This window comes from Pseudomonas sp. GD04158 (genome assembly GCF_029834875.1).
Classification (GTDB): domain Bacteria; phylum Pseudomonadota; class Gammaproteobacteria; order Pseudomonadales; family Pseudomonadaceae; genus Aquipseudomonas; species Aquipseudomonas hydrolytica.
On sequence record NZ_JAODYT010000035.1, the window covers coordinates 1 to 47,602 of the forward strand.

Consider the following 47,602-nt stretch of genomic DNA (forward strand, 5'->3'; position numbering starts at 1 on the left):
GATGAACTGGTGGAACCAGAACATCCCGGCACCATTTTCTGCATGCGGACGCACCAACGCGAGTCTCCGTCCCAAGCAACAACGTACACCTGGCGGAATCAAAGCAAAGAAACCAAGTGTCGCCTCGTAGCTGAACACGATATCTCCGTGCCTTGGCTCAATACGGCGTGTCCACTGCGTCCAATCGCTCTCGCTGATATGGCGAATATCAGACAGATCCAAGCTGGTGCCAGTTAGATTCTTGATCCCAAGAAAGACTGGACCATCTGCCGACTCAGCCGGCGTGGCATGTGGACCGTCGTAAATCCCCTCTACAAGCTCACCGATAGCTCTGACCCGCCACCCCTTCGGCACCAAGCCCAGTTCGGACTCTTCGAAGCTGTCGGGGAACAGAGCGGCGGTGGTAGCGTCCATGCCTTCCGGCTGGCGGCCTTCGGCCTTGGCGCGCACGGGGTCGAAATCGACGAACCAGGATTTGAAAAGAGCCTGGGCGATGGCTTCCAGGGTGGCGTTGGTTTCGCGTAGCAGGGTGATGCGGTCGTCGAATGCGCAGAGAAATTCAGCAATAGCTTTCTGAGTATTTAACGCAGGAATACTTACAGGAGTTTTGCGAAGAATACCGAGATTGGTATGTGGTACGCCTGTTTGGATTGCAGAGTTCAGCACATAACGAAGCTGCTCCTCTGATCTAAACAAGTAATAAATAAAATGAGGATCCGCTTTATTTGGATCCACTGTAATTTTCATTTGGCTTTGAGAAACGACGTACTCCGAATAAGGGGCTTGTGGAACTATCGAAACCTGCCCCAAGGTTCCCCGCTGGGTGAAAACGACATCACCAGGCCGAGCTTTATTCTGCTCTAACTGAGCTGCTTTCTCAGACGAAACAAAAACAAAATCGCCTGACACCCATTTGCCCCCCATATTCTGCCCACGAATAACGGGGACTCCCTGCTCTTGATAGTCCTTGGACACAAGGTTTGAGCCGAACGGCCCACCTACAATTGCATTCTTTTGAGGTGCGGCAAGGTCTTCTAGAAGCAATGACTCAAAACTCATACCCCAGCCCCCCCAGCTTCTGCCGGATCAACTGATCGAGTTCCGCGCCCTTCTGCATCTGCTCGCTCAACTGCCTCGTCAGCCGCTGCATCTTTTCGGCAAAGGCTTCGTCGTCGTCTTCCATCTCTTCAGCACCGACATAGCGGCCCGGCGTCAGTACATGGCCATGCTCGGCGATCTCCGTGAGGGTGACGCTGCGGCAGAAGCCGGGAATATCCGCGTATTCGCCAACCTGCCCGCCTTCATCCAACGCTTCACCACGCCAGGCCGCCACGGTGCTGGCGATGCGCTCGATATCGGCATCGGTCAGTTCGATCTGCACACGGCTGACGCTGCTGCCCAGCTTGCGCGCATCGATAAACAGCACCTGGCCACTGCGGTCGATACCGCCGGTGCTTAGCGCATGGCGCTTGTCCTTGGCCAGGAACCACAGGCAGGCGGGAATCTGGGTGTTGAAGAACAGCTGGCCAGGCAAGGCGACCATCACTTCCACCACGTCAGCTTCAACCATGGCGCGGCGAATCTCACCTTCACTGTTCTGACTGGAGCTCATCGATCCGTTGGCCAGCACGATGCCGGCGCGGCCATTGGGCTTGAGGTGGTAGAGCATATGTTGCAGCCAGGCGTAGTTGGCGTTGCCCTGCGGCGGCGTGCCATAGACCCAGCGTGGGTCGCCTTCCAGGCTGCCATGCCACCAGTCGCTGATATTGAACGGCGGGTTGGCCAGTACGAAGTCAGCACGCAGATCACTGTGCTGGTTGCGCACAAAGGTATCTGCAGGCTCTTTGCCCAGGTTGAAGTCGATGCCGCGAATGGCCAGGTTCATCGCCGCCAGGCGCCAGGTGGTGGGGTTGGATTCCTGGCCGTAGATGGACACATCGCCCAACTTGCCGCCGTGGGCTTCGATAAATTTCTCCGACTGCACGAACATGCCGCCGGAGCCGCAGCAGGGGTCGTAGACCTTGCCGTGGTGCGGGTTGAGTACCGCCACCAGGGTTTTGACGATGCTGGCCGGCGTATAGAACTGCCCGCCCTTCTTACCCTCGGCGCTGGCGAACTGGCCGAGGAAATATTCGTAGACCTGACCGAGCAGGTCGCGGGCCTTGTTGGCATCGTCGCCGAAGCCGATGGTGGAGATCAGGTCCACCAGCTCGCCAAGCTTGCCGTCCGGCAACTGGGCGCGGGCGTAGCGCTTGTCGAGGATGTTCTTCAGTTTTGGGTTTTCCGCTTCGATGGCGGCCAGGGCCTCGTCGATGCGCCGGCCTATATCCACCTGCTTGGCAGCCGCACGAATCGACTCCCAGCGCGCCACTTCCGGCACCCAGAATACGTTGACCTCGCGGTAGTAGTCACGGTCTTCCAGCTCGGCGTTGAGCGCTTCCGGGTCATCGTCGCCCAGGTAGTAGTCGTCGTTTTCATCAAGCAGCTTGTGCGTAAGCTCGGCGCGGCGGCCAGAGAAGCTGTCGGAAATGTACTTGAGGAAGATCAGCCCGAGCACGATGTGCTTGTACTCGGCGGCGTCCATATTGGCGCGCAGCTTGTCGGCGGTGGCCCAGAGGGTTTTCTCCATGGCCTCGATGCTGGTGGCTTGCTGCTTGGGCGCTTTGGCCTTTTTCACCGCTGCAGCGGCTTGCACCAGATAGCCGGCGGAGGCCTCTTCGGTATTGACCGGTGCCATGCGTTCACGGGCCTTGTTCAACACCTGATCTGCCAGGCTGCTGCCCGAGGCTGGCGCGCGCAGGACCGAACCACCGCGGCCACGGCCTTTGACCAGTACCCCTTGTTCAATCAGGGCATCGCGAGCGGCCCAGAGCTGCTCCTCACTGATTCCCGGCAACTGCGCTTTTAGCCGCTCAAACAACGTTTGATTGCCAATGCTGCTGCCATCAACCGGCACTGCAGCCAGCAGGGCTTCGCCAAGTTGGGCCAAAACACTCATACAACACTCCTCAATACGCGCTGCATATTGGCGGCGCGCCGATACTAAAACGGTGATGGCAAAAGGCGTGGGGGATGGCTGTGTGACGCTTATTGGGCGGTGTACCAAGACGACTGGAGAGGCCATCCCTGGGATACCGCGGCCTGCCATGCTGTGATGCTCGTCACCTTATCCACTGGCCGCACAGGGGTAAAGCCATAGCCAATAGTTTGTGTCCGTGCGGCCAGTTTCCCCGCCCAGCAATGCGCAGCGCTTAAGCCAAGTAGCCTCTTCTTTGGAGCCTTTCTTCCAGCTTTACGGCAAGAGGCATAGCGGCCCCTTGCCCATTTAGCCCAAGGGTTTAAGGGTCAATCGCTTGCCTGGGCAAAATTGCCCTCAATCGCTCGGTGGGTCATCGATGGGATATCCAACACCGGGAGCGCATCCATCATCTGCGCTCCAGGCCCGTCTTCGTACTCAACGGCCTCGCTGGCGTAACTGGTGATCCAGATCTTTCTCTTGCCTAGCGACAACTCAAAACCCGAGTCGCCCTCAATCGCTTTCGGCAACGCCCAGCCTGTTTTTTGCAGAGCGGTCACGCTGATAATCAGATGACCGAGGTAGGGATTATTCAGAAAAAGCTTTTCATGCAGCCAGGGCCAGAACACTGTGTCCCCCTGATTCGGCCCAACAGTGTCCGGGCTGGATGCCTGCCAACCTTTGTACTCGCGCGCCTCGCTTAATGAATCGTATGGATGGGAGTGAAAGGTGCCCACTACCTCCAAATGAGGCCAATAGCGTGTGACAAACTCCATTTTCATGCGCAGCGAGGCCAGGTCGGGGTTGGCCGAGCCTTTGGTCACCAGGGCCGATGTCTCAACAGTGGCGGTTGTCACAATAATGCGCGGGGGGCGATTGCCCCGCTCGGGGGTCATATATCCCCAAAGCAGGCCAAAGGTTTCCAGTTTGTCTTCTTTCTTCCGCGGGCTCGTACGCCCAATTTCGTAGGCCTCCAATGCAGAGGTGATCAACTGCGGCACCGCATGGTCTTCAACGGTGATGTACAAAGGTTTCATCGCTTTCCCTCCCTACGTAAGGTGCATACCTGCACTCAATTGAGATATTCAACATGTTGAAGCAGCTCGCCTATTCAACGAGCAGCGCCTACACCAAGCTGGCTAACCAGGGCTGAGTAATCGCCTTTCGCTCAGCCAGGCCCAGGGTTGCGACGCCATCTTTCACCAAAGCTTTTTTATCGCCCGTGTGCGGATTATTGACGTAGGTGCTGATGCAGGGGAGCGCATTGGAATTGCCACTCCAGCGCAGGTTGAACGCCGCCAGTTTGGGGAACCAGTACTGGCTGGCATACGGCAAGTTGTCATGGATCCACCAGGCTAGTGGCGTCCAGTCTTTATGCTCGTCGTACCAGGACAATAAGGCCGGCACTACGATGCAGGCCGCTGCCCCGAGGTGGCCTTCTGCATCCGGGTAATCCCAGATATGCTCGGCGTAGTTGCTTTCGTTCTTCGCGCAGTTGTTGCCATCTTCCGCTCCCTTGGCATTTACCGCCGGCGAGCGATACGCGGAGCGAATGGCGATACGACCGAAGCGGTCTTGCAGTGGCTCCAGCAAGTATTCACAAAGCCCACGCCCGGCTTCGATGGCCCGATCCGGGTAGTCCGGAATATTGGGGATGCCTTCGATCTGGCTGATTTCCGAGTAGAGGAAATCACGCATAAAAAAGTGCTTGGAGAGCTTGACCCGACCCAATTCTTCCAGGGCCTGCACCGATGCTGGTTTCTTCATCCTGATGTGTTCCTTGTTACTAGGCATCCATTGCCAGAGGTTGTACCCAAACCTTGTTGATTTGTCTGCGGGTAATTAACAGTCGTGATGTCTCTGCCTCGCCTGCTCTTGGGCAAACTCAAGCTTTCGCTGTAGTTGCTCGACGTGTGCCTTTTCCGCCCTCAGGCCGGCAGTCAATTCGCGTATCTCATCCTCTTGCAGATAAACCCGCATCAGCGACTGCTTCAACTGGGCCTGTAAGTTTTGCAAGCTAGCGAACGCTTCACGCCGCTTAAGGACCTGCCAATACAGGGCAACTCCAGCTCCTTGCACAAGCAGCATGCAAATGCCCATAACGAGCCACGACATCCCAAGTCCAAACACGCTTTGCTCTCCCTTTGCCAGTCCGCCCTGTTGCAGCGGACTTGAACGACAGCATCAAGATATGTAGCTTTAAGCGACACATCCAGAGTGTTTACCTGTACAGGTAAAGTTTTCGAGCAGATGGAGAGGCTATGAAGCGTAAGCAGGAAATCACGTCGGTTCGCTGGGATCTGGCACTGCGCTACCGTTTGATCGAGACGGTGGCCTGGTGGGAGGGGCGTCTGACTACAGGTCATCTGATGCAGAGCTTCGGCATCAGCCGGCAACAGGCGTCGAAGGACATCAACTCGTACATTTCCGAGTACGCACCGCAGAACCTGGAATATGACAAGCATTTGAAGGGGTATGTACCGAGCAGCCACTTCAAGCCACTGTTTATTGATGACAGTGCCAGCGCCTACCTACACTTGCTCAACCAAAATCATGACCGCGCCCCTCACATCGAAGGGCTGGCATTGGCCTATGCGCATACCGAAGTGCTGCAGGTGCCGGATCGCACGGTTCGCCCGGATCTGCTGCGCCCTCTTCTGCGCGCCTGCCGCGAAGGGCTGCGCCTGGAATGTGAGTATGTTTCGTTCACCACGCCTGACGCAGAAACGCGTCTGATCGCCCCGCACACGCTGATCTACACCGGCATGCGCTGGCATGTGCGCGCCTATTGCGAGAAGAACCGGGATTACCGCGACTTTGTGTTAAGCCGCTTTCGTGGTGTGCCGGAGTTGATGGACGACAAGACCGAAAATACTCGCGAACAAGACCCGGGTTGGACTACCCAGGTGCAGGTCATCATTGAACCCGACTCCCGCCTGAAGCCCGAGCAGCAAGCCATCATCGAAACCGACTACGGTATGCAGGATGGCCGACTGATCATCGAAACACGCGGCGCATTGGTGCAGTACGTATTGCAGCGCTATCAGATCGATCCGACCAAGGTGCATGCCAAAGCGACGGCGCAGCAAATTGTGGTGGTGAATCTGGATGAGTTGCAGGGGTGGCTCTACCACTAGCCAGAGTCCTCTTCCACTAGCGGGCTCTGCCGAAAAGAAAATAAGCCCGCGTCACATTTCGTCGCGGGCGGAGTCCAGCATGGCTGCTCACTCTCAAGGGAGCAGCACCATGGATAGCCTGATCAAGGAAAACCTCGAATCACTCCTGCAGGAAACCTCGAATACCAAGCGCTTAGGTCGTCGAATTATCAGCCTGGCTGGCTTTCTCAGCCATTCCGAACCGCCTGAGCATTTGCAGGAGCAGTTGAACAATCTGTCGCGCTTGTTGATTCAGCAGGATGCATTCGACGCCTTGCTTGAACCCGTCACGTTAATGTCCAGGGCGGGGCAAACGCATACCTTGGACGCTCATGCCATGCGCGCGATGCTGGCGAGCCTTGAGGAGGTCCGCAAACACATCGCAGCACTGGAAGACATCAACTATGCCCAACTGATCAGTTGGCTGGTAAGCCTGGCCGTTGCGCGCAAAATCATTCGTGTGAAGACGACGGATAAAGGCTGAACTTGGCTGCTCTGGGGGCTTTACGCAATCAGCTGCGGCAAAATCTCGCCTGCCGTGCCGGCAATCCCCCACTCCCCATCCTCAAGGCTGAGTTGGGGGTTGATATGTATAACCCTCGCCCCGGCTCTGCGGACAATAGTCGGCAGCTCAGCGGCCGGGTAAACAATGCCCGAGGTGCCCACAACCAGCAGTAGATCGGCTTCTTTTGCAGCGCTAAAAGCTCTTCTCAGGGCCGCATCAGGTAGCGACTCGCCAAACCAAACGACACCAGGGCGCAGTCGACCGCCGCAGTGCTCGCAGCGTGGTGGTTCTAGCTCACGCCCCTGCTCTGGCTCATTCGGCTCTGGCAGTCTGCTTTGGGGCTCACGTGCACAGGCGAAACAGCGTGGCCGCAGCAATGAACCATGCAGATGAATGACATCGCGACTGCCGGCCCGCTCATGCAGATCATCAACGTTTTGCGTGATTAATGTCATCTGCGGTGTGTGCTCAGCAAGGCGTGCCAAGGCCAAGTGTGCGGGATTCGGCTGAGCCTGCATCACCTTCATGCGGCGCCATTCATACCATCCCCAGACAAGCGCCGGATTACGGCGAAATGCTTGAGCACTGGCCAACTCCATTGGATCGAAGCGCTGCCAAAGCCCTGTGAGCGGGTCGCGAAAAGTTGGTATCCCGCTTTCTGCCGAAACACCTGCGCCTGTCAGGACGACGATATGGCGGGCGGTATTCAATGCCTCGATTATCTGATTCTGCGCAGTCATAGCTTCTCCCGTACTTAACTCACTTCTGCGATGTTTCTCAAGACCTTTGTATACGCCACCTGAACATGCATCATCTGATCACCTCTGTCGGGCATAATGCCGAACACGCCCTTCCCGCTGGCTTCTTCAACTCAAGCTATTTAGCCAACCACAGCATGCGACACATTACGTCGCACGGCATTGCAACAATTCCTCCACGGTCACAGGAGGACTCGCCATGCCAAAGCCCACCCGCAAATCCGGCCCCCACAGTCACGACACATGCCCGCTGGCTATAGCGTGGATGTTCAAGTTGATGCTCGACTGCTCTGGCCATCGTGGTTTTATCAACCACTGCTGCTTCAGTGATGATGATGTCGCTCGTGAGCTGGGGGTCTACTGGCTGATTGAAGCTGACGACAGTGATGACGGAGACGCGGTGCCGGTCTTTCTTACCCATAGATCCGGGCCCTCGAAAAAAGCGCGCAAACCTAGCTTCCACGAACGCACGCTTGCTGCGCTGCGTGCGGAGCGCAAGCTTTTCGACAAAGCCTTCCCTAACCCCGTACTGCCAGACAACCTCCAGGCAAATCTGGAGAACCTCGCGCAGCTAATTGGCCTGGATGAGATTGAGCAGAAGCTGATCGGTTTCTGCTCATTGATGAATACTGACACTCTGCTGGACGACTGTTGCAACCAGCTCGGCTACATCGGCTTTAACCGCCTCACTAGGGTGCTGAGCATCCTGCTGGACGTCCCGCAGAATGACATTCGCGTGCGGCTTTCGGCAGAGGGTCGCCTGGTGCAGTCGGGCTTGATTGAAACCAACCTGCGCAGCAGTGCGCGAAATCACGTGTCTGATTTGTTGGGCTTCAACAACAAAGACCTACTGTTTTCAGTGCGTCACCATCAGGGCAGTGCCATCGGACTCTTTCAGAGCGCCTTTCGTCCGGCCCCTGATAGCTTGTTGTGTGCCGATGACTTTACCCACCTCAGTGTGCCCCTGAATATCGCCCGCCCCTATCTGCAACAGGTACTGGAGGAAAAGAAGCTGGGGGTGAACATTCTGATCTATGGCCCGCCCGGCACAGGCAAAAGTCAGCTCACCCGCATGCTGGCAAACGAACTATGCGCCGAGCTCTATGAGATTGCCTGCACGGATAACAATGGCGATCCGATTGATCGCCGCGGACGGCTGTGCGCCCTTCGCTCAGCGATGTGCGTACTCGGCCAGCAAAAGACGCTGCTGGTGCTGGATGAGATTGAAGATCTGTTCAGTGGCAGCAGCGAGCTGGCCATGCTGGCCGGCCAGGAGCTGCAGAAGGGCTGGATCAATCGCATGCTGGAGGAGAACCCCATTCCCTGCTTTTGGCTCACCAACAACATTCATGCGCTGGACAATGCCTATATTCGGCGCTTCGACCTTGTTCTCAGGCTGGAAAACCCACCGCGGCGGCAGCGTGAGAACATCATTCGCAGCGCCAGCCACAATCAGCTCAGCCAGCCCTTGATCGACAAGCTGGCGGACCACGAGCAGTTGATGCCAGCCATCATCACACGGGCGATGAGCGTGGCGAGTATTCAGGATCAGGCAAACACGACCAATCTGGACACCACTGTTGAGTTCCTGGTCAATGCCACGCTGCAAGCCCAGGGCTTTCCGCGTCTCGGCCAGGGCCGCATGCATGCCTTGCCTACGTTTTACAGCCCTGAACTGGCCAATACCGATATGCCACTCGATCAGCTCTTGAGCGGGCTGCGTAATTATGGCGAAGCGCGCCTGTGCTTTTACGGCCCTCCCGGTACAGGCAAGACCGCGTTTGGTCATTGGCTGGCGCAGCAACTCGGCAAGCCACTGTTGACCCGCCGCGCATCCGACTTGATTTCACCTTATGTGGGAATGACCGAGCAAAACTTCGCCCGGGCATTTGAACAAGCCAACGACGATGATGCGATTCTGCTGCTCGATGAGGTGGATAGCTTTCTGCAGGACCGGCGCAACGCCCGGCATAGCTGGGAGATCAGTGCGGTAAACGAAATGCTGACACAGATGGAAAGCTACCGCGGCCTCTTTATCGCCTCCACCAACCTGATGGAAAACCTCGACGAAGCGGCACTGCGGCGCTTCGACTTGAAGATTAGTTTTGGCTACCTCACTGCGGAGCAAATCACTCAACTACTCCGCCAGCATCTACGCCAGATGGGCTTGAAGAGACCGGACAGCCTTAAGCTCGCCCGGCTACTCAGACAAAGTTGCCTTACACCGGGTGATTTTGCACTGGTGGCCAGGCGTGCCCGCTTCAACCCCTTCACAGACGCCAATCACGTGATTGATGCGCTGCTGGCTGAGAGCAGCCTGAAAAGCGCCAGCACTATGAGAGCCATTGGCTTTGCCGAGTGGTAGATCCTGGAAGGTTCGGCAGCCTTGAGGTTGCTGAACCTGCTGCTGATTTGTTGGTGTCAGGGCATCCCTATGATGCAGTTGCTTGGAGTACCGGGGCTGGGCATGATGCCAATTAGACACTTCCAGACAAGGATGCCCGCTGTGCCATCAGCCACCAGCCGCAGCACACTGACCCGACAATGGGAACTGCTCAAGCTGCTGCCACCCAAGGGCCCGGGGATCACAACGCTTGAGTTACAACGCCTACTCGGTGACGCAGGGCACGAAACCACAAAGCGCACCATTGAGCGTGACCTTGTTGAGCTATCCAGGCTTTTTCCCCTGCAATGCAATAACAAAGGCATGCCCTACGGTTGGCACTGGATGCCCGGAAAAAGCGCCGAGCTTCCTGGCATCACACTTGGCGAGGCCCTTACCTTGCGGCTAGTGGAAGGCAGCATTCGTCCCTTGATACCGGCTTTTATGCTGAAAACGCTTGAGCCGCGTTTCAACCTAGCCAGGCAAAAGCTGGAAGCCATGAGCGAAGAAAATCCTTCGGCTCGCTGGCTAGACAAGGTGGCCAGCGTGCAACCAGAGCTCACGCAAATCCCTCCAGAAATCAACGCCGATCTTCTCGACGTGATTCAGCAAGCACTGATGAACGATACCCAGCTCAGCTGCCGCTATTACTCAGCCCACAAGAATCAATATCACAATTTCACCCTTAACCCACTGGGCTTGGTTCAGCGAGCCCACACCACCTACCTCATAGCCAGCGCCGAACCCTTCGACGACATCCGTCAGTTCGTTGTTCATCGTTTCGAAGAGGCACGTGGGCTGCCCACTCAATGCTTCAAACCGGAAGGGTTTGACCTGCAGGACTATGTCGATAGTGGCGCCATGCAGTTTGGTACCCACGAGAAGATCAAGCTCGAAGCCTGGATCAGCGCAGGACTCGCGCGCCTGCTGCAAGAGGCGCCCATATCCCACGACATGCTGCTGACCACAGAAGATGAAGGCTCACGACTAACCGCCACGGTGAATGACAGCTGGGAGCTGAAGTGGTGGATTTTGTCCCACGCAGGATCCATTCAGATACAACAACCACAGGGTCTCAGAGACGAGATCCAGCAACGACTACGGGCGGCTCTAGAGCTGCATGAGCAAGCGCCTATGAGCTGATTGATGATGGTCGCCGGGATTAGGACTCAAATTAACAAGCGCCAGGAGAACATAATGGACACAGCACAATGGATCACCTTGTTCGAGCAAGCCTTTCGCACGATGGACAAGAAACTTGAGCAGGTGCTGCAGCTAAACAGCTGCCGAGAGCATTGGATACAGGCTGAAATCAGCCTTCATGCCTGGTTCAAGAACGAAGTTGAAATCTGGACTGACCTACCCCTAGGTGAAGGCCTCAAAGCAGACCTTTACTCGCAGGATGAAAGCGGTAAGACAACCATGGTGGCTGAGGTCAAATGCCTGGGCGACGGATCGCAAGCAAAATGCTTGGAAGGTGATTGGTCCGTGCGTGCCGATATCGAAAGGCTTTCCTCCGTCGACGCTCCATCTCGCTTATTCGTGCTGGTGATTGCCAAAGGCGAACAGGAAACCAATATCGGTAAACGTCTGCGTAATGATGAGTGGGTGGAGGGACGGGAATCCGTCAATGTGGATATGGGGCACGCGTTGATTCGGATTTGGGCCTTGTGATTTTTGGCCTCAGACTAATGAGCTGAGAACCTTTACACACGTAGACCTGGCAGCACTTATGCCAGGTATTACCAGCAGCGACGATTCTGATAGACCTGCCACAATCGGCTAACTATTGGCGACTCTCGGCCATTAACGAACGCTGGGAAAGAGGAACGCTGCAGCCGGGGGCGCCTTGCCAAAACAGCCGAATGGAGCATGCGACGGGAGTTGCTCTCTCCCGCTCATACCACCCGCTGAGGGATCCACTGAAGGTCGACGCCCGGTGATCTCGACAATCAGCAATCAATGCGCATGGCCTTCGAACGAGATCGAGCGTATGCAGCATGTGTTGTTCGAACTCTCGATAAGTCTGCTTCGCACGCAGGCCTGACCTGGACAGCCTCGGCGCGACCAAATCGTTTATCACCATATCGAGCAATAGAGTCCGTCGCTTGATGGCCCATTACATAAGCAATTTCGACCCGCGACAGTCCCGATGCCTTGAGGTTTGATCCGAACTGGTGGCGCAACGTGTACATACTCGGCACCTTTTTACGAGGAAAGGTCTCAAGAGCCGCGCGACGAATCGCTATTCGGATTGAGTCCAAGCTCCTGCCCTGAGAATGGAAAGCCTCAAGAGCATTGCTCACCAGCCTGCAGAAATCCTCACTGGCTTCAAGCACTCGGTCAGCACCACGCAGACCGCCATGGCTGTGTTTCGCGCCAGGAATCATGATGCGATTGCCATTGACGCTGATACCACTGAGCTCACAAGGGCGCGCGCCTGTCATACTGATCAACAAAAGGGCCCCCGCCTCAACCACCTGTTCCTTTGCTAACAGCTCCTTGACCCAGCGCCCAAACTCTTCATCAGTAATTCTCTGCCGCCGCGCCTGCTTGCGTTTGCGAGGCAAACCCAAGACGGTAACAGGGTTGAGTGTCCGATTGATTTCCTGGGCAATCCAGAAGTGATTCCGGAGCTTTTGATCCAGCGCGAGTGCATTGCGCAACCGCCTGAAATAGTCGGGCCGATATTCAGGCGCAGCCCTCAATAAAGCACCAATGATATTCAGCTCATTTAGCTCACTGACCGGGATGCCAGGCAGGCGCGTTTCGTAGAAGTGGCTGGCTAGTGAGCGGTAAGCATTTTGGGTCTCTGTGTTCATGCTGATTCTTCTTTTTATACGTACGAACGAGCTCGCACATAACCAGCATGCTCAATGAGCAAAAGCTATTGCAATACGCCGATCAATTATTTTTTGTATACGACAGAAAAAACAAGCGTCAAACCGACCTGCCACGCCAAGGCGGACATAGGTTCGTTGATTGAAGATGAAGCCAACATGCATAGAGGCAACGGCTTCAAGCGGCTGTGACGCAACAGAAGCGAGACAAGCTTGGTCCATCGCAAACCTCAGTGTTTCAGCGCGACAGGTTCTGTCGCTATAACCGGGTAATGTCCTCTGCAAGCACCACGCAAAGGAGACTCGGCGTATGAGGACAGCTATCACCCACTGCTGCTGCCATTGTGAATGGCAGCAGACGATAGTGCTCCACGATGGGGATAGCACCACAAACGAGTGCTTCGATCACTGCCCTTGGTGTCGCTCGCCAGAGCTTGCTGAACGTCGAGCAACCCACCTAGAGGCCCTAGCGGCTAGTTTCGCTCGTTCGGGCTACGGTGTTTATCGCCGGAGTGGCAAATCGCCACTTAAAGGGTTAGATTCGTCATGTAAGTGGCGCCAACAAAGCGCACCCATTTCAGTACGACAGGGAAGTTAAGATGTCCGAAGCCAAGGACACGCTCCTGAGACTTATCGCGCTACTGCGCCTTATCCCACGAGCACCAGGCCGCATTGCGACCACAACCTTGCTAGAGAAACTCAAGGATGATGGTTTCTCGGTAAGCCTGCGCACGGTTCAACGCGACCTTGACCGACTGTCGATCCCATTTGCACTGCAGCGTGACGAGAGCTCCCCATCATTTCGCTGGAGCCTTTCGGAAAATGCGCCTATCGATTTGTCGGCCATGGATACTCCCACGGCACTGGCACTGTACCTCGCGGAAAGCCACCTAAAGACATTATTGCCACAGAGCGTTATGGATCAGCTCGGTCCCCAGTTCCGTATGGCCCGCGACTACCTCGAAAACTTGGAAAACAATGGCCTGGCACACTGGGCTCGCCGGGTGCGAGCACACCCAAACGGTAAGTCCTTGCAACCCGCTCAGATCGCCTCGCAGGTTTGGGAACAGACCTCCACCGCTCTGCTGGAACACAAACAGCTGCAGATCAGCTACCTGAGTCGCAGCAAATCCGAGCTCAAGCAGCTATTGATCCACCCCGCTGGACTAGTCTCGCGCCACGCCATCAGCTACCTGATCGGCAGTGTCGAGGGCTATGACGACTTGCGCCAGTTCGCCCTGCACCGCATCCACCAGGCCGAGTGCCTGAGCACAGCGGCCCGCGCCCACAACGACTTCGAGATAGACAAATATATCCGCCAAGATCTCAACACCACCGCGCCCATTGAGCAGGTAGAGCTGGTCGCCGATGTATCACCGCAGATTGCCTGGCTGCTCGGTGAAACCCCGTTGAGCCAGAAACAGAGTCTGGAGCCGCTACCCGATAGCGACTGGCAACGGCTCCGCGCTGTCGTGCCGGATGATCAGGAGACGCTGTGGTGGGTGTTTGGGCTGGGGGAGAACGCGAGGGTTTGGGAGCCGCAGGGGTGGTGTAAAGCTATCAGCGACAAAGCAAATAAGCTGGGGGCCTTGTATGCGCATCAACGTCCATAAGGCGGCAACTACGGGAGAAGCCGAACTCCCTACGATGAAGCCGCCCCTCTCACCAAGACGCGATCTTCACTTGATAAATACCACTCTCGGTAAGCAAGAAAGCGAAGGCAGATACCGCAAAATTTACTAAGCAAAAACCCAGATATGGAGCATTCCTATGAGTACACCAGAAATCCAGAAACAAATTGATGATGCGATCAAAGACGCTGTAAAAGGATCTGGCAAAGTGAACGTAATCGTTGCAGGCAAGACCGGGGTTGGCAAAAGCACATTGATCAACAGTGTGTTCCGTGGCGAGCTGGCAAAAACTGGCTCCGGACAACCGGTCACACAACGAATAGAAGAAATTTCCAAGGAAGGCCATCCGATTGTAATCATTGATTCCAAAGGTCTGGAGCTCAAAGATTACGAAAAGATCATCAGCGAACTGCGCGATGAGATCACTGAGCGCTCACAGCACCATGACGAAAACAAACACATTCATGTAGCTTGGATTTGCATACACGAAGACGGCCGCAGAATTGAAGAGGCTGAGCAACACCTGTGTGAGATGCTCAAAGAAAAAGGCATCCCTGTCATTGTGGCAATTACCAAGTCGCGCTCAGACAACGGCTTCCGCGAGCAGGTCAGGGCAGCACTGCCGAGCGCCAAAGCCGTCGTGTCGGTCAGAGCGATCCCCGAGCAAATTGAAGATGACGGCGAAGTCATCACGCTCAAGGAAAAAGGCATCAACGAACTGATAACCGAAACAGCCAAACTCCTGCCTGATGCAAAGCAGAGAGCCTATGCCAACGCTCTCAACTCTCGGCATACCGCATCGACCAAGCTGAAAATCGAACAAGCCGAACGTGAAGTCAATATTGCTGCCACGGCCGCCGCTGCAGCTGGCGCAACTCCCATTCCCTTTGCCGACGCCGCACTTCTGGTACCGATCCAGGTCGGCATGCTGGCGAAAATCGGCATTACGTTCGGCATGGAAACAAGCACCACCGCACTGACGACCCTCGTAACCTCTGCACTGGGTGCCGGAGCTGCCACCCTGGCAGGCCGCACTGTAGTCACTGGGATACTGAAGATGATCCCCGGAGTCGGAACCTTGGCGGGCGGCGCTATTGCCGCGACGACTGCAGCAGCTCTTACCAAAGGGCTGGGCGCTGCCTATATCTCAATTCTGACCAGTTTCATCGAGAAGAACCCAGGTAAACCGCTGGATATGGATCTGATCACCAGCGAACTGAAGAACAAGCTCTCGTTCTCCTAGCGAGCTATCGCTCCTTATAGGCGCTCGTGGAAAGCGCCTGTAAGGATCACTCTACCGCTTAAATAAAACACTGATGCAGACAGCGTGACGGTCGGCATTCGCATTTTTCAAAAGAGCACGACAGCCAATACCTCTCTCGGCTTGAAAGGCCAACTCGCCGCTCAAACGTATCTTGACCGACCAAACCTCAGATTGACAGGTGCACACGATGCAAAAATAAACCATCTTCCAGAAGCTGCAAAGATCCATTGAGAGCCTACAGATAGGCGACTCCGAAAAGCAGAAACTGCGCGACGGAATTAATCGGCTGAAAAACTAAAAGACGAATTTGCTGATCACAGGTGCAACTGGCAGCGGCAAGAGTTCCACGATCAATGCCCTGTTCGGCACCGACACCGCCAAAGTCGGAATGGGCGTCGATCCGGAAACGATGGACATCCAGAAGTATGAACTAGATAACCTTGTTCTCTGGGACAGTCCAGGCCTAGGTGATGGCAAAGAAAAAGATCAGCGTCATGCGAAAGGCATCATCAAGAAGCTCAACGAGCTGGACAAAGATGGACGCCCACTGATCGATCTTGTGCTCGTCATTCTGGATGGCGGCAGCCGTGACTTGGGCACGTCATATGAGCTCATCAATCAGGTCATCATCCCCAATCTTGGCGAGCGTGCCCAGGAACGGATCATCGTCGCCATCAATCAAGCCGACATCGCTATGAAAGGCCAGCATTGGGACCACGAAACGAACCAGCCGAAGCCAAAACTGATCAGCTTTCTGGATGACAAGGTACGATCCGTCAAAGAGCGGATAAAAGAAGCAACAGGCGTAGACGTAGATCCTATCTACTACTGCGCAGGCTACAAGGAAGATGGCGAACAACAGAAACCTTGGAACCTATCCAAGCTGCTTTTCCTCATTGTTAACAGCACGCCCCTAGAAAAAAGACTGCCTTATATGGACAACATTTCTGCTGACCAAGAAATGTGGAAGGATGATGACGGCCTGAAAGACTATAAAAAGGAAGTTCAGCGAAGCTTCCAGGAGGTTGCCAGCCACGTAGCAAAGAATGTGGCTGCAGGCGCAGCAGCTGGTGCGGCGCTGGGTTCAGTTGTTCCGGTGATCGGCACTGCGATCGGAGCTGCAGTAGGTGGCGCACTCGGTTTTTTTGCCGGCCTCCTGGGATTCTAGCGATGTACAGCGACTACCGACGCCATGAACTGGAGCAGAAATCCAGCAAGCTGGGAATAGTATTTGACGTAATGGTCACTGGCGCTACCGGCGCGGGAAAATCCACGACCCTTAACACCGTTTTTCAAAAGGAGGTAGCGCAAGTCGGTAGCGGCGTTGAACCACAGACCATGGGTCTGAACAGTTACAGGCTCAACAACGCATTCAGGCTTTGGGACACCCCAGGCCTGGGTGATGGCAGGGCTAATGACAAGAACCACGCCAAACTCATCATCGACCTACTCTATAAAAGCTATGGCGAAAATAATGGGTTCATCGACCTGACACTCGTCATCGTTGATGGCTCAAATCGAGATATGGGAACGATTTACAAGCTCTTGAACGACGTTATAGTTCCCAACTTTCCGAAAGAGCGAATCCTGATAGCAATCAATCAGGCAGACATGGCCATGAAAGGTCGCCACTGGAATCCTTACAGCAGACAGCCCGATGAAACGCTCAGGGCCTTTCTGGAAGACAAGGCCAAATCGCTGCTCGACCGGGTTCACGAAGCTACCGGAATAAAATTGATCAAGCCCGTCTATTACTCGGCAGAGCATGATTTTCATACCGACAAACTACTGGATCTGCTGATCGACAACATGCCGACTAAAAAGCGGCGCTTACGACTGTAGCGATGCGCCGCCTACATATCTTGCTGATGCAGTCACGCCCCATCAACCACCGGATAACAAGCATCCCCCCACAGCGTATCCGCGCAATCCATCATCAATTCGATGATCAGCGGCACTAGCTTGCCCAGCAAGCTGGTGCAATCGCGCATCTGCTCGCGGTTGACCGAACCGTTCCAGGTGGCGCCGCCGTGTATAAGCTGGTTGCGCAGGGTGTAAAGGCGGTTAAACAGCACGCCGAGCAGCGCTGGCGTATTGCCGCTGGCCAGGGCCTGCTGGGCGGCGCGCTTACCGCTGGCGAAGCGGGTTTTCCAAGTGGGCTCATCAATCTTGCCGCTCTGGTGATCCCAGAAACTCTGAAACACGTACGGGTTGTCCAGCAGTACACGGATGCTGCCGGAAAACTCCTGCCACACCAATGCATCGATACGCTTGCTTTCATCCAGAGAGCAGAGCTTTTCCAGAAAAGCCTTGAACGTCTCCTGCTCCGAGAGGCGTTGGCGCTCGTCGATCTCTGTGGCATAGGCCGCATTGAAGGCGATCCACAGAAAGATGAAGCGGCCGTCGAGGTCGTCCGCCTGCTCAGCGCGGTCGAGCCAGCTCAAGGCGCGATGCACCCGCAGGCGCAGATTGGGGTGCTGGGCATCGCGCTCCTGACGATGGCGTTGCTTGAGCGACTGGAACTGCATGACTCTCTCCTTGGATGAGCCCCGCACCCTACCAGAGTAATCTTTGACTGCAATACCACGACGCGATCTGTCGCGCTGCTGCGGCACAGTCACTCTACGCACAACGTAGAGGTTATACATGCCAATACCACCCCCTCCGCTTACCACCATCTGCCCCCACTGTGGCTGGAAGCGCACCAGCTTTCCAACCAGCGACGCCCTCAAGCTGAATGTCGACTGGTTCTGCCGCTGCCCCATCTGCCAGTACACCGAACTGGAAACCCGTCCGGCCAGCCGCGCGGAAATCATGCGGGAGCGACTGCGCCAGTTCCTCCGCTAACCAAGGATTTGAACAACATGAAAGGAGAACCCATCATGCATACAACCAAGATATTGCTCCTCTGCGGCCTGCTCATCTGCACCAGTGCCCAGGCCGGCACCTATGAATGGACGTCCGGCTGGGGCATGGGCGTCAGTGAGCATCTGGTGGACGACGGCAACGGCAACGAGTTGAACATCTCCTGCCCGGACTACGAGGAAGATGGCTATGTCCGTGCCTACGCCAGCATCGGCGGCCGACAGTACAGCTCCGAAGAGGGTAGTGGCTTCGACGTGATCGTCGACGGCGAAACCTACAGCAACCCCTTCTTCACCGACTGCCGGGTGTGCGGGGCCAACTTCCCCGGCTTCTGGGAGGTCTTACGCCAAGCCAATCACCTGAAGCTCGTTGCGGACGGCAAGACCATCAATCTACCCACCAAAAACATCTCCAGCGTACTCCAGCCGCTGGGCAGCCCGGAGAACAGGTGCCGCTCGGCCTGGTAGGGCAGCCACAGCGACGCGATCTGTCGCCCCAGGCTGTCACTCTGCGTCACGCAATCAATCGAATCGAGGAGTGAGTCGATGTCCGATGCTCAAGGCAGTACGAACCAGTGGTTCTATGAGGAAAAAGGTGAACGCAAGGGCGGCGCCAGCGAGCAGGAGATGATCGAGCTGATTCGCTCAGGCCGCCTCGGCTATGGTAGCTCCGTGTGGGCACATGGCTTTACCGAGTGGACGAAGCTGGAAAACACCCCGCTGCGACAACACCTGCAGCACACCCCGCCACCGCTGGTTGGCAGCCAGGTGAACAACACCCTGGTCTGGATGCTCGCCTTCGCGCCCATCATCGGCTACTTGATGGAATGGTTCGTCGCAGGCGCCATCAATGGCAGCGAGGCAGCAGCGGCGCGAGCGATGGAAAACGCTAGTTACTGGTACATCACGCTAGCGCTCAACCTGCTGCTGTCCTTCTTCGACGAGAAGCGCCTGCAGAAGGCCGGGCACAATACCAGCCGCTTCAGAGGCTGGGTCTGGCTGGTGCCGGTGTACTTGTATCAACGCGCCAAAAACCTGCAGCATAACCTGGCCTATTTCGTTGTCTGGCTGGTGTGCTTCGCGCTGGTTCTTGCGGCCTGACGGAGCCCTAATCATGGTCAAAAATATTCTTGCCACCATAGGTCTAGCGGTTGTGGTCAAAGCCGCTTTTGAACACTATCGCGAATTCCAGGAGTTGAAGCGCGAAAAGCAGGGCAGCAGGGAGCCAACCACCTGAATGGCCGAGGGTTGACGCTGCTCTACTAGCGATCGCGGCCAACTAGAAATGTCGACATTTGACAAACTGATTGAGGTTCATCTGATTGAGATGAACCTCATGCATCGCCGTAGGCTGACGTTAACGGATCCCCCCATATCAGCCAATAGAGCCATGACTTTTCGCCCGGAAACCAGTTCTATGCCTTGAGCATATCGCTCCAACTGTGCGCTGTGTGTTGACGCCTCATTCCGTAGAGTTTGCATGAACTCAACGGAGCGCCTGGTAGAATCCACCACTACACTCCAGTGCACGTTAAACCTCACAAGGGAGCCACAATGGCTATCAAATATCGTGTAATTCACACGACCTGCCCTTGGAGAAAGGCCCAGCACTCGTCCCTCCAAAAAGCTATAGACGGGCGGATGGAGCAAAGAATCTTCTTCGGAATATAGGCCGTGTTGGCCAAAAGTGGCAGAAATATGGTCCAGTGTCCTGCATCTTTGTATGGGACGAGAATAGTGATCCGGGCTACGCCTTCCGCCTCAAGCCGGGCTCCAACTATGAGATTGAAATGGCGACCGTGGCCCGTCACCTACTTGAGCATCACGACCGGGAAAAGAGCTGCCCCGCATCCGAAATTGAAGCCTACTTCTCACGCCCCCAGCATTCTCATTCGGCAACCGACCAGGACACACCAAGTAATACAACCAAGACCGAAAGCACCGGCATCGTAGGAGAACAACTTCTCGCACAAACTATTTTTCCAGATGAATTACCTGATGATGCATCTCATGTGGAGGGGCTAGCGCGTTCTGTTCTCGTTAATACTTACGAGCGTAGCGAATCAGCTCGCAATATATGCATCAATCATCACAAACCGATTTGTAAGGTATGCACCTTAAACTTTGAGGAAAAATACGGAGAAATCGGACGTGGTTACATTCATGTTCATCACATAGTGCCGATCTCCGCGATCGGAAAGCAATACCAAGTCGATCCTATCAACGACTTGGTACCGGTCTGCCCGAACTGCCACGCCATGCTTCATAGGCGAAACCCGCCACTCTCCATTGAGGAGTTGCGGATAAAATTAAATGACAGCTAAAGATTCATCTTGCTCCATCACAAAGCGTTATGGTGCAGGCTCGATATCTACATTATCCCGCCCACTACTGATGTCAGTGATCCTGCCTGCCCTACTCGTTGAGCCAGCGCCTCGTGCAGTTGCAATGCCAAGCCGCTGGTGCGCTGCACGTTGCGCTCTACCGCGCCTTCGAACACACCTGGTTGAGTCTCGGCCAGGCTGAACCACTCCCTGGCGCGGGTGATCGCGGTGTACAGCAGCTCCTTGGTCAACACCGGGTTCAGCGCATCAGGTAACACCAGCGCGGTGTGGTTGAACTCCGACCCCTGGGACTTGTGCACCGTCATGGCGAACACCGTTTCCAACTCCACCAACCGGCTCGGCAGCACGAAGCGCACGCCGCCACTGCCGTCATTACGCGGGAAGGCCACGCGCAGGGCCAACGCACCCTCTGGTCCGGGCACACATAGCGCGATGCCGATATCGCCGTTCATAAGGTTTAGGCTGTAGTCGTTGCGCGTAACCAGCACAGGGCGCCCTTCGTACCAACCGTGGTCGCTGCTCAGCAAGCCGCGCCGCCGCAACTGCGTGGCCACGCGCTGGTTCAGGCCCTCGACGCCCCAAGGCCCCCGACGCAATGCACACAGCAGGCGGAAACGGTCGAATGCAGACAACACCTTGCCCGCCCAGTCGGCCCAAAGCTGGCTATCCCACGGTGTGTCGGGTGCGGGGCGCAAGTCGCGCAGTTGCTCCAGATAATGCCGGTAGCCGGGGGCGTTGCGGTGACCATCGATGGCAAGGTCGGTGAGTGCAGCATCCTGCTCACCACGCACCAGCAGGTTGAAAAGCTGCTCCGAAGGCTGCTCCAGCACACGCCGTGCTTCGTCGGCGTGTTTGTGGTTGATCAGCTTGGCCAGACGCCCGATGCCCTTCTGCGGGTCGAAACGCCACGAGCGACGCAGCATCACGGTCTGCTGCGCCAATGGGTCACCGGCGCCTGCGGCCATCTGCAACTCGGGGTCGAGCAGGGCTTCACCGCTGTGGGTGCTCAGCCACTGGGCGGTTTGCACGTTGTAGCCGCCTTTTTCAGCCTCGCGGCACAAGTCGCCCATCACGGAACCGGCCTCCACCGAAGCCAACTGGTCCTTGTCGCCCAGCAGAATCAACCGCGCCGCATGAGGCAAGGCGTCCAGTACGCAGGCCATCATTTCCAGGTCGATCATCGAGGCTTCGTCAACTACCAGCACATCCAGCTCAAGCGGTTTGTCGCGCTGGTGAATGAAGTTGCGCGAGTTCGGGCGGCTGCCCAGCAAGCGGTGCAGGGTGGACACATCCGTGGGGATCTCGGCGCGCACCGCATCACTGACCGGCAACGCCCTCACCTCCTTGCCGATGGACTCAGACAACCGCGCAGCCGCCTTGCCGGTCGGGGCCGCCAGGCGAATGCGCAGCGGCTTGCCGCTATCGACCGCCGGCGTTTGCAGCAAGCCCAGCAAGCGCACCACCGAGGTGGTCTTACCGGTGCCTGGGCCGCCGGTGATGATGCTGAAATTGCCACGGGCCGCCAGCGCGCAGGCAATTTTCTGCCAGTTGCTGCCCTGCGCGCGCTCGGCTTCGGAAGGCGGTGGGAACAGTTCGTCGAGGCGGCTGGCGAGGTTGTCTGGGGTGACTGGCGCCACACCCAAGCGTGCACTCAAGGCTTGGGCAATGCTGCACTCGTAGTTCCAATAGCGGCGCAAGTACAGGCGCTGCCCCACCAGCACCAAGGGCCGCTCGGGTGCGTTCGGGCTGGCGTCGCGGTCCTCGACCATGGGGCTTGCGGCCAGCGCCTGGCGCCACTGCGCGGCGTCCAGGCCCTGCAACCATTGCGATGGAAGCGTGTTGCCCTGCTCACCTTCAGGTGGCAACGAGAGCACGAAATCCGGGGTGGCCAGGGTGGCAACCAGGTCCAGGCAGGCGTGGCCACGGCCCAGTTGGTGGCTGGTCATCGCGGCGGCCAGCAGCACGCTGGCCTGGGCTTGAGGGTCTTGTTCGAGGATGAACTTGGCCAACGAACGATCCAGCGCACGCAGCCAGCCACGCGCCACCCAGGTATCGAGTTGCTGCAATAGCTCGCCATGGCTGGCTGCGCCGATGGGCACTACCACTTGCTCGCTATCGCCTTGGCTGGCGCTGAGTTGCTTGAGGGTCTGGCTCATGCGTTGGCCTCCAGATGTTGCCCCATGAAGAGTCGGTCAAGCTGCTCGATCAATTGCCGCGGTGGGCGTTCGAAGTGCAGGCCATGGGTGGGCGCCTGGTGCCCACGGATGAACAGGTACAACGCGCCACCCAAGTGCTGGTCGTAGTCGTAGCCGGGCAGGCGCAGCTTGAGCTGGCGATGCAGGGCCAGCAGGTACAGGCACATCTGCAGGTCGTAGCGTTTGCCCAACATGGTTTCGGCCATGGCCTCGGCGGCATAGGCGCTGTCGGTACTGCCCAGCCAGTTGGACTTGTAGTCCGCCACGTAGTAGCGGCCCTCGTGCTCGAAGGTCAGGTCGATGAAGCCCTTGAACATGCCGTTCAACTGGCTTGGGGCGAGCGCTGGCCGTGGCGCGCCGCCCAAGGTGTGTTCACGCACCAGGGCATCGAGGCGCTCGACGCTCACGTTTTGGCTGGCGAACCAGAACTCCATCTCGACCTGGTAGGTGCCCAGCGCTGCGAGGGTGCATTGGGTGCCGTTGAAGCGCAGTGGCGCCTTCAGGTAGTGGCTGAGCCAGGCGGACAACGGGTCGATCCAGCGTTCCCAGCCACGCAGGTTGCAGCGCCGTGCCACGGCGTCGTGCAGGGCTTGCTCATCACTGGCGGCGTTACCGAAGCCCTCATCGCCCGCCCACTCGAACAACCCGTGCAGGAAGGTGCCCGGCCCCGCCCCTCGGGGGAAGCCGTGAATGCCAACGCCGGCAGACGGGTTCTGCTCGTCGTCCTGCTCTTGCAGGTTGGCTTCTAGGGCAGTTGCAGGCTCTGGGGCGATGGGCGAAGTGGCGCCCACCAGGGTACGGTCGTCGGCGATCGCCAAGGTGGAGTAGCTGGCGATCCACCAATTGGCTGCCAGCGCATGCAGCGGGCGCAAGGCTGGGCCTGCGGTGGGTCGGGCGGGCGCGGTGTGGACGGTTTGGGTGGGCGTGGGCGCCTTGCTCACGGCGATGTCGTCGCAGCCCTTTGCCAGTGCCTCGACCACTTCAGCCAGGCGCTCGGGCGCCACCTTGTTTTCGCCTGCCAGCAGGTAGCCCAGGCCCGACTTGTGCAGGTCGAGCGACTTTTCCCCGGTTTTAGCCACCTTGGGCGCCACGCAAATCCAGGTGGCGTAGCGGGCGCGGGTCAGGGCGACATACAGCAGGCGCATTTCCTCGCCCATGCGCTCATCGTCGGCCAGTTTCTGCGACGGCTTCGCCAGCTCGCCTTTGCCCAATTCAAGCACCAGGCGGTATTGCTCACCCTGTTGCTCATGGAACATGGGCGGCGTTTTGCTGCGGCCATCCACCGGCCTGGCGCTGCACGCGAACGGCAACATCACCAAGGGGTACTCAAGGCCCTTGGACTTGTGCACGGTCACCACCTTGATCAGGTCCGAGTCGCTTTCCAGGCGCAGAATTTCTTCTTCACTCTGCGCCTCGATCTGCTCGGCCAAGTGGCGAATCAGCGCGTGCTCGCCGTCCAGTTCAGTGGCGCTGCGTTGCAGCCATTCAGCCAGGTGCAGCAGGTTGGTCAAGCTACGTTCGCCCTGCGCCTCGGCAAGCAACCGGGCCGGAACCTGGAAGGTCGCGAGCAGCTTACGCAGCATTGGCAGCACGCCTTGTTGCTGCCAATGCTGGCGAAACTCGCGGAAGCACTGCACAAGCTCTTCCCAGCACAGCTCGTTCTGATTCAGGCGCTCCAGCGCCTGCCAGCCAAGGCCCACGCTGCGGGTTGCCAGTGCCGCACGCAGCAAGCGGTCACTGCTGGGTTGGGCGCAGGCCCGAAGGATGCACAGCAGGTCTTTGGCCTCTTCGCTTTCGAACACCGAGTCGCGGTCAGACAAATAAACGCTGGCCAGTTTGCGACGTGCGAGGGCCTTGCGAATGGCTTCGGCTTCCGTGCGGCTGCGTACCAGAATGGCGATATCGGCGGGTTTGAGCTTGGTCAACTGGCCGTCGCTGCTGCGCAAGCCCGAGGGCTCGGGCGCACTACCGTCGAGCCAGGCCTGAATCGCCGAGGCGCACACCTCGGAGGCCTCGCGCAGGTACGTGGCGTTGTTGATGACGCCGTCGGTTTGCAGTTGCCAAAGAGTCAGGGCCTTCTGCTGTTCGCCCTCGATTTCCAGCACATCGCTGCGGCCTTTGGCGTCGACGCCCTTGAACGGCACCGGGTTCTGCCCGTCCTTGGCGAAGCGGAACGCCGCTCGCGGGTGCGCTTCGGCGAAGCTGAAACAGTGGTTGGCGGCATCGACCATCGCTTTGGTGGAACGGTAGTTGGTGCCCAGGGTGTAATGCCGGCCCTCGGTAGCCTCACGCGCCTTGAGGTAGGTGTAGATGTCGGCGCCACGGAAGGAATAAATCGCCTGTTTCGGGTCGCCGATCATGAACAGCCCGCAGTCGGGCAGGTTGTCGCCGATGCGGTAGATGGTGTCGAAGATGTCGTATTGAACCGGGTCGGTGTCCTGGAACTCGTCGATCAATGCTACCGGGTACTGCTGGCGAATGGTTTCGGCCAGGCGCGGCCCGCACGGGCCTTCCAGCGCACGGCCAAGGCGGCTCAGCAGGTCGTCGAAGCCGATCTGCGCCCGGCGAAGTTTTTCTGCTTCGAAGGCGCTTCGTACTTCACGCAGTGCATGCAACAGCAACTGCGCACGCGTGTCCTGCTTGGTTTCCTTGTGGTCGACCAACGCATCGATGGCCTCGAAGGCCGGTTTCCTGGCAATGCTGCCGCCCTTGTTCAACCTGAAGCGGGTTTGCCCACACCTGAACACGTGGGCACAGGCGTCCTCACCCTGGCTCCAGGCCGCGATATTGCGCAGCATCTCTTCCAGGGTTTCGCGGCTATTGGCGGGGTAGGAATTACGATTCAGCGAAGTGCGGGCCTCGTGCAACGCCGCCTCAAGCGCCACGATGTCCTCGGCCCACGCGGCTCGGGCTAGCGCTTCGAGCGTGGCGTACTTCGCATTCCAGTCGGCAGCCGTCTGAAGCAATGCATCCAGCTTCGCGGGCGCGGTGATCGCCACCCCCTCCTGCTGGAACTCGGCATCGCTACGCGAAAGCAGTGGCGTCAGTGCCTCACGCAGCGCGGTCGGGCTTTTGAAGCACTCGGTCACCGCCTTGGCAACTTCGGGCGACACGCCATAGAACTGCTGACGCCAGTAGTCCCTGACCACCTCATCGAGCAGCTCGCGCTGGTCGGTTTCCAGTGTCTGGGTGAACAGGCTGCCGCTGTCGAAGGCGTGCTCGCGCAGCATCCGGTAGCACCAGCCATGAATAGTCGAAACCGCGGCTTCATCCATCCATTCGCTGGCCAACTGCAACCGGCGAGCGCAGGAAGGCCATTGGTCGGCGAGGTATTCGTCGCGCAGTTTCACCAGCAGCGGGTCGTGAGGCAACTCCGGTGCCAGGAAGCACTGGGCAGCCTCGTTCAAGCGTGCGCGAATACGGTCGCGCAGCTCTTGGGTGGCGGCGTCGGTGAAGGTCACCACCAGAATTTGTGGCGGCGTAAGCGCTTGCTTGAACGCCGCATCGCCGCCATGGCCCAGCACCAGGCGCACATACAGCAAGGCGATGGTGAAGGTTTTACCGGTGCCCGCGCTCGCCTCGATCAAGCGGCTGCCGTGCAGGGGGAAATCGAGGGGGTTGAGGTTTTCCGCGGTCATTGGTCGCTCCCTGCGTCGGTCGGGGTGAAGTGGCCGAACAAGCCGCCATACAAGTGCTTGGCCCAGGCTGGGAACTGGCCGCTTGCGCACAGTTGGTCGAAGTCGGGGTAAGCCCGCCGCTGGGCGAACGAGCGCTGCACCTCGCCCTCGAACGTGTAGCTACCTTCGTAGGTTTCACGCGCCTTGGCGTAGGCCGCCTCGCCGTTGTCACTGTTCTCCCCGCCCGCAGCCAACCAGACGAAAGCACTTTTGCAGGCCACCGGCAGCGGCTCCTGCATGCCCGCCACCCAGGCTTCGAGCAGCGCTTGCAACTGTTGCTGCGCCTGTTGCGCGGGCACTGGCTGGAACACCACGTCCCCATTCAAGCCCACCAGAATCGTCGTGCAGGCAGGCCCGTTCAACTGCAACGCCAGGTGCCGCAACCAAGGCCGCACCAAGTGGTGCCAGCAATAGCTGTCGTCGGTGCACAGCTTTTTGCTGTCCAGTTGCAGGTAGGCTCGCTCATCCAACGCATTGCGGCGAATGCCACCCAGCCAGTCCTTGAGGCCGGGAAGCTCGTCGGTGGCGTCGATAACGGCAGCGCTCTGGCCCTCTTCCAGCTCAGGCCAGGCTTGCAGTTGCGCGTGGTAGCGCGCCAGCAGGCCCGGCATCGGCCCCACCAGCGCCGAGGCGCTCAAGGTGCCGAAGCCGCCCAGCGGCAAGGCGCCCTCGCGTTGCAGGCGCTGCACTTGCAGGCCCAGTTCGGTCGCGGCCTGTTCGGGGTCGTACGCCTCCTCTACCCAGCGCTTTAGCGCCTGGGTGAGCCTGTCCTGGTGCTGCCAGTTTTCCAGGCCATCGAGCAGGAAGGCTTCGTCATCGCGGTTGACCAACTCGTCGTCATCGAAATTGACCTTCAAGCGCTGGGTGAAGAAGGCGCCCACCGGGTCGCGTACGAACTCGGAAAGTTGGCGCAGGTTCAACGGTGTGTCCTGAACCGGCGCGGGCAAGCGCTCGCATTCTGGCTGCAAGGCATGTTCGTCGTGCACCTCGCGCCACTCGCTGGAATAGGTGAACAAGCCATCAGGCCCCGGCTGGTTAGCGAAGTACGCGGCGCTGAAGGGTTGTAGCGGGTGCTCCTGGGTCAGTGCGGGCAGCAACGGTTGGCCGCTGGCCGAGCGCCAGCCGTTGGCCAGGTGGTCGCGTAGCTGGCCGATCAGCACCGAGGGCACGCGCTCGCTGTTGTCGCGAATATTACGGCCCACCCAGCTCACATACAGTTGCTTGCGAGCCGAGAGCAGGGCTTCGAGCAGCAGGTAGCGGTCATCTTCACGTCGCGACCGGTCACCTGGGCGATAGTCGTTGCGCATCAGGTCGAAATCGACCGGCGATTGCTGGCGCGGGTAATCGCCATCGTTCATGCCCAGCAGGCAAACCACCTTGAACGGAATCGCCCGCATCGGCATCAGGGTGCAGAAGTTCACCGCACCGGCCAGAAAACGCTGCGACAAGCCACCGTCCTCGATGCCGCTGAGCCAGGCTTCGTGCACCACGCTCAGCGGCAGTGGCTGCGCGAACTGCGCCAGCTCGCAGGTGCGCAGCCAACCTTCAAGCAGCTTGAGCAACTGGTTGAGCAGCAACTCTTCGGCATCGCTCTCCGAGCGGAAGAACACCTTCAACAAGGCTTGCAGGCGCTCGGCCCACTGCACGGGTGTGGCCGGTTGCTGAAGCTCCTGAAGAGCGACTTCCAAGTGGTCAAGCAAGGTCAGCAGCGGGCCGGCCAGGGCCGCTTCCAGCCCCGACACTTCATCGTAGGGCTCGATGCCGTTGAGCTCAGGCCCACGCCCAACGGCGTAGCCCAGCAGCATGCGGCGCATGCCGAAGCGCCAGGTGTTCTGCTCCAGGCCCTGCGGCATACCCAGGCTTTCGCGCTGTTGGGCATCCAGCCCCCAGCGCACCCCGGCGCCCTCGATCCAGCGCTGCAGGGTCGGCACGTCCGCTTCGTTGATCGCGAAACGTGCGCGCAGGGCCGGCACGTCCAGCAGGTCGAGAATGTCGCTGGCAGCGAAGCGGCTGTGGGGCAGCTTGAGCAGGTGCTCCAGCGCGATCAGCAGCGGCTGGCGACCGCGTTGGCCTTGGTCGGACACGGTGAAGGGCAAGTAGCGCGGGTCGTGACGCGGCACCTGTCCGAACACCGCTTCTATATGCGGGGTGTAGGCGTTGATGTCCGGCACCATCACGATCACATCGCGCGGGCTCAATTGTGGGTCGGCGCTGAAGCGGGCGAGCAGTTGGTCGTGCAGCACTTCCACTTCGCGCTGCATGCTGTGCACCACGTGAAAACGCAGCGAGCGGTCGGCACTAACCTCTACCGGGTCCCAGGTTTCGCGGCTTTCCGCCAAAGGGCGCAGTTCGAGAATGTCGCTTTGCAACTGGCCTAGCAGGGTTGTGGTATCCGGCTCGGTAAACAGGTCGATACGCCCGCCATTGAGGCCGTCGAGCAGGTGGCGATAGCTGCCGGGTTCGTCGTGCTGGTCGAGCAGGTTGATATAGTCGCGCCCCTGCTTGCCCCAGGCAGCGAGCAAGGCTTGGCCATGCTCGTTCGCTACGGTGCCAACCTCTCGGGCAGGCTGGCGACGGTAGTGGTGCGCCAGCAGGTCTTTATCGGCAACGATGTCGCCCCAGTGGTGGCGGCAAGGGTTGTGCACGCACAACAGCACTTGGCTGTAGCGGGAAAGCTCCTTCAGCGCTTCAAGCACTTGTGCGGGCATCGAGGAAATACCGAACACCACAACTCGGCGTGGCAGCCCCTTCGGCGCCTGGGCGGCGCTGCGCAGGTGGGCGACGAAGCGTTTGTGCACCCCAGCGCGGCTTTGCTCAAGCGCGCCTTCGCCTACGTCTGCCAGTACCTCGCGCCATAGCTGCGCCTGCCACAGGTTCGGCGCATCCAGCGGCTGCGCAGTGCCCTTGATGTGCCGCAGTTGATCGCGCCCGACAGCCCAGTCTTCCAGCCAATCGGCGCGGTACACCTGGTATTGGTCGAACAAGTCCGCCAGCCGCTCGCACAGTTGGTGCAGCTTGCGCTGTTCGTCGTCCTGTTCCAAAAAGCGCTGCAGGCTTGCGAACACCGGCTTTTCCAGCAAGCTCGGCAACAGACGCATCAGCCGCCAGCTCAGGGCGGCCTTGTCCAGCGGCGAAGACTGCGGGGTGGTTTGCGCCCCAAGCACCGAGCGATACACCTGCCACAGAAAGCGCGCGGGCAGTTGCACATCCAGCGCCGCGGCAATACCGCAGCCGCCGTTGTGCGGGTCTTCGGCCAGCGCCAGCTTCAGCCACTGGGCGATGCCATTGCTCTGCACCAGCAGCACTTCGTTCTCCAGTGGTCGCAGCGGGTGACTGCGCATCCACTGCACCGCGAGGGCTCGCAGTTCTTCTAGATGATTGCCATGGATGATAACAAGACCAGGCTGAAGCTCCTGCATAGACACACATCCCTCTGGGTACGCTGGAGTGAGAGCTAATCAACACATGCGACACCCTGTGTCGCACGGGATCTTTCACGGAAGAAGCAAAGTGACGTCGTTGAACTAAGGCAGCGATTGGAGAACCGCTCCGGCAACCTCAAATGACTTCAAGCCGGTAGGTATCGGCATCACCAACCAATTCAAAGAACAGCTCACCATCCAAAGAACGAGGGCTGTCAGATGCGGAGGACCAGAACGAAGAGTGCTGCCTCGCATAGGTGCAAAGCGCGGCTACCAGCGGATGGGCCTTCCACAGCTCGGTCATCTCACGTCGATGCAGGCCCGGCATAAAGAGCGGTGCAAGCTTCTGCTTTTGATCCAACGAAAGCTCAGCCAGCTCCTGCCCATGCTGACTGATCCACTTGCCAATCAAACGAATATCGCTGTGGTAGCGCGCATCGGTCACTTGAAGCTGAGCAATACGGATTTTCTGCTGTTCTACAACAACCCGGCAGGCAACGTATTCTTCGCCATCCGCCAGCGGAGCACTGGCATTCTGCAAAGCGAGCTCAGGAGTGGGGCTGGCATAAATGGCATGCCGGCGGGACGGCATATTCTTCGGCCGAATAGACTCCCAGAGGTTGTCGACAACATAGGGAACATTGCTCGGAATCCGCATCGTCGCGTGGCGACGAAGACCTTTCTCTGCCGCCGCCAACTGGCTGAACGGAATCGCCCGAAACAACTCCACTTTAAATTCCTTAGCGTGAAATCTGGGGAAGCGGCAGCGGTGGCATCGCCGGATCTACGTTGTAGCCGATCATAAATAGAGCTTTCTCAAGCTCTGCAATGGAGCCGATGCTTGGGTTGAAGGCCATCACCTGCTGCAGCAGCTCTCCTGCAAGCAAAACCTGTCCCGCCCATAGCTGGCACTGAGCGGCGTTGAGCTTACTAAACTTGAACGCCCCCAGCGATGGATCCCTATTCGTCGTGTCGCCTTGCCCGGCTCCCCACCGAAAAGATAAATCAGCAGGGACGCTAGTTACGCCAGCGCGCATGAGCGAATAACGGGCAAGCAATCCAAGTGCAGCGCCAACACGGCCGTCGTAGATAATGATGTGGTCAGGGTCGGCAGCCGCGTAGACCTTTGTCATAGCGGAATTCATCAGGAGTCTCTTGCCATCGAATGCAGCAAGCCCCTGTGCAGATCCAGGCTGAAGCAGTTGGACTGCCTGTATGATCAATTGACATAGAGTTTTTTGTTGGTATTGATCCTCGACCCAAGCCAGAGATTTACGGCCCCGGACGCCCCCCCAGCGGAATATAGCCAAACATGCATTGCGAGCAGTTTCTTGATCATGCACAGCTAGCGCTTGCCGTAAACGGGCGGCAATGCATTGGAATGAATTAGGCTTAGGGCTATCAGGCCAGGAGTAATGGAGAAAGGCCTCCTGCAGCGAATGACACCACCAATGATGAACCACTGAGGCAATACGCCCTTTCCAAGGCTTCCAGCTCTGATGTTTGCTAATGCGAAAGCTATGCAGCAGCCCTGCCTCAGAAGCATCTCCCACTGGGAACAAATCACACATCTCTCCCAGTGCCTCTGGCTTGCCCCATAAGTCAGCCAGGTACTGTGCAAAGGCCTTTTGATTTCCAGTCAAACTCATTCCCTTCCCCTTAATCACCTAACCCCAGCGCCTCTTGATATCCCTGCAAGGGCATAAAGCCAGCATGCTATGAGCTTTAGCATACCTGTTGAATAGCAACATTCGATGCACGCAACTCTCTAGCCCACAAGCTTCCCTGGCTGATCGCCAGATCCCGCCAAAAACGAAACAGCACCCCATCAGGATCCGGCGGGGATTCGAAGGTAGAGAAGTAAAAATCGGTAAGCCGCTCAGTCGCCAACACCTGCCCCTTCATCGCAGCCCACTGTAACCAATACAAGCCAAGCGCGGGATCATACTCAGGTGATGATTCATCCAGTGCCAACCTACCAAGCGAGAAGCACGCCATCGAGTCATGTTCCGCCGCACCTCGCTTGTACCAACTGATGGCTTTACCATGATCGACGATGACACCCTCATCCCCACGCTCATACAAACTCCCTAATGCTTGCGCAGCACAGGGAATCCCAGCTTCGAAAGCCTGCTCGTAATAGTCGATGGCCAACTCCGGATTGACCGGCAAGCCCTTGCCGTAATAGGCCAGCTCGGCAAGATTGAATAGAGCCTCAGGGGCTCCCATCACTGCCGCAATCTTGAATAACCGCCTGGCCAGCGCAGGGTTCGGCTTCAGCCTGAGACCATTAAGCCAAAACCACCCTAGATCATTGATCGCATCCGCATCGCCCAACAGAGCCTGTTCACGCAGCTCCACATAGCGATTTCGAATTATGATCGGGTCAACCAATCCAAGAAGCGGATTTGCTCCCTTGATCTCGTGATAGTTAACACCCGCCTGCCCGCTCAGCTCCATCGCTCTCAGCGATGGCATACCGACTCCAGCATAAAGACGTTGCAATTCGTCAGGCTCAGCCAGCTCGACGTAGTCAGCTCGGGGAAGAAGGTTGTCCATAAGATTGAAGATGTCTGCAGATTTGCTCATGCTGCTGCCCATCGATGATCGTGTCTGACCATTTTCAACGGCCATGCGACAACCTGTGTCGCACACAAACAAGGACGGAAGTGTGGAACAGCTGCTTCGCCATGAACTCATTCTTGGCCTTCTCCCGAACAAGGAAAGCGCTCTCGATAGCAACGCCATTCACCAACGAGTAGCCAACCAGGGTGTCCAGGTTGATAAGCGCACCATTCAGCGTGACCTGAGCGAGCTAGAACAGAAATTCCCCCATGTGCATAGCAGGCCAAAGGGAAAAGCCAAGTTGTGGTGGGCAGAAAAGTCGCTGTCGCGACTGAGCATGCTGCCGACAGATGCAATGAACCTCGTCATGATCATGGATCACGCGGCTAGATTCGGGATGGCGGTGCAGGTTGAAAACCTAGCACCCCTGCGGGATTACGCGATATCTCTGTTGAAAGGAAACCGACCCAGCCGGGACTGCTCAGGCAAAATCATCAGTAATACCCGCTTCATTGTCCTGGAGCCAGGGCAGGTAAAATCAGAGGTGCTAGAGGTTATTCAGCAAGCACTTCTAGATGATTCATCTATCGAAGCGCTTTATCTGAAACGCGGTGCTAGTGAGCCACGAACACTACATCTCAAGCCGCTGGGTCTTTCCTATCAAGACTCCAATATCTACCTCGTTTGTATTTTCAAAGGCTTACCCGATGGCAAACTGGCCTCTCTTCCCCTGCATCGCTTTCAATCTGCCAAGGCTACATGGGAAGAACTGAGAGCTCCTGACGGTTTTGAGATGAACTCGTTCGAGGTCAAGCGCAGCCTGATATCCCAGAAATCTGAGTACCCAACTCAACTGAAGCTGCGCATTTCTCAGACGCTCTATGAACGCCTAGACGAGAACGCGCTCACTGCCGATCAACAGCTACAGCCCACCGCTGATGGCTGGTGGCTGATGATGGGCAGCCTGCCTCTTAGCCAGGGGCTGGAACTATGGCTATTGAGCCAGGGCGAACACCTGGAGGTTCTTGAGCCGGTTGAGCTAAGACAACAAATGGCCTTATCGGCGCATCGGATGGCCGCACTGTACGAACAAGGTTGAATGCGACACAGGCTGTCGCATACCGGAAGCAACCTGTCTCCTGTCATATGACCATGGAGACTCCACTATGAAGACCTACTCCGCGTTTCTGCAACGTGTCATCCCAAATGCAGGCCCTCGCGCCAACTTCACGATCACGGTCCAGGCCGTGAGCTCCGAAATGGCTCGCGTCACAGCCGAAGCGCAATACCCTGGGTACAAATGCGCCAACGCTCCTGTGCAGGTGCGCTGAAGGTGCTCAAGCCACGCTTTGGCAAATCGGGACTTCGAGACTACCTCTACTACCTGTTCAACCAAGAAGAAAGTCTCGAAAGTCCCAAAGGTGCGCTCGACCAGATGGCAGCTCAAGAAGCGCCCCACCTGGATACTTACGAAGTTGGGCTTATCGCCGCTACACAAGCGGAGGCCGACCGGTTTATGGGGATTGTTGAAGGGGCCATGCACAAGCACCTATCCAACCCGACAAGACAGCGCTTTACGGCTTATGGGTTGGATCAGGCATGGCGACCACTGCGGCTATTTGATGAGGCCCATTGGATTCATGGCGGCTCCACCTGCCCGCTACCACAGGAGCTTCTGGCGAGCCTAGGCAGCATCGTACACATCCATCTGCTAGAGCAAAGCGATACAAGACTACAGTCTGGATTTCGCGCCTATCGCTGGAAGTCAGAAAGTGACCTGGTAGAGTTTTGGGCAAGCCTCTACCTCTCCCGCGAAATGTGCTGGTTCTTAAACCTAGACTGGGAAAGCTACTTTATGTGGCAGCCACGAGTTGACTGCATTGCCACAGTGAATGTCGGCTGGGGGGTGACACCTAGCGCAGCTGTGAATGCTCTGCTGGCATCAGCAGAGACTACGAATTCAAGCCACTTCAATGGTGAGATCTTGATCATTGAAGGTGGTATCGACACACGCATCGGAGATTACGTCGATATCGTGGATACTCTGGAGCGAAGCCTCGAATTGGACTTTGTCACCACTGGCTGGGTAAGCCTGAACTATTCGGGCTACGGCCTTAAACTCCTGAGGTTTAGCCATTGATGAGGTTGGTCTAGCGCACTCACACCCATTAGCCACTAGCGAAGCGGCATCGCTCTGAGGCAGCCCATGAAACAACGTCAAAGATGCTGTCGCAGCGCTCGGCGCCTAGCGGCATTCAGGTCAGACACCTTATGGGGCGATGCCAACTACCCAGAGGTTGGCTGAGAGTGGACGCCGGTTCATCTTGAATAGATGAGTAACCATCAATCTATTTTTGAGGGAGCAACAGCAGCTACCTCGACAAGCGAAGGATTGCCGCCATGCAGAAGAAACTTAGAGACACCAAGGGTGGTAGCCGCCCCCTAGAGACTCCACCGCTGCAAAATGGCGACCTGTTCGCCGGCATCCCTTCTGCACAAAAGGGGGCGGTCAGTGCTGCGCTTAGCGACGAGATAAATTCGCACCGGGCCAGGCTGGCGCCGTTTTTCAATGGGCACGCCAAGCCTAATCCTTCGGTTAGTTTCGCCAACGACGGCACTGGCTTCGGTAAGTCCTACAACGTGTTTGACCAGTTCATCGAGCACGCGGCAGTGCGTGGCGAACGTGGTGGCCACCGCAACCTGTTCTTTATCACCCCGCACAAGGCACAGATAGACGTCTCCAAGGCAACTCAGGAGAAGGCAGCTGCTCGGGGTGTCAGTATCCTCAGTTTCCTGGCGGAGCAGGATTTATCCGACCTCAACTTTGTCGGCTGGGTATCGGGTATTTGCAATGAAGATCTATACGTCGGCTGGACTAGAGTTCTCAAAACTGAGTACTACCGCGAGACTATTGGCGAACTGAGTAGCGCTATTAGTGGACTCAAGATCACTGAGGCGGAGCAGACTCGATTCCTGAAGTCGGGGGTCACCGACTACCTGCGAGAAGCTGATCTTGAGCGTCGGATTGATGCCGCTAAAAGCTGCCTGCTCTATGCGTTGCAAGACTTGGCCAAGGCGGTAATCCGGGAGAAGGTTGGTTTTGAGTTCCAGACCACCCACGAGCACTTTCAGCGTGCCAATGACGACCGTGATCGGGCCAAGATCCAAATCATCGATCACGTTCTACCGTTCGAGCGGGCCAAGGTGGGACCTACCATCTTCGTTGCCACCACCGCCCGATTCCTGAAACGCGCGTTCATCGGATATTTAGACAACAAGAAAGAACCCAATATCAAGAAGCTGGGCTTTGACGAAATTCTCGGAGCTAAGCGCGGCCCAACCGATGCGGATGAGGACGCCGCCGCCCCGATTGGGGCAGCCTGCAGCCTGAGCCATGATGAGCAAATTGCGTACCTGAAGAGTGACTTTTTCCTCCCCGACGAGGCCAACTATTTCCAGCTGAACGGAATCACCTTCAACCTCGTCATCGACGAGGAGCACGACAGCTACGACCGAATTTTTGAGGACGGTAAGAAGAAGCTGATCAGCGAGAAGGTCAAGCCCCCTCATGTTATTGCCGGCCTCCACCGCCTGATGGAAATGATTTCGGCAACGTATGGCCCTGACGAGGAGGAGCCCATCGCGTTCAACGAAGCTGTTGAGCTGATGAATGATCTCCGCCGGCATTACGATGAGGACTGCGAAACCAGCGTCAGCTTGGACTCCATTCTGCAAATGTGTTCCGGGAATGTCGGACACATCACCATCGACAACCGTGATGTCGAGCAGATCCTCGCTTTGTCACGCAACATCTTCAGCATGACGCCAAGGCGCTTCTACAACGAGGATGCCCTCAAGCGTATTCGAATGCGGTCTGTCTGCGGCAAGAGCGAGATCCGCCTGTCCTTCAATGATGGTGGCCCCAGCACAGACCCAACTTTGCACGACTTCTTGCAAGTCATGCTTTGTGCCCTGTACGCCTGCTCCAAGATCCCTCAAAACAGCTCGCTAAGACATTTGCTGGCGCTGGGCGAGGATGCCAGTCAGAACGCCCCACTTTCTGAGTTCATCACGAAGGCTCGTCAGCATAGCTCCTATGTCGCATCCATCTTCGACCGCGCTAAGGACGCCGAGATTTTCGTAGATGCGTTCTTCACCTTCTTCGCTCCCAAAATCGTGTTTTCACTGGTCAAGGTGGACAAGATTCCCTTCGGAAATGACGCGGTGAAGAACCGTATTTTTGTCGACTTCCACCTCGACCTGATCCTGGAACTACCTGAGGTCAAACTGCTTCGTATCCTGCGTGGAACACAGAACAGCGCGATGTGCCTGAGCGCAACAACGGGCTTCAAGGACTCCTATTCAGGGAACTTCTCCAGGAAAATGCTGAGCCGCTATGGGGAAGCGCTTGGCGATAACCTTGGTGTACGAGTAATTCAGCGGTCTGTAGCGGACGTATGTGCAATGGAAGACCTCCGTGAGGCCCGCGCCAAAGCCAGAACGATGCAAGTCAGGCCCTTCCACAACACCTCTGCAGATGAGATCAGCGGTTTGCGCAGCGACCCTGCCTTCCGGAGTGCATACAAATTCTGGTCAAACGCCCTGCTTCCTCAGGGCTACCGTGAAAGCAAGTATCGAATGTCAGCCTACCGCCGGCAGATCGAGGCCATGCTCATGGCCGCCTGGGATGGAAAGAACACCTTCATTCTCTCCCTGAACAACCGTTTTGCAGATCTTTTTAGAACCCTGTTGGCACAGGGCCTTGAGGGTCGCTTGAAGGGTTTTCGGCGCAAGCACCAAGACAAGATTTTCGAGCTGAAACCTTTTGAGGACAAAACTAGGATCAGGGTCATCCTCTTCAGCTCCCAGCTGGCTAAAGAGGTCAACATCGACGAGTACCTTAAGGTTGATGCAGATACTCGCATTTGCCTGATCTCCGCATACGGCAGCGCTGGTACCGGCCTCAATCTGTTCATTGAGCGAAGCGAGGACAACTTCCACCAAGACTTCGACCGTCTGGTGCTGGTCAATACCCCCTTCTACAGCGCGATCCGCGAGAAGGACACCGGCCTCAATACCGTCAAAAACCATATTCTCCTGCTGAAACACATCTCATCCGGGGAGAACGAGGCTGTTCGTTTGTCTGAGTTCGACTCAAACCTGATGCAGCCCAAGAATCGCCGCATCCTGAACCACGAGCATGATCTAGCAGTGCTCAAGGCCATCATCCAGGCTGTAGGTCGCGTTGAAAGACGGGATAGCTATCTCCACACCGAAATCTTCCTACCGAGTGACGTCATCGACGACTTGGTGGTGAGGTATAGCCGGCTTCGCCGTGAAGGTAACGACCTTCTCATCAACAGCCTTTCGCTACTGAATCACAGGCTCATGCAGTTCTGCCTTGAACAAGCGGAGAGACGCTGCTTCCCATCCGAAGTGGAACGCGAGCAATTCACCGCCAACGTAGCCGCCGCTGCTGACGACATCGAAAACTTCTTCAGCGGGGCATTCCGAAACAAGATTCTCAGCAGCGCGCGTGAAGGTAATCGGGATGCCATCGAGCTCAATGAGCTGCTCAGGTCACCAGATAGCATCACCGCCCCTGAAAAGTACGTCCGCAAGCTCCTGGTCTCTCCTCTTGTAAAGGCCTCCAACTACTACCAAGAAGTCATTAGTGCCTTTTACCTTCCGAGGCAAGTAACAGATCGAGTCACCGTCTGCACGAAATCGGAAAGCGTCTACCACCTTACCGACCTGCTTCATGGGCAAGCTGTCTATCAGCCCGGGAAATGGCTGGTTCCTGACTACGTGCGAACTGACGGCAAAGACACTGACTCAGGGCCCGGCATCGTTAATCTAGCGTGCAACATGGCCAGCGATGGGGTGGATGTACACCTACCTAACCCAGCCCTCATCCCGCTCCTGAAGGGGAACGTGGGGGAATTCATCTTCTCGAAGGTGCTCTCTGCATTGGGGATCAAACCACTGAACCTGGATCAGTTGATCGATCTTCTCGGGCCCGCGGTGTACGAGTACTACGACACCTATGTACATGTCGATGACACCATCATCTGCATCGACGTGAAACGATGGTCGGGCACCCTGGACAACCACGAGCAATCTCTCAAAACCCTTCACAGAGCGGAGAAAAAAAGGCAGGACATGTATGAGCTGTGTGGAGCACTGAACCTGACCCCACGCTTCCTCTATGTCAACACTCAACCCAACCACAACGATCTAAATGCCGAGCGCGAGTTCAATTTCGGGGAGTCAATCCACTTCCTAAACGCGTTCAAGACGATCACTAGCTACGTCCCTACCAAAGACAAAAACCGCATCTTTAAAGTCGATGACCGCTTGATGATCAACCCTACTCTGGTACAGCTGCTAAGGAGCGCGGAATGACCCTTTTCAATGTCTTGGAACCAGGAACAGCCGCCAAGGCCCGCACCAACATGCTGAAGCTACCTGGTGACTTGGAGACCATCATTGATCTCTTGTCGGCCCCCACCGAAGGGGTTGGGCATATTCAGGCAGCCGTGGTTGAGGTAACCCGTAACTCCGACGAGAGGACCGAGAGGTACTACCAGCGCGTTGACTCGACCATCAAGGACTTCATCCGCCAGAAGCTTGGCCTTCCTGCTTCCACCAAAGTGCACTACAGCAAATTCAACGCGAGAAAGGGGGCTTTCGGTTTCCTATATCTGAGCGCCTTCCCCCCTGAACCAGGCCAGGTCCGTGAGGTCATCGCTAAGCATTCGCTGAATCCTCTCTACGCGATTCAGGCCCTGCTGGACCTGAAACTCAAACTCTCGTTTCTCATGGATGTGGACAAGCACTACGAAATTGCCCCGGTCGAGTTCAATGCTGACCTGTACATTGGACTGATGCTGAGCCGCACATCCAGGGACGGAAAATTTGTCTTCGATGCACTCGCGTACGACCTGTTCTTCTCCAAAGAACAGGAGCTCGCCATTAAGCTCAATCGAGTGGTCATGGAATGCTCCTCCACACAGGACGCCATCAGCCGATCGATCACAGACAGCGGCGAGCTCATGTTCGACTGGGCCGGGAAGCGATTCGAGCGCACCCGCCGGCTCAGCGCGACAACGAACAGTGATCGCAACTACATGGCCTTCGCCACGAACAATGAAAATGCCAGGGCCTGCGATCGCTATGAAAACAGCATCAACTACCATCAAACCGACTGTATCAATCGAATCGAGCGCTTACTGAATCTGTCAGGGGTTGAGTTTATCCCTGTCGTGTACGAAGCCACTCACCAGGTCAAGGCCTTCCTAGAAGGACTTCCGACCATGTCCAACCCACTTTGGCTGCTCGACACTGTCACGAGCTATTCAAGTGATGAGGCCCGACTTGGCTTCATCAGCGAGCTCGTCGACAGGTTTGGAGCATCAAAAGTGCTGGCCGCCGACTCCCTTCCAGACCCCACGCAACTGGATGTGGGCACAACGAACTATCTGGTTCTTAGTGAGAAGGTCAAAAACGTTGGCGGGAGCAAGAACGGATCCAGCATCTTTGAAACCTCCATCGACGAGTCCTTCAACTCCTTCTGGCAGGCTCTTGCTGCCAAGCAACGCAATCCCACAGCAGAGTTCGACTACTACACGTCGGTGAAACTACATCGCTTCGCCCAGTCTATCGGTAGCATCTGCCAGGGGTTCAACGTAGTCGCCAGCAAGCTGCCATCTGAGGCGGCCATCGAAAAATCCCTGCAGGAGCTGGCCCTAAAAGAGGCAATCCATAAGGACAGAGCCGTAACCATCAGCGAAGCAACGCTGCCCACAATGTCACTGGAGCTGATGAGTTGCCGGAGGGACTGGAAGGAGAACGTCTATATCCAGGTTCTGGATGTATCCATTGCCGGCAAGACAATAAAAATTGAGCGATCGCGACGATACGACGAGGCCTCCAAGGGGGAATTCAACTACGAATTCAAAAAGCTCAGTAGTGCCCTCGGTAAAGGCGATGCGAAACCCTTCGATGTCATTTGGGATGGAGCATTCCTGATCCGCGACAAAGAAACAAACGCCTGGCTAAACGCTTACAGAACCGATCGGATACCCTCGATCATCGGGAACACCCTGTTCGACAACCAGGAGCGTCAGGACAAAGGCATGCCTCCGTCACGAGAGGTCGGCATCCAAATATCTGCCCTCCCGTACTACCTCACGCCAACTAGGCAGAAACAGCGCCATAGCATCTTTATCCAGGATAACGGTACTGAAGGGGCTTGGTTCTTTGTTGCGTCTAACAAAGCAGCCAACAACACCATCCCGAAGCAAAGCCTCGTCTACAACGTAGTAATCACGAACGATTCCGGAGCGAAGGTTCCCGTCTTGAGCCACCCGCTGGGTGAGATGTTCTTCTCTACGTTCACCTTTGACATAGTGAAGCTCCGGGAATCGGCCAAGACCTCGATCCTTCAAAAAATCGTGGAGCTGTGTCTGCACAACTGAACAGAGCGGGACTCCACATTGGCGCCGTACGCAAGGGACACTCCCCCCAGCAGAGATGTTTCGCACCAGATCAAGACGAGGATCGCATTTCGCCTCAAGCGTACTCGAAAGTGTCCGTGCTAGCGGGGCTTCTACAAGGGTGCATTGGTCATGGACGTACCAATATCCAGGGCCCCAGCACATCTGAACTACTACCCCTCGCTCAGCTCCCCTCGGCCCTCGCTATGGCGCAGATCGCGTGGAACTGCGCCAAATTCGACGCTTCAATTGGCGCAGTTCAGAAAACTGCGCCAGAATTGCGCCAACAGCATTCAAACGGCGCCACCTAAGCTATGCCCTCCTCCACAGACATACTCAACAGTATCCAAGCATCTGGGAACGGACTGACGCTGACTGAGCTATTGGCCAAACACCCCGACATTGCTCGGAGAACAGCGCAGCGACTGATTGCAAAGCTGATAGCAAGCGGTCAGATCTCAGCGCAGGGTGAAGGTAGAGCACGGCGCTATTTCGGAACTGCTATCCAAGCAGAAACCAGCACCCTGGACACTGATAGCTTTCCGTCCTTTATCCCGCTGTCGGCAGACAGCCGGGACATCCTCGCTTACATCAACCAACCACCTGAAGCGCGCAAGCCCGTTGGCTACCAGCGCGACTTTCTTGACACCTACCAGCCGAACGCAACGAGCTACCTGCCAGAATCACTGCGGCGCCAACTGCACAGAATGGGCAAAACCACAGATGCCTTGGAGCCTGCAGGCACGTACAGCCGCGCAGTCCTGAATCGCCTGCTGATTGATTTATCGTGGGCATCGAGTCACCTGGAGGGGAACACCTACTCGCGACTCGATACGCGACAGCTGATTGAGCATGGCAAGGCCGCACAAGGCAAAGCAGCCATCGAAACACAGATGATCTTGAACCATAAAACGGCAATCGAGCTGTTGGTCGAGAACATTGAAAGTGCAGAGTTCAACCGCTACACATTGATGAACCTGCACAGCGCCTTGGCCGAGAACCTGCTCCCAAATCCTACAGATGAAGGCCGCATCCGACAGCATGCCGTCGACATTGGGAAAAGCACCTATCGCCCTCTCTCAACACCACAACAGATTGAGGACACCTTGGAGGTTCTGCTTAGCAAGGCCAATCAGATTACTGATCCGTTCGAGCAGTCGTTCTTCATGATGGTGCACCTGCCCTACCTGCAGCCCTTTGCCGACATCAACAAGCGCACCTCCAGACTGGCAGCGAACCTGCCACTGTTTCGCGCCAACCTATGTCCGCTGACATTTCTGGATGTACCCGAACAGGCCTACAGCCGCGCCACGTTGGGCGTATACGAAATGACCCGGGTAGAGCTGCTGCGCGACCTGTACCTCTGGGCCTATGAACGCTCAACGCAGGAGTACCTGGCAATCAAGCAAGACCTTGCTGAACCAGACCCACTTAGACTGACCTGGCGGGACTTCATCAAATCGACCATTCGAGAGGTCGTCACTCATCCTGAGCTTGATCCACTGACCTGCATTCAACACGCAGTAGCTGAGCATGTTTCAGACACTGAGCAGCCAGAAGTACAAGCCCTGATCGTTGAAGAGCTCCGACGACTGCACGAAGGGGTGCTGGCGCGTTACGGATTACGGCCATCCGAGTTCACCCTCTGGAAATCGCGCCATGGGAATTGATGATCTCACACCCAACCATTCACGCCCTCAGACAGAAAGCGAACACTCAATATTAAGCCCTATGGATTACGAAAGCCTTCTTGCACAGGTCGTCCAACTAGTCGAAGACGCTGGCCTGCTGCTCATTACTGAATGGCAGCGCCCAGAAGGACCTCGCGGCTCAGGCGATAAAGCAGATGTCGATGTTGAAATTGAATCACTGCTAAAGCCGCGGTTACTGCAGCTGCTCGACTGTGATTTCTGGGGTGAGGAAACAGGCCATAGGCTCACAGGAGCCAGGTATTGCTGGGTTGTTGACCCCAATGATGGGACTGCAGACTTCCTGAAAGGCCACAAAGGCTCTGCAATATCTGTCGGCTTGCTTGAGGATGCCCAACCGGTGCTTGGCGTGGTCTATGCACCTGTTTTGCTGGATGGTGATTCCGACTGCGTCGCATGGGCAAAAGGGGCACCGTGTGTGCTTCGCAATGGGAGCCCCATTAAAGCGACACTCGCCCAAAAAGAATGGAATCAAGACAGCAGAGTTATGGTCAGCACTGCGGCAACGAACAAGCCCGAAATCAATTCTGAATTGTGCTCACCAGGTTGCTTTGTGGCGATGCCCAGCATCGCCTATCGGTTGGCACGAGTCGCAGCAGGTGATGGGGATGCAGGCGTATCGCTTGTGCCGGTTTCAGCACACGATGTGGCTGCAGGTCATGCGCTGCTAATTGGCGCAGGGGGCGTGCTGATTGACCAGGATGGGAACAGCATCACTTATGTCACTGAAGCCGACATGCAGACAGTATCTCGGAGATGCTTTGGCGGTACGCGAGAAGCCTGCCAGTCACTGGCAAGCCGAAATTGGAGCAAGGTATTTACATGAAAACGCTAAAAGTCGTGATCGAGGATTGGGATGGTGATGGCGCCATTCGCATTCCCGATGAGGTCCTCCAAGAGCTCGGTGTAGATGTTGGTGACTCCCTTTATCTAGTCGAGGAATACGTTGGCTCAACGCGGTGCCTAGTGCTGAGCAAAACTGAACGCACTCCAGACCGCGTTGATGAACTGGTCGGACACTGGGATACCTTCGGAAAAGCGCAGAATGTTACGGATGATTGAGCAGGCAACCAGGCAGAACTGGCTGCCCTGCCTGTCGCATGACGTCATGAGCAAAGCGTTTAGAGGACTGATCGGGGCAACCACCTGAACCAAAACGCCTTGATCAATCCAGTCAGTTCAACTCCCCAGAAAGGATTTGAACGCAAAAAACCCTCCCTGTACCGCGCTAAGCCTTTGAAGTGAAAATCGATTTGGATGCGCTCTTGACGGAAGGCTCAAGGTTCCTATACTGCTCAACGACTGAGTGAAATCCTACAAATCAGTTTTCCGAGGCCAAGCGCCTGAAACGCTGATTTGAGCTGGGCATTTGTGTCTTTGGATTCAAATCCCCCCGGCTCCACCAATTGAAGCAAGCACAAACCCCTGATCTTCCTAGAGAATTTCAGGGGTTTTGTGTTTTCAGGGGCTACGAATGTCCCGAAAGTGTCACGGCAACTCCGTGGTAATCAGGCTGCCGCCGCAACAATACAACTCGACATATTCTGACGAGCAAGCTCTTCTGGCTGTGCTCCCAATAAAGCGCTGCATCGCGAACGCAACCACCGCTCGCCCGGATCACTGTGAGCAGCCCCTCTCCAGACCATCGACAGCTCTTGCTGAGGAAGTACCACTGGCACGGCTTCAGCTCTCAAGCCCCCCGATCCAGACATGGCCTGAGCAACATATTCCGGCACGATGGCAATCATGCTGCTGCCTTCAAGTAGCATGGGTAAGGCGCTGAACTGCGGCACAGCGAGGACGACTTTACGTTGACGCCCAAGCGAATGGAGGGCCCGGTCGGCATTCTCGATAACGTTGCCCATGGACGACACCACGGCATGGGGCCGCCGACAGAACTCTTCCAGGGTCAGTGCGCCAACCTGTGAGTCAGCCCGCAGCAACATCGGGCGAATCGACCGTAAATGCTTACTCCGCGCATTGGCCGGCAGCTGCAAGGCATGGCTGATGCCAAGCGAAATCTCCCCGGATGCAAGCAACTGGGGCAATTGCCATTGATCGGCGCGACGTACCACAAGCCTTATGTTCGGTGCATCGACGCGTAGGCAGCGCAACAGAGTGGGTAACAAGGCGTATTCGACGTCATCGGAAAGACCAATATGAAAAGTGGCTTCACTCGTTGTCGGGTCGAACGTCTGACACTTGCCCAACGCAGCAGCAATACTGTCGAGAGCAGGCGTCAGGTTGGAGAAAATTTCCTGGGCGCGGGATGTAGGCTCCATTACCCGCCCGGTGCGAATGAACAACGGGTCATCGAACAGGTGGCGTAGGCGCCCCAAGGCAGCGCTGACTGCTGGTTGCCCAAGGAACAGTTTCTCGCCGACACGGCTAACATTTTGCTCGTGCATCATGGTTTCGAAAACTACCAGCAGATTGATGTCCGCCCGACGCAAATCATTTCTGTTCATCATGTTAGGCACCTACGCAGAGTTGTACATTTTTGACTGTCGCCGATCAGGCTGTGAGGCGACGCTGCTTGAACACAGTATTGCTGTCGCGATTAACGATGGGCTAGTGTCGCTCTGCGCCTAGCTGTGTCGCGGAATGGGGAACGCCGGATTGAATCTCGAAGACCTGCAAACATTTGTTGAGGTCGCTGATGCTGGCGGAATCTCAGCCGCCGCACGCCACCTTGGAGTTTCCAAATCAATCGTCAGTCGGCGACTGTTCCGACTGGAAGCGGACCTTGGCATTTAGCTTCTCGCACGAACCACCCGCGGTGCGGCACTTACAGAAGCGGGTATGACATTTCGGGAACATGCGGCCCGAGCCAGTGCCGAGATTGAGACGGCCAGGGAAACGATTCTTCCCACCGGGGATCTTCGTGGTCGATTGCGGGTCGCAGTGCCGCTTTCCTCCGGCCCGATACACTTTGCCCCTGTGCTTGCTGAGATGGCACGCCGCTACCCTCGCCTTCAGATTGATGCGGCCTACGGAGATCGCTTCGTCGACCTGGTCGCGGAAGGCTTCGATTGTGCCATCCGGGTCGGAGCCCTACGCGACTCGAACCTGCTGGCCAAACGCGTGGGCCAGATTTACGGCAAGCTCGTCGCCAGCCCGGACTACATCAAGGCACATGGAGCACCCGAGACGCCGGACGAAATCGCCGCCCATCAGGCGTTGCTCGGCGCCGAAAGTTGGCGCTTCATGGATGGAAACAAGGTCATCACCGTGCAGCCGCAGGGACGCTTCAAGAGCGATAACGGCGCGGCGCTCGCCGGTGCTGCGGCAGCGGGGCTCGGTATTGCATGGCTCCCCGATTGTGTCACTTACGAATATCTGGCGTCCGGCGCACTCGTTCCGATCATGACTCGCTATCCACTGCCAGTAGGAGACGTTTACATCGTGCGGCCGCCCAGCGCGCACCCAGCGCAAAAAGTGCGCATCCTCTCGGAGTTGCTGATCGAATCATTTGAAAGTAATCCGCCGTTTACAGATGCGATGGCCAAGGTTGCAGCGACACGCAACCTTACGCCTGGCTGATCACCACCGAACTGCGAACACAATCATCACTATACTTGGCTCAGGACAACTTTCTGGAACGCCAGAACTGCGACGTCCAAAGCAACAATTCGCGTCCGCCATAAATAGGCGCAGAACTGCTGAGCTCGGGCTGCTATCGCGGTAGAAAGCCCTATCAAGCGGGCCGATACCGCAATCATCGGCAGCCGCATTCGATCAAAGCTCGATGCACGCACTTTGTGCCATCAAAGGGTCGGTGTTCACCTGTCCCAGATCCGTGGCATCGCCATCTACCTGGCGCTGCGTTTAGTGCCGTACTGTCTTCAACATGGCAAGGAGAATAACCAAGAAGACACCATGACGCCTTCCTTCGACTGACGCAGGTAGATATCGATCAGCGCCATACAACTGTCGTCGATAACATTTCAATGCGCTCAGCCATCTGCTTAGGAATGCAGGACTTTGGTTCCGCCGTCTGGATAAAGTGGCAGGCGAAGGTCCGTCGCAGAGCCTGGGCGCCTGCCCTTTCCCTAGGAGGATGGCCGTTCTGGCCAGTGCGCAGCGAAACGAGGTGATGGCCGGGCCGGATGCTACCGAGCCAGACTCGCGCGCAGCGTCAGCACGCCCTCTTCCCCCGGTGCCAGGCACAGGCTGTCAGGGCCGCAGCTGGCGGCTTCGACACAGAGAAAGCCCAGACTCTCGTTCCAGCCGACCTCGGTCAGCGGCCGACTGCCGGGGTGCCAGACCACGCTGTTGGCGCCGCCGCGGGTGTCGATGGCCAGGCGCCGCTGCCAGGGCAGGTCCTGCAGCTGCAGCACGCCGGTGTGGCGGAAGATGCGGTGGCAGCCGTCCTCGATGCGCAGTTCGCCTTCCTGGCGGCAGTCTGCGCGGGTCAGCAGGTCATGGCCGCTGGCACCGTCGAGGCCGAGCAGCGCCACGCGCGAGACGTCGCTGATGCGCCAGTAGGCATGCAGGGCATGGCTGAGCTGGCAGGGTTCGCTGTCCTGATGGCGGGTCACCAGGCGCAGCGCCAGGGTTTCGCCCAGTTCGGCCTCGAGGTGCAGCGTCCAGTCGCACAGTTCGAGCTGCCAGAGCAGTTGCACGCCCTGCTCGCCCCAGTCGCAGGCCAGCAGTTGCCACTCCTCGCTCAAGCGCGCCCAGCCGTGAGATGGCCAGCCGCTCTCGCTGGGATGGCGGCCGAACCAGGGCCAGCAGATCTGGGTGCCGCCGCTCTCCGAACCGCCGGCGCCACT

Annotated in this window: 37 protein-coding genes and 1 pseudogene; 23 read left to right on the top strand and 15 right to left on the bottom strand. The window is 57.1% G+C overall.

What is annotated here, in order from left to right; all coding sequences use genetic code 11:
- The 4 genes from N7333_RS14310 to N7333_RS14325 form a co-directional block, all read right to left on the bottom strand.
- Positions 1-1,059, bottom strand: a 1,059-nt coding sequence (locus tag N7333_RS14310) for a restriction endonuclease subunit S (RefSeq protein WP_279859003.1), incomplete at its 3' end; no start/stop codon positions are given.
- Positions 1,049-2,998: a class I SAM-dependent DNA methyltransferase gene (locus N7333_RS14315; protein ID WP_279859004.1), complete on the bottom strand. Its 1,950-nt coding sequence runs from the start codon at positions 2,996-2,998 to the stop codon at positions 1,049-1,051. The genes N7333_RS14315 and N7333_RS14310, both read right to left, overlap by 11 nt.
- Before the next feature lie 347 nt (positions 2,999-3,345).
- Positions 3,346-4,053 carry a hypothetical protein gene (locus N7333_RS14320; protein ID WP_275546981.1) on the bottom strand — a complete coding sequence of 236 codons (708 nt, stop codon included), beginning with the start codon at positions 4,051-4,053 and terminating at the stop codon, positions 3,346-3,348.
- Positions 4,054-4,141: 88 nt separating this feature from the next.
- A complete protein-coding gene (locus N7333_RS14325; protein WP_275546982.1) occupies positions 4,142-4,783 on the bottom strand; it encodes a peptidase M15 in 642 nt (213 codons plus the stop codon).
- Between the two features lie 494 nt (positions 4,784-5,277).
- On the opposite strand from N7333_RS14325, the gene N7333_RS14330 reads away from it, so the two are divergent.
- The gene (locus tag N7333_RS14330; RefSeq protein WP_275546983.1) at positions 5,278-6,153 is read left to right on the top strand and encodes a WYL domain-containing protein; all 876 of its coding nucleotides are present in this window, start codon (positions 5,278-5,280) and stop codon (positions 6,151-6,153) included.
- 109 nt (positions 6,154-6,262) lie between these two features.
- Positions 6,263-6,655 carry a hypothetical protein gene (locus tag N7333_RS14335; protein ID WP_279859005.1) on the top strand — a complete coding sequence of 131 codons (393 nt, stop codon included), beginning with the start codon at positions 6,263-6,265 and terminating at the stop codon, positions 6,653-6,655.
- 20 nt (positions 6,656-6,675) lie between these two features.
- Here N7333_RS14335 and N7333_RS14340 read toward each other — a convergent pair whose 3' ends face one another.
- On the bottom strand, positions 6,676-7,416 hold the full coding sequence (locus N7333_RS14340) for an NAD-dependent deacylase (protein WP_275546985.1): 741 nt from the start codon (positions 7,414-7,416) through the stop codon (positions 6,676-6,678).
- Between the two features lie 217 nt (positions 7,417-7,633).
- Between N7333_RS14340 and N7333_RS14345 the strand changes: the two genes are divergently transcribed.
- The 3 genes from N7333_RS14345 (at position 7,634) to N7333_RS14355 (ending at position 11,491) form a co-directional block, all read left to right on the top strand.
- Positions 7,634-9,799, top strand: a complete 2,166-nt coding sequence (locus tag N7333_RS14345) for an ATP-binding protein (protein WP_275546986.1) — start codon at positions 7,634-7,636, stop codon at positions 9,797-9,799.
- Between the two features lie 141 nt (positions 9,800-9,940).
- Positions 9,941-10,960 carry a WYL domain-containing protein gene (locus N7333_RS14350; RefSeq protein ID WP_275547013.1) on the top strand — a complete coding sequence of 340 codons (1,020 nt, stop codon included), beginning with the start codon at positions 9,941-9,943 and terminating at the stop codon, positions 10,958-10,960.
- Positions 10,961-11,014: 54 nt separating this feature from the next.
- Positions 11,015-11,491, top strand: coding sequence for a hypothetical protein (locus tag N7333_RS14355; RefSeq protein ID WP_275546987.1), 477 nt, complete (start codon positions 11,015-11,017; stop codon positions 11,489-11,491).
- Positions 11,492-11,769: 278 nt separating this feature from the next.
- On the opposite strand, the gene N7333_RS14360 is transcribed toward N7333_RS14355, so the two are convergent.
- Positions 11,770-12,639 (bottom strand): site-specific integrase, encoded by an 870-nt coding sequence (locus N7333_RS14360; RefSeq protein WP_275546988.1) that lies wholly within the window; start codon positions 12,637-12,639, stop codon positions 11,770-11,772.
- Positions 12,640-12,693: 54 nt separating this feature from the next.
- Here N7333_RS14360 and N7333_RS14365 point away from each other — a divergent pair, with 54 nt between their 5' ends.
- From N7333_RS14365 to N7333_RS14385, 5 genes are all read left to right on the top strand, one after another.
- Entirely contained in the window at positions 12,694-12,849 is a 156-nt protein-coding gene (locus N7333_RS14365) for a hypothetical protein (protein ID WP_279859007.1), read from the top strand.
- Between the two features lie 407 nt (positions 12,850-13,256).
- A complete protein-coding gene (locus tag N7333_RS14370; RefSeq protein ID WP_279859009.1) occupies positions 13,257-14,270 on the top strand; it encodes a WYL domain-containing protein in 1,014 nt (337 codons plus the stop codon).
- Between the two features lie 157 nt (positions 14,271-14,427).
- Entirely contained in the window at positions 14,428-15,531 is a 1,104-nt protein-coding gene (locus N7333_RS14375) for a GTPase (RefSeq protein WP_279859010.1), read from the top strand.
- Positions 15,532-15,859: 328 nt separating this feature from the next.
- Positions 15,860-16,720, top strand: coding sequence for a GTPase (locus N7333_RS14380; RefSeq protein ID WP_279859011.1), 861 nt, complete (start codon positions 15,860-15,862; stop codon positions 16,718-16,720).
- Positions 16,721-16,722: 2 nt separating this feature from the next.
- The gene (locus tag N7333_RS14385) at positions 16,723-17,394 is read left to right on the top strand and encodes a GTPase (protein WP_279859012.1); all 672 of its coding nucleotides are present in this window, start codon (positions 16,723-16,725) and stop codon (positions 17,392-17,394) included.
- Between the two features lie 32 nt (positions 17,395-17,426).
- Here the strand turns inward: N7333_RS14385 and N7333_RS14390 are convergent, their stop codons facing one another.
- Entirely contained in the window at positions 17,427-18,080 is a 654-nt protein-coding gene (locus N7333_RS14390) for a HEPN domain-containing protein (protein ID WP_279859036.1), read from the bottom strand.
- 118 nt (positions 18,081-18,198) lie between these two features.
- Between N7333_RS14390 and N7333_RS14395 the strand changes: the two genes are divergently transcribed.
- From N7333_RS14395 to N7333_RS14415, 5 genes are all read left to right on the top strand, one after another.
- On the top strand, positions 18,199-18,399 hold the full coding sequence (locus tag N7333_RS14395; protein WP_279859014.1) for a hypothetical protein: 201 nt from the start codon (positions 18,199-18,201) through the stop codon (positions 18,397-18,399).
- Between the two features lie 35 nt (positions 18,400-18,434).
- Positions 18,435-18,884: a hypothetical protein gene (locus N7333_RS14400; RefSeq protein WP_279859015.1), complete on the top strand. Its 450-nt coding sequence runs from the start codon at positions 18,435-18,437 to the stop codon at positions 18,882-18,884.
- 78 nt (positions 18,885-18,962) lie between these two features.
- A complete protein-coding gene (locus tag N7333_RS14405) occupies positions 18,963-19,517 on the top strand; it encodes a DUF4339 domain-containing protein (protein WP_279859017.1) in 555 nt (184 codons plus the stop codon).
- A 13-nt stretch (positions 19,518-19,530) separates the two neighbouring features.
- Positions 19,531-19,653 carry a hypothetical protein gene (locus N7333_RS14410; protein WP_256675348.1) on the top strand — a complete coding sequence of 41 codons (123 nt, stop codon included), beginning with the start codon at positions 19,531-19,533 and terminating at the stop codon, positions 19,651-19,653.
- 469 nt (positions 19,654-20,122) lie between these two features.
- Positions 20,123-20,740, top strand: coding sequence for an HNH endonuclease (locus N7333_RS14415; protein WP_279859020.1), 618 nt, complete (start codon positions 20,123-20,125; stop codon positions 20,738-20,740).
- 47 nt (positions 20,741-20,787) lie between these two features.
- On the opposite strand, the gene recD is transcribed toward N7333_RS14415, so the two are convergent.
- From recD to N7333_RS14445, 6 genes are all read right to left on the bottom strand, one after another.
- Positions 20,788-22,917 (bottom strand): exodeoxyribonuclease V subunit alpha, encoded by a 2,130-nt coding sequence (gene recD / locus N7333_RS14420; RefSeq protein WP_279859022.1) that lies wholly within the window; start codon positions 22,915-22,917, stop codon positions 20,788-20,790.
- Positions 22,914-26,594 carry an exodeoxyribonuclease V subunit beta gene (gene recB / locus N7333_RS14425; protein WP_279859024.1) on the bottom strand — a complete coding sequence of 1,227 codons (3,681 nt, stop codon included), beginning with the start codon at positions 26,592-26,594 and terminating at the stop codon, positions 22,914-22,916. Before recB ends, recD begins: the two co-directional genes overlap by 4 nt.
- Positions 26,591-30,052, bottom strand: a complete 3,462-nt coding sequence (gene recC, locus N7333_RS14430) for an exodeoxyribonuclease V subunit gamma (protein WP_279859026.1) — start codon at positions 30,050-30,052, stop codon at positions 26,591-26,593. Before recC ends, recB begins: the two co-directional genes overlap by 4 nt.
- 139 nt (positions 30,053-30,191) lie before the next feature.
- The gene (locus N7333_RS14435) at positions 30,192-30,785 is read right to left on the bottom strand and encodes a hypothetical protein (protein ID WP_003459743.1); all 594 of its coding nucleotides are present in this window, start codon (positions 30,783-30,785) and stop codon (positions 30,192-30,194) included.
- Between the two features lie 10 nt (positions 30,786-30,795).
- Complete coding sequence (locus N7333_RS14440) at positions 30,796-31,704, bottom strand: hypothetical protein (protein ID WP_279859027.1); 909 nt, start codon at positions 31,702-31,704, stop codon at positions 30,796-30,798.
- Positions 31,705-31,780: 76 nt separating this feature from the next.
- Positions 31,781-32,689, bottom strand: coding sequence for a tetratricopeptide repeat protein (locus N7333_RS14445; protein ID WP_279859029.1), 909 nt, complete (start codon positions 32,687-32,689; stop codon positions 31,781-31,783).
- 37 nt (positions 32,690-32,726) lie between these two features.
- Between N7333_RS14445 and N7333_RS14450 the strand changes: the two genes are divergently transcribed.
- From N7333_RS14450 to N7333_RS14480, 7 genes are all read left to right on the top strand, one after another.
- The gene (locus N7333_RS14450) at positions 32,727-33,719 is read left to right on the top strand and encodes a WYL domain-containing protein (RefSeq protein ID WP_279859030.1); all 993 of its coding nucleotides are present in this window, start codon (positions 32,727-32,729) and stop codon (positions 33,717-33,719) included.
- A 234-nt stretch (positions 33,720-33,953) separates the two neighbouring features.
- The gene (locus N7333_RS14455; RefSeq protein ID WP_013983928.1) at positions 33,954-34,760 is read left to right on the top strand and encodes a hypothetical protein; all 807 of its coding nucleotides are present in this window, start codon (positions 33,954-33,956) and stop codon (positions 34,758-34,760) included.
- A 260-nt stretch (positions 34,761-35,020) separates the two neighbouring features.
- Positions 35,021-39,025 (top strand): hypothetical protein, encoded by a 4,005-nt coding sequence (locus N7333_RS14460; RefSeq protein WP_279859032.1) that lies wholly within the window; start codon positions 35,021-35,023, stop codon positions 39,023-39,025.
- Positions 39,022-41,100 (top strand): hypothetical protein, encoded by a 2,079-nt coding sequence (locus tag N7333_RS14465; protein ID WP_279859033.1) that lies wholly within the window; start codon positions 39,022-39,024, stop codon positions 41,098-41,100. The genes N7333_RS14460 and N7333_RS14465 overlap by 4 nt, the downstream gene beginning before the upstream one ends.
- 401 nt (positions 41,101-41,501) lie before the next feature.
- Positions 41,502-42,788 (top strand): Fic family protein, encoded by a 1,287-nt coding sequence (locus N7333_RS14470; RefSeq protein ID WP_279859034.1) that lies wholly within the window; start codon positions 41,502-41,504, stop codon positions 42,786-42,788.
- Positions 42,789-42,849: 61 nt separating this feature from the next.
- Entirely contained in the window at positions 42,850-43,653 is an 804-nt protein-coding gene (locus N7333_RS14475) for an inositol monophosphatase family protein (RefSeq protein ID WP_279859037.1), read from the top strand.
- Positions 43,650-43,889, top strand: coding sequence for an AbrB/MazE/SpoVT family DNA-binding domain-containing protein (locus N7333_RS14480; protein ID WP_179575762.1), 240 nt, complete (start codon positions 43,650-43,652; stop codon positions 43,887-43,889). The genes N7333_RS14475 and N7333_RS14480 overlap by 4 nt, the downstream gene beginning before the upstream one ends.
- A 446-nt stretch (positions 43,890-44,335) precedes the next feature.
- Here the strand turns inward: N7333_RS14480 and N7333_RS14485 are convergent, their stop codons facing one another.
- Positions 44,336-45,298, bottom strand: a complete 963-nt coding sequence (locus tag N7333_RS14485; RefSeq protein WP_129484187.1) for a LysR family transcriptional regulator — start codon at positions 45,296-45,298, stop codon at positions 44,336-44,338.
- A 148-nt stretch (positions 45,299-45,446) separates the two neighbouring features.
- Here N7333_RS14485 and N7333_RS14495 point away from each other — a divergent pair.
- A pseudogene (locus N7333_RS14495) lies at positions 45,447-46,370 on the top strand (LysR family transcriptional regulator).
- A gap of 569 nt (positions 46,371-46,939) precedes the next feature.
- Here N7333_RS14495 and N7333_RS14500 read toward each other — a convergent pair.
- Positions 46,940-47,602: D-hexose-6-phosphate mutarotase (locus N7333_RS14500; protein WP_279859035.1), on the bottom strand; the 663-nt coding region annotated here is incomplete at its 5' end.

What these genes read in the sequence shown, in the direction of transcription:
- N7333_RS14315 (WP_279859004.1), bottom strand. Translation starts at nt 2,998, where the DNA reads ATGAGTGTTTTGGCCCAACTTGGCGAAGCCCTGCTGGCTGCAGTGCCG.
- N7333_RS14320 (WP_275546981.1), bottom strand. Translation starts at nt 4,053, where the DNA reads ATGAAACCTTTGTACATCACCGTTGAAGACCATGCGGTGCCGCAGTTG.
- N7333_RS14325 (WP_275546982.1), bottom strand. Translation starts at nt 4,783, where the DNA reads ATGAAGAAACCAGCATCGGTGCAGGCCCTGGAAGAATTGGGTCGGGTC.
- N7333_RS14330 (WP_275546983.1), top strand. Translation starts at nt 5,278, where the DNA reads ATGAAGCGTAAGCAGGAAATCACGTCGGTTCGCTGGGATCTGGCACTG.
- N7333_RS14335 (WP_279859005.1), top strand. Translation starts at nt 6,263, where the DNA reads ATGGATAGCCTGATCAAGGAAAACCTCGAATCACTCCTGCAGGAAACC.
- N7333_RS14340 (WP_275546985.1), bottom strand. Translation starts at nt 7,416, where the DNA reads ATGACTGCGCAGAATCAGATAATCGAGGCATTGAATACCGCCCGCCAT.
- N7333_RS14345 (WP_275546986.1), top strand. Translation starts at nt 7,634, where the DNA reads ATGCCAAAGCCCACCCGCAAATCCGGCCCCCACAGTCACGACACATGC.
- N7333_RS14355 (WP_275546987.1), top strand. Translation starts at nt 11,015, where the DNA reads ATGGACACAGCACAATGGATCACCTTGTTCGAGCAAGCCTTTCGCACG.
- N7333_RS14360 (WP_275546988.1), bottom strand. Translation starts at nt 12,639, where the DNA reads ATGAACACAGAGACCCAAAATGCTTACCGCTCACTAGCCAGCCACTTC.
- N7333_RS14365 (WP_279859007.1), top strand. Translation starts at nt 12,694, where the DNA reads ATGAGCAAAAGCTATTGCAATACGCCGATCAATTATTTTTTGTATACG.
- N7333_RS14370 (WP_279859009.1), top strand. Translation starts at nt 13,257, where the DNA reads ATGTCCGAAGCCAAGGACACGCTCCTGAGACTTATCGCGCTACTGCGC.
- N7333_RS14375 (WP_279859010.1), top strand. Translation starts at nt 14,428, where the DNA reads ATGAGTACACCAGAAATCCAGAAACAAATTGATGATGCGATCAAAGAC.
- N7333_RS14385 (WP_279859012.1), top strand. Translation starts at nt 16,723, where the DNA reads ATGTACAGCGACTACCGACGCCATGAACTGGAGCAGAAATCCAGCAAG.
- N7333_RS14390 (WP_279859036.1), bottom strand. Translation starts at nt 18,080, where the DNA reads ATGCAGTTCCAGTCGCTCAAGCAACGCCATCGTCAGGAGCGCGATGCC.
- N7333_RS14395 (WP_279859014.1), top strand. Translation starts at nt 18,199, where the DNA reads ATGCCAATACCACCCCCTCCGCTTACCACCATCTGCCCCCACTGTGGC.
- N7333_RS14400 (WP_279859015.1), top strand. Translation starts at nt 18,435, where the DNA reads ATGCATACAACCAAGATATTGCTCCTCTGCGGCCTGCTCATCTGCACC.
- N7333_RS14405 (WP_279859017.1), top strand. Translation starts at nt 18,963, where the DNA reads ATGTCCGATGCTCAAGGCAGTACGAACCAGTGGTTCTATGAGGAAAAA.
- N7333_RS14410 (WP_256675348.1), top strand. Translation starts at nt 19,531, where the DNA reads ATGGTCAAAAATATTCTTGCCACCATAGGTCTAGCGGTTGTGGTCAAA.
- recD (WP_279859022.1), bottom strand. Translation starts at nt 22,917, where the DNA reads ATGAGCCAGACCCTCAAGCAACTCAGCGCCAGCCAAGGCGATAGCGAG.
- recB (WP_279859024.1), bottom strand. Translation starts at nt 26,594, where the DNA reads ATGACCGCGGAAAACCTCAACCCCCTCGATTTCCCCCTGCACGGCAGC.
- recC (WP_279859026.1), bottom strand. Translation starts at nt 30,052, where the DNA reads ATGCAGGAGCTTCAGCCTGGTCTTGTTATCATCCATGGCAATCATCTA.
- N7333_RS14440 (WP_279859027.1), bottom strand. Translation starts at nt 31,704, where the DNA reads ATGAGTTTGACTGGAAATCAAAAGGCCTTTGCACAGTACCTGGCTGAC.
- N7333_RS14445 (WP_279859029.1), bottom strand. Translation starts at nt 32,689, where the DNA reads ATGGCCGTTGAAAATGGTCAGACACGATCATCGATGGGCAGCAGCATG.
- N7333_RS14460 (WP_279859032.1), top strand. Translation starts at nt 35,021, where the DNA reads ATGCAGAAGAAACTTAGAGACACCAAGGGTGGTAGCCGCCCCCTAGAG.
- N7333_RS14465 (WP_279859033.1), top strand. Translation starts at nt 39,022, where the DNA reads ATGACCCTTTTCAATGTCTTGGAACCAGGAACAGCCGCCAAGGCCCGC.
- N7333_RS14475 (WP_279859037.1), top strand. Translation starts at nt 42,850, where the DNA reads ATGGATTACGAAAGCCTTCTTGCACAGGTCGTCCAACTAGTCGAAGAC.
- N7333_RS14480 (WP_179575762.1), top strand. Translation starts at nt 43,650, where the DNA reads ATGAAAACGCTAAAAGTCGTGATCGAGGATTGGGATGGTGATGGCGCC.
- N7333_RS14485 (WP_129484187.1), bottom strand. Translation starts at nt 45,298, where the DNA reads ATGATGAACAGAAATGATTTGCGTCGGGCGGACATCAATCTGCTGGTA.